The organism is Pseudidiomarina marina, from assembly GCF_044807045.1.
Classification (GTDB): Bacteria; Pseudomonadota; Gammaproteobacteria; order Enterobacterales; family Alteromonadaceae; genus Pseudidiomarina; species Pseudidiomarina marina.
The window spans coordinates 173,014-230,684 of record NZ_CP085233.1 but is presented as its reverse complement, the minus strand read 5'-3'; the positions used below and the strand labels follow the sequence as shown (position 1 = coordinate 230,684).

Here is a 57,671-nt window from a genome sequence, read left to right as displayed (position 1 = left end):
GAAGTCTTTGCTAAGTTGCTTTGCGAAGGTGTTTAACACATGTGGCTCAATACCTGGCCAATCGTTTTCAGCAGGCCCGCTCTGCGAAGGAAAGAAAGGCGACGACGCCACCGTGGTTAAACTGCAAAAGCGCTCTGGGTGGCGCAACGCCAATTCGGTAGCCACTAACCCCCCGAGTGACCAGCCAATTAAATGACAACGTTCTGGCAACGCGGCTAAAGTCAGCTCGCAGAGATTGTCAAAATTCAACGGCATGTCATCTGGCCAAGGCGATTCGCCATAACCCGGCAAATCGAAGCGGTGCAGCGTGCCTACTTGTGCCAATGACGCCACAATTGGTGTCCAAATATTGGCGTTCAAGCCCCAGCCATGGAGTACAACAATATCCGTCCCTGTGCCCCTGACGGCACGCCAAACCGAAGCTACCATTTTAAATTCTCTATCACTGCGAAAGGATGCGTCTATGTTAGGGTATTGCTGGTTGTGTGATCAATCATTACGTATTGCGGAGACCAGTGGCTTATGCCAAGTGTGTCTGCATGATCTTCCGCGTTTACCACCGGCCTGTTTGCGCTGGCGCTGCCAACGCCCTGAATTAGCTTTAGGTCGTTATTGGTTCGCTGCATTTCGTTGGCAGCCAGATATTCAACATTTAGTGCATCGTTTTAAGTTTCAGCGTTGTCCAGAACTTGCCGGTATTCTTGCGCCTTTTCTTGCCGCTCAAGTGCAGCATTGTTACCGAGAACAACCGGATGCCTGGCCAGATATGTTGGTAGCGATGCCAATGACCTACAAGCGTTGGTGTCAGCGCGGTTATAACCAAGCCGGTTTACTTACCCACCAAGTCGCGCCGTTGCTGCAGCTACCAGTAGCCACCGGTTTATTGCGCCGAATTCGAGACGATGATGGGGCACAACACCAAGCAGGTGCCGCTCAACGATGGCAGAATATGTATCGCAGTATGCATTGCAGTCGGGATGTGAGCGGCTTAAAACTGGCGATTATTGATGATGTGTTGACCACCGGCGCATCCATGTCGGCGGCAGCCGATGCGTTGATGCGACGCGGGGCCAAAGTGGTTGATGCGTGGGCGCTGGCGTACGCCGAGCCGCATCAACCAGATAGGGAGGATTAGTGCGCGTGAGCAGCTTCGGCTGCTTCTGCAGCCGCCGCTTCTGCATTTTCTTCATCGCTTAAGGTGGGTCGAACCTCAGGTGCTAAGAAAATCGCATTACTCAGTAATTTTGCACTGCCATAGAAGAAGGCACGGAAATTCATGTCATCAGCGAAAGCAATGACACGACCAGAACCTTTACGGTGCGCGACAATGGCAGCTTTGTCAGCTAAAACCTCACGGTTTGGTTTGGCGGTGAAGCCAGCTAACAATGGCTCTTTCTCACTGTATTTGGCGACAGTAACAAAGGGCTGCTCAGGCACAACCATGGCATTGGTGCTGTCTTTAAATACCGGCAGATTGGCACGCGGGTAACCAAATGCAAGTGGGTGCGTGGTATCTAGCTGCACTTCAAAAATGGCACCAGCAAGGCGACGTTCGCCATAAAAATCGTCCATATCCCCATAGCTCAAGTCTTCTTGTTTAAACGCTTCGCGGAAGGTTTTGGCTTCGACGAACTTCGCACCAAGAATGTCATGCTCACTTAACCATTTCGCGCCGCCTTGTTGGCCAATAATTACACCACCGTTATTGACCCAGTTACGGAGCATATCGGCGCTGCGTTTATTTAGGTTAGAGTAACGGCCGTCAACCATAATGATATGGGTGTAGCGGCTCAAATCTGAGCGGTTCAAACGGTCGGTATCAACCATTGATACTGGAATACCAACGTGACGGTCTAAGTAATACCAAGCTTCACCCGCTTCGTACATATTGGCATCGGTACCGACAACCATCATGACGTTAACAGGTTTTACAGGTGACAAGTTGCGGCTACCGAGATCCATACCACGGGGCGTTAAACCTGAAGTAATGGCATGAACTTTCACTTGGTTATCGGTTGCAATCTCGGCCAATTTCGCTTGTACATCGGCCCAATCATGTTCTTGATAAGCGCGTGTGACAACAACGGTGCCTGGTGTAAACGTGTAGTCGCCGTCGGTTGTTTTTGCGGTAAATTCTTGGTTGGCCTGACGCACATGTACACCGGCTTGCAGCAAGCGGTTTAAGGTACGCGGCGAGAAGTAATTGTGCCACTCAAACGCGTAAGCATAGGCGTCTTGCGCCAGCTCAACTTGCTGCGAGGCAGGCTTTTGCCATGGCGTCTCAGAGGTTTTAATACGCCAACCGTCAAACTTATCAAAGTTCACATTAAACGCATGTGGGAATGTCCACGCTGATACGTCATAGAAGGTGTTGTCTTTGAAGCTTTGCTGATCCATAAAAATGGCGCGAATTAATACGTACTGCTCTTGAGCAAGCGGCACATAGTAGCTTTCATTTGCAGGATAAGTTGTGCCATCAATTTTGATGGTATCGGTTAACGCATAGGCTTTAATACCGTGCTGTGACAGCACGTTAAGCATCTCGTTTACACGTGCTGGGTCGGTTGAATCACCAATCAAATAACCTTTGAAGCCAGCCTTATCTGCTGCCGCCATGGCATCGTCATAAAAACGTTGCTGATAATCGTTAAACCAACGCTTGTTGGCATGCGCGCCATACATGCTAGTTAACGAAGTCGTAAATTGGTTTTGAATAGTGAACGGGAACTCTAAAACGCCATTAATCGAATCTTGGGCGTGACCGCGGCTTGATGCTTGCTCAAACAAAATACCAATCGCGCCTTGAACGTCTGGGTAGGTTGAACCTTTACCCACGTAAAAGTCATCAAACGCCTCTTCGGTAAAATATAAACGGCCTTGCTCATCAAGCGCTGCTGCGTGGCCCTCGGCCAGGGTTTGCGTCAGCTTGACGTTTTCATCTGGCGTATTCGGGTTTTTACGCGAAGGAATGCCTGGCTGGAAGAAGAAGGTGCTATCGGTTCCCATTTCATGGAAATCAGTTAATACATTCGGTTTCCATTTTTGGAAGTTAGCAATGCGAGCGCGTGATTCTGGGTGTTGTAACAGCAGCCAATCACGGTTGAGGTCGAACCAATAATGGTTAACACGGCCGCGAGGCATCGGTTGTACGTGCTCACGATGCTGAGTATCACTCACAAGATTCTGACTCTTGTGTTGGTTCGCCCATTGCGCAAAGCGCGCTAAACCGTCTGGGTTGTAGCTCGGATCGAGTAAGATAATGGTGTCTTTTAATACTTGCTCAATTTTATCGCCTTGTGCGGCGGCTAGATAGTAGGCATATAGCAGCGCTGAGTTACTGCCGCTCGGCTCGTCACCGTGAATGCTGTAACCCATGTATAAAACAAGAGGTGCCTTGTCTGGGTCGCCTTTGCGGTTTGGATCAGACAATGCAATGTGCGCGTCGCGTAGCTCATCAATATTCTGATGGTTTTCTGGTGTGGTGACCGTAACCAACACCAACGGGCGACGTTCATGAGTATAGCCCGTAATTTCAAACGAGAAGCGGTCAGATTGTTCTGACAATACTTCCATGTAACGCACTAATTGCTCAGGTCGAACATGCCATTCACCTACTTCATACCCGAGTACCTCTTGTGGTGTCGAAATATCAGGGTTATAGGTGACATCTTTTGGTAAATAGTCGTCTAACGTGGTTGCTGCGGCTGTTGCCGTGGTCAGTAACCAAACAAGCGCAATCGAAATAATACGAGCCATACGGTTTTCCTATCTTGCATCGCGAAAATGAATCTCCCGAAGCTAACAAAATCTGTTGCTCTTCCCAAGTTGATTACTATGCAATGCGCGAAATTTGCGATAAGATATACCTTACTAAATTACTCAGGTATAGCAGTGAGGTGGTTAACCCATGATTCGTATTACAGAAAGTGCTCAAGCACATTTTCGCAAGCTACTTGCCGATCAGCCGGATAATACTAATATCCGCGTGTTCGTGGTGAACCCGGGTACCCCGTCAGCTGAGTGTGGCGTTTCATATTGTCCGCCAGATGCGGTTGAGCCGGATGATGAGTTGTTGCCGTTTAGCGGTTTTGACGCTGTGGTTGACTCAGGCAGTGCACCATTTTTAATTGATGCGGTCATTGATTTTGAAGAACAAGATCTTGGCTCACAGTTAACCTTAAAAGCACCCAATGCCAAGGCCAAAAAAGTCGCAGACGATGCACCGTTAATTGAGCGCGTTGAATATGTGATTCAATCAGAAATTAATCCGCAATTAGCCAACCATGGCGGTAAAGTAGCAGTCAACCATATTACTGATGACGGCATTGCCGTGTTGCAATTCGGTGGTGGCTGTAATGGTTGTAGTATGGTTGATGTAACCTTGAAAGAAGGTATTGAAAAAGAACTTGTACAGCGCTTTCCTGGTGAGCTAAATGGCGTTCGAGACGTTACAGAGCACCAGCCTGGCGAACATTCGTACTATTAATTTTGTGTAAAAATTAATCTTGTATAAGTTTTAAGAGTGATCCCATTCTAATTCTTTCTTCGTAGTGTGATTTGCCTATACACACAATGAGGATTAAATCATGAATGGGATCACAAAACTTGGTCTCGCGCTGTCAGCAGCAGTTTTAGTCGCTGCTTGCGGTAGCGATAACGACACCCCCGATAATACCGTAACACCACCGCCGCCGCCACCAGCGTCGACGTATGTGCGTGTTCATCACTCGGTTGCTGACGCACCTGATGTCAACGTTCTTGTTGATGGTACGGCAGCGCTTGAAGCTGTGCCGTTTGGTGCTTCATCAGGCGTACTTGAGCTTGAAGAGGGTACCTACAGCATTCAAGTGGATGGTATTCTTCCTGACGAAAGCGTTGCGACAGTTATTGGTCCGGCGGATCTCGAATTCGGTGGTGATAACCGTTACGAAATTTTCGCCGTTGGTAGTGTCACTGACGAAACCATCGCCCCGCTTGTTATTGAAAACCCAGTCTCAGATATTCCAGATGGTAATTTCCGCTTGCAGGTGGTGCACGCCGCGCCAAATGCTCCGGCGGTTGATGTTTACCTCACAGCAGTTGACGCTGATTTAAGCGCCGAACAACCAGCTGCAACCCTTGAATTCACCGATTACACGGCGCAATTAGATGTGCCAGAAGGTGAATACCAAGTGCGTATTACTGCAGCTGGTGATGCAAGTGCCGTGGTATTTGAAAGTGGCGCGTTAGACTTAGCTGCTGGTGCTGATTTGGTTGTGGCTGCTGTAACCAACACCGGTACTGGTGATTCACCTGTCATGTTGCAGGTAGCGGATGGTGAAAGTGCACAAATTCTTGCTTCAGCGGATGCTGGTGGCGAGTTGCGCATTATTCATGCTAGCGCCGATGCACCGGCAGTTGATATTACGGTAAACAATGCCGAGACACCTGCGGTAGCAGACCTCGCCTTCTTAGAGTTTACCGATTTCATTAACTTGCCAGGCGATACTTACTTAGTTGATGTTGCTGCCGCAGGTGGCACGCCAGTGGTAATTGATGACGCAGAGTTGGCGCTCGCTGAAAGCCAACGTGTTAGCGTATACGCGGTCGGTGAATTAGGTGATTCGTCACTAACTTTAGCGGTTGTTGAGGACGACGCGCGTCGCATTGCAACGGCAGCACAAGTGCAGTTAGTGCACGCCTCGCCAAGTGCAGGTAACGTTGATATTTATGTGACAGCAACCGATGATTTAACGGATGCAACGCCTGCGTTTACTGACGTGCCATTTAATGCAGCCGGTTTAGTATCAACTGGTTACGTTGCACTAACACCAGGTACTTACTTTGTAACAGTTACCGCAACGGGTACTCAAACAGCGGCAATCGGGCCAATTGAGCTTACTTTGGAAGGTAACGGGGTTTATACCGCGGTTGCGGTTGATGCCACAGGTGGCGGCTTACCACCACAGCTTATTTTGATGGATGATCTTGCACCAGCAATGTAAGCCCTTTATAGCGTAGGTAGAGCCACTGGCTTACACCTCGCGCTAATAGGAACAAACTCAATGCCAACCACAAGCCGTGGTTGGCATTGCTTTCTGAAAACCACCATTGACTCATCAACCACACGGGCACGAACACACCCAGTACACTAACCGCCATGGTATTACGCATCGCACGTGTTAAGCCCAAGCCGATATAAACGCCATCAAAGTAATAACTCCAATGTCCAAGCAGCGGCATGACAACTAGCCATGGCAAATACATTTCGGCAACCTGAATCACATCGCTTAAATCAGTAAGCAATCGCACAATCTGTGTACCCGCTATCCCGAAAATGATGCAATAAGCGATAGCGAATAACACCGACCAGATCAGCGACAAACGCATCCAATAACGTATTTTTGTGACATCTTTTCTACCCCGGGCGGCGCCCAATAATGCTTCAACCGCATAAGCAATGCCATCTAATCCTAATGAGATGAGCATTAAAAACTGCATCAGTACAGCATTGGCGGCTACCACGACCGCGCCAAAGCGCGCCGCATAGCCAGTCATAACCGCCATACACAGTTGCAGTAACAACGAACGAATGAAAACATCACGGTTCATGGCAGCGAATTGTTTGAAGTACGCTGGGGTGATACGCCAATAAGCGGGCTTTGGAAGCAAATCACGAATGAACCATAATCCAAGTGCAGCTGTCGAAATTTCGGCAAGCACGGAAGCCCATGCAGCGCCGTGAACGTTCAGTTCCAGCCCGATAATTAGGATAACGTCAGCAACGACGTTGACCGCATTGGTAAAAATTACCAATATCATGGCTAAGCGACTTTGTTGGCGGCCAAGCAAAGCGCCGAGAACTAGTAAGTTTATCAGTGCTGCAGGCGCCGCCCAGAGGCGAATACCGATATATTGGGCGGCATAGTGTTGGAGCTCTGGTTCTGGATTGATGACCAGCCAAGCTAAATCAATCAGCCAAGGACGAGCCAACAGAAGCAGCAGACCAAGACCCATCGCTATGGCGACACCATGCACCACTACCCGTTGCGCAAGGTGGTGATTCTCAGCACCAAATGCATGAGCGATCTCTGCCGTAGTTGTCATCCGTAAGAAGATAGCGAGCAGGTAAACAAAGCTAACAACCATTGCACCAAGAGCAACTGCGCTTAGGTAGATAGAGTCAGGCAGATGTCCAATAATAGCGGTATCGACTAAACCCAATAACGGCGCCGCAATATTTGATATGATCATCGGCAAAGCAATGGCAAAAATAGTGCGATGATCAGCACGTTTGCCCAACCAAGAGGGGAGTTTTTGAATGCGTTTCATGATTTTCTTATTCGCACTATTAAGTAGCGTCGCATGGGCTGCTCCAAGTAGCGTCGCGATTCTTCAATATCATCATATTGGTGATGATACACCGCGCGTCACTTCGGTAACAGCCGAAGAGCTTGAAGCTCATTTCGCTTGGCTGAAAGAAAACAATTTTACGGTGTTGTCATTAGCTGAAATTCAACAACGCTTCGAGAACGGTGAGTCAGTACCGGAATATACTGCGGCAATTACCATAGATGATGGCTGGCGCAATGTTTATCGCGAGGGACTCGAAGTCTTTAAAAAATACAATTATCCGTTCACGATTTTTGTGAATCCGAAGTTGATGCGGGAAGCTTCGTCACAATATATGGGGTGGGAGCAATTGCGCGAATTGCAAAAATATGGCGCGCATATTGCCAATCACTCAAACAGTCATTGGCACATGACTTGGCGCCATCAAGACGAAACAGGGCAAGCATGGCGCGAGCGCGTGTTAGCTGATGTGCTCGATGCGCAAGCGGAGATTGATGAACAATTGGGCGAGCAGCCACGGCAGTTTGCATATCCGTATGGTGAATATGATGTGGCATTAGAAGAAATGTTGGCAGAGCATGGCTTTATTGCCTTTGGTCAGCACTCAGGCCCGTGGACGCAGCATAGTCCAAGCACCGCAATACCGCGTTTTCCGGCTTCAGCGCAGTACGCAAATCTTGAAAGCTTGGCGACCAAGCTGAAAAGCTTAGGATTACCGCTTGTTTCGGCCGAACCTAAAGCGATGTTGGTGGCACCGGATGAAGTTACTCCGTCATTTCGTGTCGAAGTCACTTCGATTGATGATTTCAATCCAAATCAGATGAATTGCTTTGCTGGCGGCGATGTTTTGCAACCGCAATGGGAAGGTAATACCTTCACCGTGCAACTTATAAAAGAACTTCCAGTTGGTCGTTCGCGGGTTAATTGCACGGTGCCGAGTTTGTCACAGCAAGGGCGCTTTTATTGGTATTCGCACCCATTTATTCGCGCTGATCAAAAAGGCCGTTGGCCCGATTAGTTAAAGCTCGAGGCAATGATGGCGAAGTCGGTGGCCATGGTGTCCATGTTCACGGTTGGTACTTCGCCCATCACATGTTCAGCTTTAAAAATCGCTTGGCGTTCGCCATTAGGGTTGACCAAAACAATGGCCGCACTGTGGTTCACTAAGTAGTCAGTTTCGCCTTCTTCAGGAATCGAATACATCAAACCAAGGCCATTCACAAACGGATATAGCTGTGGATGCTCCGCACGAATACCCACAAACTCTTCTCCAAAAAATGAAGCGTAATCGGTAACGCGTTTCACTGTGTCACGTTGTGGGTCAACCGAAATCATCCATACGCGTACCGGTAACTCGGTATGCTTTGTGAGTTGCGGTAGGGCTTTGCGTAGATCGGCCATTGTTGTTGGGCAAATATCGGGGCAAAAGGTATAGCCCGTAAATAGCAAGGTCCATTGGCCCTTTAGGTTGTCGTTAGTGACATCACGACCTAAAGAACTTTCCAGTGTAAACGATTCAAGTGCACGCGGCGGGTCATAAACTAGCGCCTGAGGCTGCGGTTTGGGTAGCGTGTTGTATATAACCACACCAGCAACCAAGGCAATGAGGGCAACAACGCTAATGAGTAGTTTTTGCATACCGCTTACTCCGAAATCTAAATGTATTTAAAACGCTGGCGTGACTAAGTAGTGGTCCGCTAACAAAAGAATGAATAATCCGAATAACTGCCAAATTGAGAATTTGAACATATTAAAAGCGGTTAACTTACTTGGCGAAAACTTCAACTTCCACGCGTAAACTAAGAACCAAATACTTAGAATGGTTGAGCCAATCAAATAGATAACACCCGACATACCAATAATGTACGGTAACAAGCACACCACACCTAATAAAATGGTATAGAGCAGAATACATGTTTTCGTGAATTCAATGCCATGCGTGACCGGCAGCATTGGAATATCAGCTTTCGCGTAATCCTTCGCACGGTGAACTGCTAAAGCCCAGAAATGCGGCGGCGTCCAAGTGAACACAATCATCACCAGTAATATTGCGAACGGGTGAATTTCGTTGGTGACTGCGGTCCACCCTAACAGTGGTGGTGCGGCGCCAGCGAGACCGCCAATGACAATATTTTGCGGTGTCGCACGCTTCAGGTACATGGTGTAAACAATGGCGTAGCCCACTAGGCTAGCAAGTGTTAACCAAGCCGTTAGCATATTGACCCAAAGAGCTAAAACCGCAAAACCCAACGCGCCAAGCACTGCGGCGAAGGTTAATACGCGGCGAGGCGACAAGGCACCTGATGGAAGCGGACGTCGCAAGGTGCGAGCCATACGTGCATCGATATGTCGGTCAACTAAATGATTCACTGCAGCGGCAGAACCAGACATGAAGCCGATTCCAATCAGACCAGGAACCATAATTTGCCACGACACCCAAGTGGGAGAGGCTAAACACATGCCTACCAAGGCCGTGAGCAATAGCAGTAGCACCACATTCGGTTTGGTTAAGGTTAAATAGTCACGCCAGCTGGCATGTTTTTTATAGGTTGCGGCAAGCGCTTCATCGGCGCTTGCTAGTTGTACTTGTTCTGTCATCTGTCGTACCCCGCCGCTCATGCATTGCGAGCGATCTTATAATTTAATCCAATTAAGCTGAGCAGTAGTAAGGCGCCAACTGCGTTGTGTGCAACAGCGACTTTCAGTGGCAACATAAAAATGACGTTGCTAAAACCGAGCGCTAACTGCACTACCAGTGCCACCGCTACCCAATTTAAACTGCTGCGAATGACTTGGGTTTGAGTGCGACGATAGCCTAGCCACAATAGAAGTCCGACTACAACGGTGGTGAAGTACGCGCCAAACCGATGTGCAACGTGCATCGTCATTCGCTCAGCGTAATCGTGCGCACCATATTGATAAGTGTCAGCTGCTGGTACAGAAAACGCACCGGCGAAATCAAGACGTTCACCCCAATTACCTTCGCAGAACGGCAACTCGGTGCATGCCATTGCTGCATAGTTAGCGGCAACCCAACCGCCAAGCGCAATTTGTCCGAAAACGACAATAAGTGCGAATAGCGCAAAACCGCGTAGCGACCGCATTTTCGAATCACCTAGTGGCATATGCACGCGTTCAAGTCGCAATTGGAGTAAGTACAGCAGTGAAATGGTCGTAAAGCCACCCAACAGGTGTCCCATAACGATCAACGGCTGTAAATTCATAGTGACAGTCCACATACCGAGTGCGGCTTGGAATGTGACTAATGCAAGCAAAAATACGGGTAACCCAACCGGTTGGGAAGGGTCGTGACGACGGCGCACAAATGCGGCAATTGTAATAGCAAGAATTACCAAGCCTAAGGTTCCGGCCGCATAGCGATGAATCATTTCATTCCATGCTTTCTGTGATTCGAGCGGTGCGTGTGGGAACAGCTCGACGGCTTTCTCGGCATCTTTTGGCACCGTTAACTCACCATAACAACCGGGCCAGTCTGGACAACCCAAGCCGGCGTCGGTTAAGCGCGTATACGCACCAAGAACAATCACTACAAATGCCAATAAAACACTGATTTTGACAAACGTACGCATAGCTCTAACCTACCTTTGAGAGTTTCAACAATGTGCGAAGATCGGCGAGTAGATTCTTCGCTTCCGCCCGCATTGCTTCTTCGTCAGCATGCGTTGGGTAATGCAACACCACATTACCAAGCGGGTCGATAATGAAGAGGTTATGAGCAGGTAATTGGGTTACAGCAAGTTCTAAATCGCCATTTTCGATATGTTTTACAAGTGGTACGTTGGTTAAATCGAGCGTGGTACCGGTAGCGGTAATAAGAATCGGGTTAACGCGGTCGGTCTCTTTGCCAAGGGCGACATCTAATTGATTCATGGCATATAACCCTTGCATGCATGCGTCGCTGCAATTTCCATCATCAACTAGGGCTACGCGCCATCCTTCAGGTAGTACTGAGTTTAAATCGCCAAGCTCAATCGGTGGCACTAACATGGTGCCCTTGTTTGTCACTGCGCCTTGATACCAATTTTGATCAAGAACGAGTTTTGCGCCAATGACAGGAATTAAAAATGCGAGTACGACACCAATTAGCGTTGCTCGCGATCGTTTTACGTTCGTCATGGTCATTCCTCTGTTGTTATTTTTTTGGAACGGCTGGCAAACCAAAATACCAATAAACATGCGAGCGCTAGCGAAAACCATTGCATTGCGTAGGCTCGATGTTTTGAAGGTGTCATGACTTGCGGTTGCCATTGACGTGGCCACCCAAACTCAGCAGTTTCTGAGAGTAGCACCACATAGGGCTCAATGGGAAGTTGTGTTGCTTCGCTTATTGCGTTGGCGTCCAGTTGGGTAACACGAACCGGCCAGCGATTGGCTTCAACATAGGTTTCTCCCGCCCCCCATACTTCGGTTAGCTCTGGCTTATAGAATAGTCCGTCGACGGTTACTTTACCTTGAGGGAGTGCTACCTGCGGCAGTTGCTGTCGGTCTTGCCCCCAAGGCACCCAGCCCATGTTTACCATCACAATGCCGCTGCGACCGGCTGTGAATTCAACGTCAAGGAGGCCAATAACCTGGTAGCCCGCCTTACCTTCCAATATTTGATTATCAAGTAGTAAGTAGTTTTCTAAAAATGTACCTGCGACGGACACTTCAGCATAGCGGACGATATCATTGAACGGTTCATCTGAATGATTCAGGTCTATCGGAGTGGATTGCCGAGCTTCGTAGTCGGCGAAGAGTTGTTCTTTTTCATTGGCGCGGTCAAGTTGCCAGAATCCAAGCTTGACCAAAATTGTAATTGCCAGCACAGTGAGCACTGTCGCAATGAGTTTACTTTTACGCATGGTAAACCCTGCCCACAATTACTCGATAGGAAGCTGTGATGGTCATTACTGCAAAAATCATATTGGTACTACTCATGTTATTTATGGTCGTTAATTTGTTTCGTGCATTATTTGCAATGCTGCGTAACGACCCGACCAAACCATCAATGACAAAGTACTTGGGACAACGTGTGCTGTTTTCAGCTATTGCCATTGTGGTGATCGTGATACTGCTGGCTTCCGGTGTACTGGTGCCAAATCCGCGGCCGTACTGACGTTTTACGCCAGTACGGCGTTAGTTACTACAATTCGTTTTACGTTATAAAACGTACACAAAGATAAACAAGCAAACCCATACCACATCAACAAAGTGCCAGTACCAGCTCGTTGCTTGGAAAGCAAAGTGATTGTCTGGCGTGAAGTGGCCTTTGATAACACGTAGGAACATGATGATTAGCATCAAGGTACCGAGGGTAACGTGCATACCGTGGAATCCGGTGAGCATGTAGAAAGTGTTACCGTAAATGCCTGAATCGAGCGTCAAACCAAGTTCTTCATACGCGTGCACGTACTCTGCACCTTGTAAGTACAGGAAGATACAGCCGAGAATAATGGTGATACCGAGCCAAACGGTGAGTTGTTTTCGGTTATTCTTCTCGAGGCCTACGTGAGCAAAATGACAGGTAACACTCGAGACAATCAGAATAATGGTGTTGTAGAGTGGTAAGCCCATCCAACCCATTGCACCTGACTCGGTGCCGCCTGGCGTTTGTGTCAGTGGCCAATGTGCTTCAAAACCAGGCCACAGCACTTCGTTTGTCATGGCATTGTTACTCGCGCCGCCAAGCCATTCAACAGCAATAACGCGGGCATAGAACAAGGCGCCAAAAAACGCAGCGAAGAACATAATTTCCGAGAAGATAAACCAGCTCATACCTTGACGGTACGAATGGCCGAGTTGATTGCTGTATAAGCCAGACATTGACTCATTGATTTGATCGCGAAACCAACCAAATAACATCACAATCATTACGGCAATGCCGCCAAAAAGAACGTTTGAGCCCCAGCCGTCGGCGGCTTCATTTTTCATGTCAATAACGGTGTGGCCTGCACCGAAGGCAATCAAGCCGAGTCCAATTGCACCCACAATAGGCCACGGACTTGAGGCCGGTACATAATATTTTTCGTGTTGTTGTGCCATAAAACGAATCCTCAGTCTGCCGATGTTGCCGCTTCAAACGAAGCAATAACATCCGGTTGAGCATTGGCTGTCATATCGTACATGGTGTATGACAAAGTCAACGTGTGTATGTGTTTAGGAATGTCAGGGTCTAAGTAGAACTGCATTGGCATTTTTGTATCCGCACCGGCAGCAAGTGGCTGTTGGTTAAAGCAAAAGCATTCGGTTTTGTTTAAATACAAACCCGCCTCGCCTGGAGCAACCGATGGAATCGCTTGCGCGACCATATTTTGCCCGGTTGGATTGCGTGCCAAGAAATTCACCACTTTCGTTTCGCCCGGATGGACACGAACTGACTTTACTTCCGGTTCGAAACCCCACGGCATTCCTTTGTTAACCCGAGTTATAAATTGCACATTAATGGTGCGCGAGGTGTCGACACTACGTGTATTCGCGGCGGCTTGTTCATTCTTAGTGCGGCCGTTGAATCCAGTAATATCGCAGAACACCTCGTACAGCGGCACCAGTGCAAAGCCGAAACCAAACATGCCGACGACCACAAAGAGCAAGCGTCTTACGACGCGCGCATTGTCTGCGCGCGGTGTTGGGTTTGGTGTTGGGCTATTGGTAGTCATGACTACTTCACCTCAGGTGGTGTTTCAAAGGTGTGGTATGGCGCCGGTGACGGCACTGTCCACTCGAGACCTTCTGCACCTTCCCATGGTTTCGCTGGTGCTTTCTCACCGCCGCGTACACATTTGATAACCACCCAGAGGAATATCAATTGGGATAAACCAAATGCGAAGCCGCCAATACTAACGATCTGGTTAATATCCGCGAATTGCAGTGAGTAGTCAGGGATACGACGTGGCATACCTGCAAGACCAGCAAAGTGCATTGGGAAGAACAGTACGTTGACGGAAATTAGCGAGCACCAGAAGTGCCATTTCGCTAAGGTTTCGTCGTACATGTACCCCGTCCATTTTGGTAACCAGTAGTAAGCTGCCGCCATAATCGAGAAGATTGCACCGCTCACCAATACATAGTGGAAATGTGCCACCACGAAATAGGTGTCGTGATACTGGAAGTCCACTGGAGTAATCGCGAGCATCAAGCCTGAGAAGCCGCCAATGGTGAATAGAATCACGAACGCGAGGGCAAACAACATCGGTGTTTCAAAACTAATTGAACCCCGCCACATGGTGGCAACCCAGTTAAACACCTTCACCCCAGTTGGTACTGAAATCAGCATGGTTGCGTACATGAAGAATATCTCCGCCGCAACTGGCATACCGGTGGTGAACATGTGGTGCGCCCAAACAATGAAACTCAAGCCGGCAATGGCTGCTGTTGCATATACCATCGATGAGTAACCGAACAGTTTCTTACGAGAAAATGCCGGAATAATCGCCGAGATAATACCAAATGACGGTAGAATCATGATGTAAACTTCGGGGTGTCCAAAGAACCAGAAGATATGCTGGAACAACACTGGGTCACCGCCACCGGCCGCATCAAAGAAGCTGGTACCGAAGTATTTGTCAGTGAGCACCATGGTTACCGCGCCGGCAAGTACCGGCATTACTGCAATCAGCAAGAACGCGGTGATAAACCATGTCCACACAAACAGTGGCATCTTCATGTAGGTCATGCCCGGAGCACGCATGTTCATAATGGTAACAATCACGTTAATCGCGCCCATAATGGACGAAATACCCATGATGTGAACCGAGAACACGAACAATGCAGTTGAGTCGCTACTGTAGGTGGTTGATAGTGGTGCGTAGAAAGTCCAACCGAAAGCCGGACCACCGCCTTCCATAAACAACGATGCAAGCAGGATTGCAAACGCAAATGGCAGAATCCAGAAGCTCCAGTTGTTCATCCGCGGCAATGCCATATCTGGGGCACCAATCATCATTGGAACCATCCAGTTAGCAAGGCCAGTGAAAGCCGGCATAACCGCACCAAACACCATAATCAGACCGTGAACGGTTGTCATTTGGTTAAAGAAGTGCGGGTCTACAAGTTGTAGGCCTGGTTGGAATAACTCGGCGCGAATAACCATCGCCATGGAGCCGCCAACCAAAAACATGATGAAACTGAACCATAAGTACATTGAACCAATGTCTTTATGGTTCGTCGTGAATAACCAACGGGTAATACCCGATGGCGCGTGGTGGTGATGATCGTGGTGATCCATCTCGCCAGCAACTGTGCTCATATCGGGTCTCCCTTAATTATTCAAAAAGTCATTAACGTCAGCGGCCTGAATCAGGTCACCGGTATCATTGCCCCAAGCGTTGCGCTCGTAGGTAATAACTGCCGCTAATTCACGCAGGCTCAACTGATTGCCGAATGCCTGCATAGCCGTACCAGCTTTACCGTTTACAACGATGTCGATGTGACCAGCTTTATCATTCATCACCATTTCGGTGCCTTTGAGGCTTGGGAATACACCTGGGATACCTTCACCATTTGCCTGGTGACAGGCAGCGCAGCTACCAAGATAAATGCGTTCGCCGAGTTCCATGAGTTCTTCTTTACTCATCGACATAGATAGTAGACGTTGTTCTTCTTCTTTCTCGGCTTTAGCAATGGCTTCTTGTTCGCTTATCCACGCTTCATACTCAGCTGGTTCTTTTGCAATAACCACAACTGGCATAAAGCCGTGATCTTTACCGCAAAGTTCAGCGCACTGACCCCGATAGATGCCCGGCTCGTCAACTTTAGTCCAAGCTTCGTTGATAAAGCCTGGGTTAGCGTCTTTTTTCACAGCAAAATCCGGTACCCACCACGAGTGGATAACGTCATCTGAGGTAACTAAGAAGCGAACTTTTGTATCGGTTGGGATAACCAGTGGGCGGTCGACTTCAAGCAAATAGTTTTCGCCTTTGTCGAGACGATTGTTGATTTGATCTTGGCGAGTAGCAAGCAAACTGAAAAATTCGACATCTCGGTCGAAATATTTGTAATGCCACTTCCACTGTGAACCTGTCACCAATACAGTCACTTCAGCCTCAGACGCGTCTTCCATAGCAAAAAGTGTCTTAGTAGCTGGAATGGCCATACCGACCAGAATCAAAAATGGGATAACGGTCCACAGAATCTCAACTTTTACGTTTTCATGGAACGTAGCTGGTTTGTGGCCTTTCGATTTGCGATGCAAGATCATTGACACGAACATGGCACCGAAAACGATGACACCTATCACACAGCAAATGTAAAAAATTGTCATGTGCAGGTCGTAAACGCGTTGACTGATCTCGGTAACACCTTGAGTCAGGTTCAACTGCGATTGCGCACTAGCAGCAAGTGGAATACTTGCCAATAGCGCAGTGATGAGTCTAGTACTCACGCGACATCTCCTCTCATTCTTCCGACGTGGATTTCCCACGAATACACCGAAGTGCGAGCCTGAAGAACAACGAGGTGAGTAGAAAAAGGAACAGCATTTCAAAAGAAAAATCGCTTTCCCCACTAACCCTTTGTTGTTATGTATCAATATTTATAGTTGTTTATTGTGTTAGCAGTTAATGCACATTCAAAATACCATTTTCTGGTGAAAAAGAAACCGCCATTTCGAATAATTTTTACATTCAACTATAAAAAAAGGGCTGCACTGCAGCCCTCAACTGACAACCTTCACAAGCAGGATTAGTGGAGTGGGGGAAGTGAAGGTAAATCATTAAACACAAAACTGTGGGTTTGGCTGACTTTGCTCGCCATTTTTAGGCGTTGCTGCATGCGTGGTGACATGTCGCCCAACCAGCTAAGAACAATACTACTTGTACTTGCAAGCAAGGCTTGTTCAGTTGCCCATTCACGCTCATCTTGATTACGACCATGCACCCAACGAATACGCGTGCGGCTTATACCCGCGGCAACAAGCTGCTCAATAATCTCGCGACGCCCACCAATGACAGTAATCCACTGGTGTGTGCGCAGCGATAACGCATGTAAACGAGGTAACAGGCTCTCTAAATCGGTTTGAATAGCCGAGAATTCAGGTGCTGCAGACCAAATATCAAAACCTGAGTCATTAAACTGATTGCCAAATTGATTTCTCATAACCATGCTCCATTGCGGATCACACCAACAGCTAAGCCTTCAATAGTGAAGTACTGATGTGTGAGATCGACTTGAATAGGTGAAAACTCTTCATTTTCGGGATGCAGTAAAATAATGTTGCCGCGACGCTCAAACCGTTTCACGGTGACGTCGTCTTCCACGCGGGCAACAATAATTTGCCCATTACGTGCTTCATGTGTTTTGTGCACAGCGAGCAAATCACCGTCTAAAATACCGATATCTTTCATACTCATACCGTTAACGCGTAATAAGAAATCCGCGTGCGGCTTAAATAGGTTTTGATCGACCTGATAATGGCTTTCAATGTGTTCTTGCGCCAAAATAGGCTCACCGGCAGCAACCTGACCGATTAACGGTAAACCTTCAGGAACTTCTTCCTCTTCGATACCGACTAAGCGAATACCACGAGACATGCCCGGCATCATCTCAATCACGCCTTTTTTGGCTAAAGCTTTTAAATGCTCTTCGGCTGCATTCGCTGACTTAAAGCCAAGACGATGAGCTATCTCAGCGCGAGTTGGTGGCATACCCGTCGCATCAATATTGTCTTTGATGAGATCAAGAATTTGCTGTTGTCGAGGCGTTAATGGTCGCATATGAATACCTGTTTATCTATACAGTAATACTGTGAGTATATACAGGTGTTTTGGTTTCGCAACTTTTTTGTGCAAATTTTTTTCGTTCAGACAAATTAAAGCAACAGTGGTATGCTTTATACGTCTGTATTTTGTGGGGATATTGCATGAGTCTGAAAGGCTTTTGGCGCGCTTTAATGTTCTGGCCAGTACGCTGGTTAACGCGCTTTGAAACAATTCTAGATGACGCGACGGCGCAGATTGTTGGCGATAACAATGTGGTTTACGTAATGCGTTCAACGTCAAACACCGACATGCTTGTGGCGCAGCGTGCGTTAAGAAGTGCGGGGTTACCTGACCCAACGGAAGATCTCATGATCAATGGGCAGCAACTCGCTCGTGTCATGTATCTTGATCAAACCGATCATGGTTCTGCCGAGAAGGCCATCGAGGATTTTGAAAAGCTCATTTCTGCACATCAAAAAGACCAACAATTGAATGTCAAAGTTGTTCCTATCGGCCTGTTTTGGGGGCGTAAGCCTGGCCAAGAAGCTCGTCAAGGGCACACCATGGTTGCTGACATTGACAACCCAGGTCACTGGCGTAAGTTTTGGCTGACGATGTTTTCCGGTCGTCATATTCTGATTCGGGCGAGTTCACCAGTACACCTTCGCGAAATGGCCGAGCAACGCGGCTCAACCCAGCGTTTGGCGCATAAATTAGCGCGCGTGGCCCGGGTTCATTTTGTGCGCTTACGCCATGCTGTGGCGGGGCCGAAGATGACCGAGCGCGCCGTGGTCATTCAGGATTTACTCGATACCCCAGCACTGAAGCAAGCGATTGCCGATGAAGCTCGCAGCAAAAAAGTATCGGAGCAGCAAGCACGGAAGACGGCTGAAAAGTACCTGCATGAAATTGCCGCAAACTACAGCGATACGTTAGTTCGCTTGCTCGATCGCTTCATGACTTGGTGTTGGAGTCGAATTTACAACGGTATCCATATTGAAGGGGGTGAACGCATTCGCGAGCTTGCTGAAGCAGGCCACGAAATTGTGTATGTGCCGTGTCACCGCTCGCACATGGATTATCTGTTATTAAGTTATGTTATCTATAAAGAAGGTTTGGTACCGCCGCATATTGCAGCCGGTGTGAACTTAGATTTCTTCCCTGCCGGGCCAATTTTCCGCCGTGGTGGCGCATTCTTTATCCGTCGTAGTTTCCGTGGTAACAAACTGTATTCCACGGTATTTCGTGAATATTTAAACCGATTATTCCAAAAAGGTTATCCTGTTGAATACTTTACCGAAGGTGGGCGCAGTCGCACTGGGCGCTTGTTGCCACCGAAAACCGGTATGGTGGCGATGACTGTGCAAGGCATGTTACGCGGCCAGCAACGTCCTATGTCGTTGGTTCCAGTCTATTTGGGATACGAACATGTAATGGAAGTTGGTACTTACCTCAAAGAGCTTAAAGGTAAGTCGAAAGAGAAAGAGTCGGTATGGCAGGTAATCAGTAGCCTTCGTCATCTGCGTAACTTTGGTCAGGGTTATGTGAGCTTTGGTGAGCCGATTAATCTTGGCGAAGCGCTTGAGAAGTTGCAACCAAACTGGCGTGATTCAATTACAACTGGCGCTGAAGAACCAGAACGTCCGAAGTGGCTCACGCCAACTGTGAACTTACTTGCGGATCAGATTATGTATCGCATTAATAATTCCGCTGCATTTAACAGCGTCAACTTGTGTGCTCTGGCGATTCTTAGTTCCGAGCATCATGCGTTAACTCGCGAAGAGCTTGTAAGCCAGTTAAATTTGTACACGCGCATTATGCGCGAAGTTCCATATAGCAAAGATGCCTACGTGCCGGAAGATGATGGTGAACAGCTGTGGCAGCTTGCGAAAAAGCACGACAAGTTTGTTGTAGAAGCGGACGGTATCGGCGAGTTGATTCGTCTGGATGGTTCGACCGCTATAGCGATGACCTACTATCGCAACAACATCATGCACATGATTATTGTGCCGGCGCTATTAGCGGCATTTGCGCTTGGTCATAAGCGTTTCAATGCTGATGCTGCAATCAAATTATTAACCCAGTTGCATCCATTGTTGCAAAACGAATTGTTTATTAGCCATCGCGCTGAAGACATGACGTTATGGGTTAATGCATTACTCGAACAATATGTGCAATGCGGTTTGCTTATTGACGCGGGTGAGGGCACATTCGCCGTTGCCAAGCGTGATTCGCGTGCTTATTCACAATTGGTGCTACTTGCGCGTAGCTCAAGTGAGACAGCGCAGCGTTATGCCATTGTGTTGGAACTGCTGCAACAGGCACAGCCCATTGCGCGAAGCGACCTCGAGCAACACTCGGTACAACTTGCTGAGCGTCTCAGTGCCATTCATGGGGTCAACGCGCCAGAGTTTTTTGATAAGAAGGTGCTTAGTACGTTAATCGGCACGCTTAAATCAGAAGGCTACTTCAGTGTGATTGATTCTGGTGAGATGATGGCTGACCATCGAGTTGGGGAATTAAGTGATGCTGTGGACTTGTTACTCGAGCCAGCAGTACTTCAAACGATTCGTCAATCGGTGAAACAACTGGTTAACGCTGAGCGTTAACCAGTGTATGTAGAGCTCGATCCTAAAACCAGAAACTAAAACCAATAATGCGCAGCAACAGCGAGGGTTAATACCCAACCCACGTTGTTGTTGTGCAAGAACGCCTGAAAACACCGGCCTGGCTCGCGATACCAAATTAAGTAGTGTTGCCAGACAAACAGCAGCCCAATGATGACAAGCCCTACCCAATAAACCCAATCAAGTAGCAACAAATAGCCCAACCAACCCAATAATGCGAGCGTTATAATTTGTAATAAGGCAATCGCGAATTTATCGTGGCCAGCAAATAAAATCGCTGTGGATTTTACCCCAATTTTTAAGTCGTCTGCCCGGTCTGCCATAGCGTATTCAGTGTCATAAGCTACCGTCCAAGCAATGTTGGCAAAGAACAGAATCCATGCCACTAATGGCAGACCTTGGTCGAGCGCTGTAAACGGCATCAGTACACCAAAGCTAAATGCCACGCCTAATACCACCTGAGGTAATTGCGTAAAGCGTTTGCAAAACGGGTAAAGAGTGGCAACAGCGGCGGCGGCAACGCTCATTAAAACAGTCGCTCGGTTGAATTGCAGAACAATTAGCAATGCGATGATTAACAGCACCCCAAACAGTGCCAGCGCATGCCAAGGCTTCAGCTCGCCGGTAGCTAACGGGCGCAGTTTGGTGCGGCTAACATGACCATCAATGTGGCGGTCAGCGTAATCATTGATCACACAACCTGCAGAGCGCATCACAAATACGCCGAGCATAAATAAAACCACGGTGCGCAGTGGCGGGTTACCTTCACCGGCAATGAGTAACGCGACTAATGTTGGCCAGCCAAGCAGCAAACTACCAATAGGGCGGTCGGCGCGCATTAAACGCCAGCATGCACTAATGAATTGACCAACTTTGACCATGTTAAGCTTCCTCGTCTTGCAGCAATTGCATGAGTTTGGCGGGTACTGAATCGCCGATAAATACTTCGGCAACTAATACTTTCTGACCTGCGGCTTTGAAGCAACTACGACGTCCCCACAAATGTTGCGCTGGATACCCGAGCTGCTGATTGAGTTGACCAATAGGTGACTGTGGCGAAAAATGAGCGACTTCAATTGCGCCACGTTCGAGGTCTGATTGAGCAAATAAGTGTGCGCCGAGCGGCTTATTGCCAAGTTGCCCGAGCTGCAATGCCTGTTCATCTAGCGCACTTTGCGGGAACACACTGCGCGCAAACACCCAAGGCTGCCCATCGCAGCATAACAACACCTCGCGGATGGTGGCGTGTTCGTCATCGCCCAGCCATTTGGCTTCATCAGGGCGAATGCTGCCCGATTGTTGGCCAAGTACCTTCACTTCAAAGCTGTCGCAGTGGCGTTTTAATTTCGCCGTGAGTGAATCAGGATCAAGAAGCCAAGCTTGAATAAGTGAACTGTCAGGTAGAACCGTTTCATTTGCCAACGCCCAGTCAGCTTGCTGATGCGCACGGATAATCGGAAACTCAAGTTGTGCTAACACTGCGCTTTTCATAAGTTGCTATTGGGAGTCTTCTTTGCGGCCAGAATTCTGACCATAAAGCGTAAGCGCACGAATGCCTGCACCTACTAGGAGTCCAGATATGAGTCCGGCGGTGTGCGCGGTGTTGGCAATGTTGACCCAAAGTAGCCCGGTATATCCAATAACCAACCAAACCAACATAAAGATAATGAGGCCATTCGGTAAGAACAATGGGTGTCGCGGATTTTGCCAGCCTACCACTGTGGCAATACCAAATAACCCGTAGACCACTCCAGATAAGCCGCCAAAATAAGGGCCACTCTCAATGAACTGTGAGGTGTTAGAGGCTAGAGCGCAAAACAGAAAAGCGAGAATTAGCCATTTACTGCCGTAGTAGCGCTCGAAACGACCGCCGAGATACCACCACCAGAACACATTAAACACAATGTGCAACACGCTAAAGTGCAACAGTGCTGGGGTGAAGAAACGCCAAGGTTGCGCCCATGGCATCGCTTCAAAGCTGTCAGGGTTAAACAAAAATGCGCCGAGAATTGACTCGGCAAGCGGTGTTAACAAACCGATAAAGGTAAGAATAACAACAACGGCGTAACCTGCGGTAAACCAACCGGCCTGTTGCAAAAGCTGCTGCAAGAAACTTTGTGGCCGCTGTGCTTGAGGTTCGCTTTGAATGTCTTCGAGAACTTCAGCTGTGGCAAGCTCTGGATTCTCTTTAAATGCTTGAATGAGCGATTTGGCATGAGCTTGATAGCTCGATACTGTTAACCAAAGCTCTAATTCATCACCATGCTCACTGACCGTCACCGGTACATTATGGCGTTGCAAGTATGCGTACAACAATGCCATTTCGTCGGCGTTTCGTGTGGTCAGTAATTTTTTCATTTAGCTACGCTCCACCGCCTCAGGGAATGCTTGCGCCCAAGCCGTCATGCCGCCGTCGAGACTACTGACGACTTCGACGCCTTGATGGGCAAGATATTGCGCGGCCCCTTGGCTGCTGTTGCCGTGGTAACAGACGACAACAACCTCCTCATTGTCGTCTAATTCGCTAAGAAATTGCTGAACATTGGCGTCGGTTAATCGCATGGAACCAGGAATATGCGCAGCCGCGTAGGAGCGCTCATCGCGTATATCCACAAAGCGCGCTTGCTTGGATTCCCATAACTCGTGCGCTTTGAGGGTATTAATACGTTTAAAATCAGCCATGTTCTATTCCTTGATTGAGGGCCTTAACTCCAGTCTAAAACAACTTTACCAGATTGGCCTGAGGTCATGATATCAAAGCCTTTTTGGAAGTCGTCCACTGGCATACTGTGCGTCAAAATTGGCGATAGGTCGAGTCCCGATTGTAATAAGCTCGCCATTTTGTACCAAGTTTCAAACATTTCGCGGCCATAAATACCTTTGATCACAAGCCCTTTGAAAATGACTTGGTTCCAATCAATGGCAACGCTGGTTGGCGGAATACCTAGCATGGCGATTTTGCCACCATGATTCATGGTTTCGAGCATTTGCGCAAACGCAGAAGGAACGCCGGACATCTCAAGGCCGACATCGAAGCCTTCCTTCATGCCGAGCTCTTTCATTACATCTTTTAAGTTCTCTTTGCTCACATCAACCGTACGGGTGGCGCCCATTTTCTTCGCTAAATCTAAGCGGTAATCGTTCACATCGGTAATGACGACATGACGGGCGCCAACGTGACGGGCGACCGCTGCCGCCATGATTCCAATTGGACCAGCGCCAGTAATTAAGACATCTTCACCAACCAAATCAAATGCTAAAGCGGTGTGTACAGCATTACCGAATGGGTCAAAAATGGCTGCTAAATCATCGCTAATATCGTCGGGTAATTTGAATGCGTTTTCCGCAGGAATTACTAAGTATTCAGCAAATGCGCCAGGACGATTGACGCCAACGCCAACTGTGTTGCGGCAGAGATGACGACGGCCAGCACGGCAATTGCGGCAATGACCGCAGGTGATATGACCTTCGCCAGATACGCGATCGCCTTTGGTAAAACCACGAACGCCTTCACCCATTGCTTCTACCACGCCGACATATTCATGACCCACGACCATCGGTACAGGAATTGTCTTCTGTGACCACTCATCCCATTTATAGATGTGCACATCGGTGCCACATATTGCGGTTTTCTTGATGCGGATGAGCAAATCATTGTAGCCGTATTCAGGCGTCTCAACGTCGGTCATCCAGATACCTGGTTCAGCGTGCAATTTTGCCAATGCTTTCATAAATCGTTCCCTTCAGTCTTCTAAAAGACGATTAAATAATGCCGAGATCTTTACCAATGCGCGTGAAAGCGTCAATGGCGCGATCGAGTTGCTCACGGGTGTGTGCGGCAGACATTTGCGTGCGAATTCGTGCTTTGCCGCGCGGCACCACTGGGAATGAGAATCCCACAACATAAATACCTTCTTGCAACATGCGATCAGCCATCTCAGAAGCGAGGCGCGCATCACCAATCATCACTGGAATAATCGCGTGATCAGCGCCACTCAAGGTGAAACCAGCTTTGGTCATTTCGCTGCGGAAGTAATTCGCGTTATCCCAAAGTTTTTGACGAAGGTCGTGACCATTTTCAAGCATTTCGAGTACGCGAATAGAGGCTTGAACAATGGCTGGTGCCACTGAGTTTGAGAATAAATACGGGCGTGAACGCTGACGTAACCAGTCAATCACAGGCTTTTTACCCGATGTATAACCACCAGATGCACCACCCAGCGCTTTACCGAGGGTTCCAGTAATGATATCGACACGCCCCATGACATTGCAGTATTCGTGCGTACCTTTACCGTTTTCGCCCAAGAAACCAGTCGCGTGACAATCGTCCATCATCACCAATGCGCCGTATTCGTCCGCTAAATCGCAGATGCCGTTTAGGTTTGCAATTACGCCATCCATGGAGAATACACCATCAGTGGCGATAAGGATGTTGCGAGCGCCATCAGCTTTGGCTTGCTTTAATTGCGCTTCCAAATCAGCCATATCGTTGTTTTTATAACGATAGCGCTTGGCTTTGCTCAAACGAATGCCGTCGATAATTGATGCGTGGTTCAGTTCGTCACTGATGATGGCGTCTTCTGGGCCCATCAGTGTCTCGAATAAACCGCCATTCGCATCGAAACATGACGAGTATAAAATTGTGTCTTCGGTACCTAAAAACGCGCTGAGTTTCGCTTCGAGTGTTTTATGAATATCTTGCGTACCGCAAATAAAACGAACCGAGGCGGTGCCAAAGCCGTGCTCATCAAGACCTTGTTTCGCCGCTTTGATGAGCTCAGAATTATTGGCCAAACCTAAATAATTGTTGGCACAAAAGTTCAATACCGATTCGCCGTTGCCTACTTCAATCTCAGCATCTTGATCACCAAGAATAATGCGTTCGCTTTTGTATAAACCTTCGTTCTTTAGCTCTTCTAACTGCGTTTCAAGCTGTTGATAAAAATCTTGCTTCATGTAATTCTCCGTGCTTCGGACCTGACGGGTGAACTTAAGTGAGGACATGAGTGTTCTGACTTAAGCTGTTACGATTAAGTATAGTTTACCCGATCAGCGGGGGGCTGCGCATCCTCATTTCATCAGCTGGAGAAATTTCATGCACAAACGCGCCATTTATCCTGGAACCTTTGATCCTATTACCAATGGTCATGCCGATTTAATTGAGCGAGCATCGAATTTGTTCAGTGAAATTATTGTGGGTGTGGCAAATAGCCCAAGCAAGAAGCCAATGTTTACCCTCGACGAGCGGGTTGAACTGGTGCGTGAAGTGACTGCTGAATTACCCAATGTCACGGTTGTTGGATTTAGCGGTTTGTTGGTTGATTTTGCAAAAGAGCAGGACGCAACGGTATTGATCCGCGGCTTACGTGCTGTATCCGATTTTGAGTATGAATTTCAGTTGGCAAACATGAATCGCCGTTTGTTTCCGGGCTTAGAAAGCGTGTTTTTAACGCCGGCTGAAGAAAATTCGTTTATTTCCTCAACACTGGTGAAAGAAGTTGCTATTCACCACGGTGACGTGCGTCAATTTACCGACGCACGGGTTGCAGAAGCTTTGGAAAATAAAATCAAATCGCGCAAGTAAGTTTCTACTTACAGCGCAACATCCACAAACACCCACGCTAACAGAAGCGGACAGAACAAACGTAAATGCCAGAATAATAAGCGGTAGCGCCATGACGTTGCCGCCAACTCGCGTACCCGGTTACTGCGCTGCCAAAACCAACCCAGCACAATAAAGTAAAACAAGCCAGAAAGTGGCAGCTGAAACTGTGTGACATAGGTAACCACCCAGTTAAATAACGGCTCAAACCAAATCACCAACGTACAACCAATCACCGCAATAATTGTTGCAATAATACGTGCAGCCTGGCGGCGATTGAGTGGATGCGTCTCAATGGCATAAGCGATTGGTACTTCGGCGGTCGCAATGGTTGAAGTGAGCGCGGCAATGCTCAGCAACGCGAAAAAGCCAAAACCTAACCACGCACCGGCATAACCTAATTGGGTGAATAAATCAGGTAGCACTTGGAAAATCAAACGGCCTTCGCCAATCAGTTGTTCACCTTCGGTAACACTCAATCCTTGTGCCATGGCAACATACAATGCTGGTATAATCAGCAGACCTGCCAAGAAAGCCACTATTGTATCCAGTGCGGCGACGCTCCAAGTTAAACGACCGATTCGGGTGTCTTTCTTTAAGTAGCTGCCGTAAATCATCATGCCGCCCAAACCAATCGACAGAGAGAAAAATGCTTGTCCCATGGCGGAAATTAATAGGTCGGCGTTCCACATTGCCGAAAAATCTGGTACCAGATAGGCTCGAAAACCATCGGCAGAGCCGGGTAACGTGCTCATGTAGGCAATTAACCCAACCAGTAACACAATCAATAACGGCATTAAGCGTCGCGACCAGCGTTCGATACCTTGTTGCACACCGTTGATGACAATGCCAAAGGTAAGGGCAACGAACACCAGCAACAAAATAATGTCACGCATCGTCGAGGCATCTGCAAACCAAGGGGTCATTGCCGGCAAATGCAGGGCAGTTAATAAAAACGTGAAGCCTTCAGCAAGCATCCAGGCCGCTACCAAATGATAAAAGCTCAGCATTAAAATGGCGCCGATAACGTTTAAGTATCCCATCGTTTTGCCGCTGATTGCCGTCAACGGTTGCGCAGTTGTGCTTAACGAGCTTAGCGCTTTTACAGGATTGGCTTGAGCCGCATGGCCAAGGCTTAACTCGGTATATAACGCCGGTACGGCGAGAACCACCACAACGAGCAAATAGACGATTAAAAATGCGGCGCCACCGTGATTCGCAACTTGACTAGGAAAGCCCCAAATATTACCGAGACCAATAGCTGAGCCTGCTGCGGCAAGAACGAAACCAATACGTGTGTGAAAACTATCGCGCATATTTTAACCATAACTTTTGCGGTAAAAGGCGCCATTCTAGCCTTAAAATGATGACAAAGACTATCAATTTCGCGCGTTTGAAGGTAGAATCGCGCCCCACGTTTACTTTTCAAATTTTGCTCAAACCAGACCCGCAGGAGTCCGTCACATGACTGATCTGGATTTAGGCCGTTATGGCATCACAGACGTCACTGAAATTGTCCACAACCCTTCTTATGAACAGTTGTTCGAAGAAGAAACACGCGCCGATCTTCAAGGTTTTGAAAAAGGTGTTGTCACCGACCTTGGCGCCGTTGCCGTTGATACTGGTATTTTTACGGGTCGTTCGCCAAAGGACAAATACATCGTACGCGACGACACCACGAAAGATACGTTGTGGTGGGCCGATCAAGGCAAAAATGATAATAAAGCGATCACCCCAGAAATTTGGGCCGATCTAAAAGAAACGGTAACAGGCCAGCTTTCTGGCAAGCGTCTGTTTGTTGTTGATACCTATTGCGGAGCGAATGAAGATACGCGCTTAGCAGTTCGCTTTATCACCGAAGTGGCATGGCAAGCCCACTTTGTGAAAAACATGTTTATTCGCCCATCAGCAGAAGAGTTAGAAAACTTCACTCCTGATTTCGTGGTTATGAACGGTGCAAAATGCATTAACCACAAATGGCAAGAACATGGCCTTAACTCTGAAAATTTCGTTGCATTTAACTTAACTGAGCGCATTCAGTTAATCGGCGGTACTTGGTACGGCGGCGAAATGAAGAAAGGTATGTTCTCAATCATGAACTACTACTTGCCGTTGCAAGGTATTGCGTCAATGCACTGCTCAGCCAACGTTGGCGAAGATGGCGACGTTGCTATTTTCTTCGGTTTATCGGGCACCGGTAAAACAACGTTATCCACCGATCCGAAACGTCAATTGATTGGTGACGATGAGCACGGTTGGGACGATGACGGCGTGTTCAATTTTGAGGGTGGTTGTTATGCGAAAACCATCAACTTGTCGGCCGAAGCAGAACCAGATATCTACAACGCGATCCGTCGCGATGCATTGTTAGAGAATGTGACTGTTCGTGAAGACGGTAGTGTTGATTTCGATGACAACTCAAAAACTGAAAATACCCGCGTGTCATACCCGATTTATCACATCGATAACATCGTGAAGCCAGTTTCTAAAGCGGGTCATGCGCAAAAAGTTATCTTCTTAACGGCTGATGCGTTTGGCGTATTGCCACCTGTTTCGAAACTGACTAAAGAGCAAACTGAGTACTACTTCTTGTCTGGCTTTACTGCGAAACTGGCTGGTACTGAGCGTGGTATTACTGAACCGACGCCAACTTTCTCAAGCTGTTTTGGTGCGGCATTTTTAACGCTGCACCCAACACAATACGCTGAAGTATTGGTGAAGCGCATGGAAGCATCAGGTGCAGAAGCCTACTTGGTGAATACCGGTTGGAATGGCACTGGCAAACGTATTTCAATTCAAGCCACGCGCGCCATTATTGATTCAATTCTCGATGGCAGCATTGAAGATGCTGAATTTGTTCAATTGCCATACTTCAACTTGGCCATGCCAACGGCGCTTAATGGCGTTCAAGAGCAACACATTTTAGACCCTCGCAACACCTATGCAGATGCCGGTGACTGGGATGTGAAAGCAAAAGATTTGGCACAACGTTTTGTGGCAAACTTCGAAAAGTTCACTGACAACGAAGAAGGTAAAGCACTCGTTGCCGCTGGTCCGCAACTCTAACCATGCGGGTGTGAAATTTGAAAAAGGCAGTTACTTAGCTGCCTTTTTTATTTTCTTGGAATGCGCGTCGTTTTGCCTAGTCGAGTGCAATTACGACCATCATGCTTAGCTTGGTACAAACCATTATCGGCGCGTTGAATAATAGTAATAAGGGTGTCTTCACTACTATATGCAGCACAACCGATACTTACCGTAAGATGCAGCTTTTCATCAGTAAAGCGATGTTCTGCCACAGCAATACGAATTTTTTCAGCTAGCTCGACGGCACCATCCTCATCGGTATCTGGTGCGATAACTAAAAACTCTTCACCGCCCCAACGCCCGAGAATGTCGCTAGAGCGCACATGGCTCAATAGTACTTGGCTCAACTCTTTAAGAACTTGGTCTCCGACAATATGACCGTAGCTATCATTCAGGGTTTTAAAGTGGTCCGTATCGAGAATTAACACGGCAAGCTCATGCTGATGGCGTTGCGCTCGGTTGAGCTCTTGCTCTAACACGTCGTCTAAATGCGAGCGGTTATTCAGTTGAGTAAGCGGGTCTGTGGTGGCAAGCACTTCAAGCTCGCTATTACGTCGTGCCAGAAAGTTAAATGCTTCTTCTCGCGATTTTTCGTAATGGCGAGAAATAGTAAGTACCGCAAATAGTGCTAGGGCAATATTAAAAATAGCCGGAATATTTATCGCATAACTTGGCCACTGTGGTGCAAACCAAATAACAAATACGACTAACGCAGCCAAGAAGCTACCACTGACATACAACCCGAGGCGCAAACCAAGTAAAAAGAATGCGAGCAATGGCAACAGACTAAACCAAATAAATGAATAGTTACGGCCTTGTGCTATGACAAAATAAACGGCCATAAACGCAACCAGTATGCCAATGAGCATTCGTGCGCTTCGTTCAATATTTAGGTTTTTGCGCAAATCAATTTGCAATACCACAATTGCGCTAAACATGATGGCATTGGTGAGTGCCATCCATAAATAATCAAATAGAAAGATGTTTAATACGACAAATAAACCGGTGTATAGCTGCAGAATAAATTGAATATTCTGCATGAGCTTTACCCGCCAGTAGCGCAGATCTTCTGGCTGGAAAGGGTGGGGAATAACCCACCACCCTTTCTTAAATAAATCCTTAAGACCTGACACAAGTCACCTCTATTTTAACTTTTCGGCATGAGGTAGTTCGTGTGCTGGCGCTTCTTTATTACCCTCTACCAAGAAATGCTGCATCCAACGCATTAAGCGCATAGAGTAATCTAGCTGCGCGGCAACACGACGGTTACCATGGCCTTCGCCTGGGTACAGCACGAGGCGAACAGGAACATTGCCATGGGTTTTCAGATAGCGATAAAGCTCCATAGATTGACTTGGGTGCACACGGGTATCTTCTTTGCCATGCATGATTAAGATTGGTGTACGCGCTTTCTCGGCATGATAAATAGGGCTACGCTCTAAGTACCACTGCCATTTTTCCCACGGATAGCTGCGGGCATGAACCGCGTGCATTTCTTTTGCAATATCAGTTGTACCGAACTTCGAAATGTTATCGCTGATACCGACAAACATCACACTTGCGGCAAAATGCTCAGTCAGTGCTGTGGCACCCCAAGCAGAAGCAAAACCGCCGTATGAGCCACCAGTGATACCTACTTTCTTCTCATCAACGAGACCCATTTCAACCAAGTGGTCTTTACCGTCAACTAGGTCATCAAACTCTTTACCGGCATAGTCGTTCTGACCAAGCTTCGAGAACTCAACACCACGACCGGTGCTACCACGGTAGTTCGGGAAGAACAGTGCATAGCCCTGTTGTGCAGCATATTTGACTGGGCTACCGTAGCGGTCTAGCCAACCGTTACTGTAATGCGCTTCGGGCCCGCCATGAACGACCATGATTAATGGATAGCGTTGGCCTTCTTTATAGTCGGTTGGATAAACCACAATGCCTTCAAGATCCAAGCCGTCACGTGCTTCGTAGCGCACGGTTTCTTGCCGCGGCATGGTGATGTCCGCCAGCCATGGATTTGAGTCGGTAAGGCGCTCAATGCGCTGACCACTAATGCGGAACAACTCGGTAGGGTGGGCGGCACTGTGGGCACGAACTAATATATCCTCTTGCCCCGGCGTTACTTCAATATCAACCGCAATTAACTCACTAGGCTCCATGATAATGCGTGTTTCCAGCCACTGCATGGTAAGTGCCTGTACCTCACTTTGCGTGCCACGGTGACCTAACCAGATCAATTCGTCGTTACGACGCCAAGCGATATCTTGAACGTGTCCTTGATAATCCGGCAACACTTCTTTTCGCTCGTTGTCTTTGCGGGTGTCATAAACGTACAATCGACCGCTGGCTGGGTCATTGTAATCGGCGGCGCCGATGACTGCTAAGTAGCGACCGTCTGGTGAAAATTCCGCTTGACCTAACTTACCAACCGATTCAAACGCACTAACTTGCTTACCTTCAAAGTCGAGCAATTGATATTGGCTGCTCATGTAATTGTCATCAACAAGCGCGGTCGGAGCAACACGAACCAGTAATTGCTCGTGTTCAGGACGGAACGCCACCGACAGTACTTGTTGTGAGTCAGTTAGCTGAACTGGTTTAGCGTCTTCGGTTTGGGTATCGTAAAGCCACAGATGAGTGAACTGATGTTCTTCCTCATAAACTTCAGCTTTAAACCCTTTTTTTGCTAACTTTGACTTGGTGTCGTCAGCTTTGCTGCGCGCACGAAAAGCAATGTAGCGGCCGTCGGCACTAATAGCGTAACTGCTAATGGCGGCATCGTGACTCAGTGCGAGTTGTGCTTCACCACCGGTGGTGGCCATTTTATAAAGGCTGGTGTGTTTCGCACCATCGCGTTTTGCTAAAAAATAGATGGTTTGGCCATGAAAGCTCACAGCGCCTAAACTTTCTTTGCCGGTAATAAATGGCACACTAGCAGCCGTTCCACGCACAGTATAAAGCTCAATGTATGAACCGCCATCATCATCAGCGTATGGCGTACGTGGCACCACACGCGTGAAAGCAGCCAGCTGTCCGTCAGCGGCAAGAGCGGCACTATTAATGGATTGGACGGTAATGGTTTCTTCCAACGTGATATCACGTGCATGGGCAGAAACGGACATTACCGCAGCGACTAATACAAGACCAATGCTGCGCAGCATGATGTACTCCTCGTTGCTTTTTATTGTTTCGTTGTTCATGAAATATTCATAATTATTTCCCAATCTTACCAGCAAAATTATTGACTTCCCACGAAATAACGCCAATCTGTTAACAACATTTTAAGGTTTGGACGATACATGGTTGACCAATTATTAATCGGCGCAATTCTACTTGGGGCTCTGGCCCTGTTTGTTTGGGACCGCTGGCGCTATGATTTAGTGGCAATGTTCGCTTTATTAGTAGCGGCTGCGTTAGGGTTAGTACCGACCAACGAGGTATTTTCCGGCTTCGGGAATGCCGCGGTAATAACCGTTGCGGCGGTATTAGTAATTAGCCATGCTATGTGGCGCTCGGGTGTGGTTGATGCGCTGGCGTCACTGATGAAACGCGTTGGCGATAAAGCGTGGATACAAATGTTAGCACTGACAAGCATTACCACCTTTTGCTCGGCTTTTATCAGTAACACCGGCACCATGGCAATAATGATTCCCGTTGCGCTGCAGTTGTCGCGTAGCGGCTTAGGGCATGCCTCAAAAGTACTGATGCCGATGGCTTTTGGCTCGTTACTTGGCGGTACCATCACGATGATTGGTACACCACCCAATATTATCATTGCTGATATTCGAGAAGATGCTTTAGGTGAAAGCTTTGGTATTTTCGATTTCACCCCAGTAGGACTATCGCTTGCGGTTATCGGACTCGTTTTTATGTGGTTGACGAGTCGGTGGCTGGTGCCGAAAACGAACAGTCGAGATAGCGCTAACTCACCCTATGATATGAGTTCATACATGACCGAATTGTGGGTACCGGAAGGCGCGAACCACGTCGGTGAAACCTTGTATGAATTGGAAAGTAACATCAAAGAAAACTTTGCTGTTGTTGCGATAAAGCAAGGGAAGACCGTAACGACAGCGCCACCGCGCTATTACCGCATCAAGGCGGATGATGTGTTGATTATTGAAGCGGATACAGAGACGCTACAACAAATAATTGATGCAACTGGCTTCGAGTTGAATGCGGATGAAGAACTAGCCGACCGTTTTTTAATTTCCGATGAAGTTCAAGTAGTCGAGGGCGTGGTTGGGCCTGACTCTCGTTTGATTGGTCGATCTGCAGCAGACTTGCGCCTTCGTCACCGGTTTGGCGTGAATGTATTAGCGGTAGCGCGCCAAGGTCAACCGGTAAAGCCGAATTTGTCGAATATTCGCTTTAAACCAGGAGACGTCTTGTTACTACAGGGCGATGCGGAAATTTTGACCGACGTATTTCGTCGCTTTGGCTGTTTTCCGCTGGCGCAACGCAGCATGCGCATTGGTGCCGGTAAAAAATTATTTACGCCGCTGGCAATCTTTGCCGTGGCAATCATGCTAAGTGCGCTTGGAATTCTCTCGGTACCAGTCGCTTTCACCGCCGCGGCTGGTGCGATGGTTTTAAGCAATATTATTCCATTGCGCGAATTATACGAGAACGTCGACTGGCCAATAGTTGTGCTGTTGGGCGCAACGATTCCGCTTGGTGCGGCGTTAGAGCGCAGTGGTGCAGCTCAGACGCTTGCGGATTGGGCATTGTTAGTCAGTAGCGATGCCCCGGCAGCGGTAGCCTTAAGCATTCTATTGCTTGTAACTGTTATTCTATCGAATATTGTCAACAATGCTGCTGCCGCAGTATTGATGGCGCCAATTGCATTGAATATGGCCAGTGGCCTTAATGTCGCTACTGACCCATTTTTAATGGTGGTTGCGATTGGTGCGGCTATTCCATTTATCACCCCAATTGGGCATCAATCTAATATCTTAGTTATGGGGCCAGGGGGTTACGGATTTGGTGATTATTGGAAGCTCGGTTTACCACTGACGTTGGTATTGTGTGTTGCTACGGTTCCACTAATTCTTTGGTTTTGGCCGCTTGGCGCGTAGCTTCTGCGCCACGTGCAACAACCCGAAGTTGCGCGATGGTTTGCTCAGTTAAACGCTGGCGCTCCTTTGCGTCAGCGTCTAGAGCATCGGCTCCTGCGCTGAATACAATGCGCACAATGGCATCGGCTTGCAGCTCAGCCAATTCACGCTCAAACTGCTGTTCGTCCACTAAGTAATCGACTAATTCAGCGGTAAAGTGTTCAACTTCTCGCGTTACCGCCAAACGGAATTCACGTGAATTTCCGGACTTTTCCTGTAGCAATAAACGAAAAATAGCGGTGTTATTGGTCACAAACTCCATAAATGTGGTCACCGACGCACGAATAATTGATCCGCCTTTGGCAATTTGTTGACGCGACTGCCGCAACAATTGGCGCAATGTAAGTCCACCTTCATCGACCAAGGTTAAGCCTAATTCTTCCATATTTTGAAAGTGTCGATAGAACGATGTTGGTGCAATACCTGCCTCACGAGCCACTTCACGCAAACTTAAACTGGCATAACCATGTTCCGCACTCAACTGATTCATTGCCGCTTGGATAAGGGCGCGTCGGGTTTTTTCTTTTTGGGCTGCACGAACACCGGCCATAGGATGGAACTCTTGTTTGATTTAGTCGTCGAACAGATTATGTCAGTGAACGTGTGTTCACGCAATTCACCGTTTTTTGCACGATTTTACTTGCGTGCAATAGAAAGGGTAGGTAAATTGAGCGAACACGTGTTCACTGAATGCGAGCGATTTTCTTTTTAGTTTTTAAGTTGGTTAATTTATGTCGTCACATCCTGTTTCAGCAGCCGCTGAAAAACCCCCAATTCTTTGGCTTAACCTTAGCGTGTTTGCCATTACCTTTTTAGTGAGTGTTATTGGCGTACCATGGTACGGCATGACGCACGGTTTTTCGGCTGGCCTTATTGCTGGATTAATCGGTACCATCGTATTCGCTGGTATTTCAATTACAGCGGGTTATCATCGTCTATGGGCGCACCGCGCCTACGATGCACATTGGTCGCTAAGAATTTTATTTGCTCTTGGCGGGGCCTTAGCTGTTCAGAACAGCGCCTTGCACTGGTCATCCGATCACCGTGAGCATCACAAACACGTGGACGATAACGACAAAGATCCATACTCGGCGAAGCGTGGCTTTTGGTACTCGCACATTGGTTGGATGCTGCGTGAATATCAGGCATCGCGCTATAGTAATTACGACAATGCAAAAGATTTGCAGAAAGACCCAATTGTCATGTGGCAACACCGCAATTATCTGTTGTTAACGTTGGTCACCTCAATAGGTTGGCCAGTTGCTTTAGGTTTGATGCTTGGTGATGTTTGGGGAGCGATTATCTTAGTTGGCTTTGCCCGTTTGGTAATTAATCACCACACTACGTTCTTCATCAACTCGTTAGCGCATATTTGGGGTAAGCAAACTTACACCGACCGCAATACCGCGCGTGACAACGGCGTATTAGCGCTGCTGACATTTGGTGAGGGCTACCACAACTATCATCATATTTTCTCGGCGGACTATCGAAACGGTATTCGTTGGTGGCATTTTGATCCGACGAAATGGTTGATCCGAGCTTGTTCTTGGGTGGGGTTGACCAGCAACTTGAAGCGCACGAATGGCTATCAAGTTGAGAAAGCTCGCTTAGAAATGCAATTTAAAAAAGCGACGGCAAAGGCACAAGTTTCTTGCGAAACAACGATGGCCAAATTACATAATGAATTTGATGTGATGATGGCAAAACTGCGCGAGTACTATCAAGTTCGCAAACAGTTACTTGATACGAAAGCAAAAGCGATGGCAGATAGCATGCATATGCCGACGTTAGCCGAATTGCAGGCGAAAGCAGAAATTATGCGAATTGCTTTTCAAACACATAAACAAGAGTTTCACGAGTTATTGCAGCGTACGTTGCGTGCACCACAACTTGCGTAAACTGAAACACCAAAGAAAAAGCCGACCATGAGGTCGGCTTTTTTGTGCTTACTCATCACTATTTTTTCGCTTTGGCGAATGCTTCAGCGAAGGCTGAGCCCATGGCCGAATTCGCTGCTGGCTGAGCCGCAGATTTCGGTCGTGATTGGCCGCCAGTACCACGCGGTTTATTGCCTTGAGGTTTGGCTTGGTTTGCTTGGCTTGGCGCTACGGCAGTTGGCTCATCGGTTAGGCGCATGGTTAAACTTATACGTTTACGTGGCACATCCACTTCCAACACCTTGACCTTCACAATATCGCCGGCTTTGACGATTTCGCGAGGGTCACTAACGAACTTATCTGACAACGCCGATACATGCACTAAGCCATCTTGGTGTACACCGATATCAACGAATGCACCAAAGGCGGCAACGTTACTCACCACGCCCTCAAGTGTCATACCCGGCTTTAGATCTTTAATATCGTCGACGCCTTCTTTAAAGCTGGCTGTTTTGAACTCAGGGCGAGGGTCTCGGCCTGGCTTATCTAATTCGCGTAAAATATCTTGCACTGTTGGCAAACCAAACGTGTCATCGGTAAAGTCTTTCGCGTTGAGTTGCTTCAAGAATGCCGTGTCACCGATGATTTCGCTCACTTGTTTCTGGTTTTGTGCGGCAATACGCTCAACCACCGGATACGCTTCAGGGTGAACCGCTGAACTATCGAGCGGTTGCTCACCGTTCATGATGCGTAAGAAGCCCGCCGCTTGTTCAAACGACTTCGGCCCCATCCGTGCCACTTTTAATAATTGTTGGCGGGTCGCAAAACGACCATGACTATCGCGGTGCGCGACAATGTTTTGTGCCAAGGTTTTGGTTAAACCAGCAACGCGCGCTAGAAGTGCCACTGATGCGGTATTCAAATCCACTCCAACGGCGTTTACACAGTCTTCGACCACGGCATCAAGGCTCTGAGCTAATTGAGCTTGGCTAACGTCATGCTGATACTGGCCAACACCAATCGATTTGGGTTCAATTTTCACAAGTTCAGCGAGCGGGTCTTGTAAACGACGTGCAATTGAAACAGCACCACGCAATGATACGTCTAAATCTGGAAACTCGAGTGCGGCTAGCTCCGAGGCAGAGTACACTGAAGCACCAGCTTCGTTGACAATCACTTTACTGGCTTTAATTTCTGGGTTTGCTTTAAGCATTTCGCCAACAAGCTTGTCAGTTTCGCGCGAATACGTTCCGTTACCAATCGAGATAAGCTCAACTTTATGTTGTTTACACATACCCGCTAGCGTGCGCATGGCTTTATCAACCTGATTTTGCGGCTGGAACGGAAACACCGTGTTGGTTCCCAATACTTTACCGGTGCTATCGACCACAGCGACTTTAATCCCGGTACGTACACCTGGGTCGAGCCCCATGGTCACTTTGTCTCCGGCTGGTGCCGCCATTAACAAGTCTTTTAGGTTATTGGCAAAAATTTGAATGGCGTCTGTTTCTGCGCGTTCGCGGACAGAACCGAATAGCTCGGTTTCCATATGCAACAATATTTTGATTCGCCAAGTCCACTGCACAGTTTGCTGCAACCAGGTATCGGCGGCGCGGCCTTTGTCCTGCCAATTAATATGAGCGGCAATTAACTGCTCACCATAACTCCGCGCCTTCGGGTCTTCCTGTTGCGGATCGGGATTCAACTTGAGTTGCAGAATACCTTCGTTGCGCCCACGGAATAATGCCAATGCACGATGCGAAGGAATTTTCTTCAGCGCTTCGTTAAATTCAAAGTAGTCGCGGTACTTCGCTCCTTCGGTTTCTTTGCCTGCAGCAACAGCACTGGTAATTTCGGCGTTGTTCCACAAGTAATCGCGCACCTTTTTCAACAATGATGCATCTTCTGCAAAACGTTCCATCAAAATAAAACGCGCACCGTCTAGTACCGCTTTTTCGTCGGCAAAACCGGCATCTACATTAATGTACTTCTGCGCTTCAGTCTCTGGTGATAGTTCTGGGTTATCAAAGAGCGCGTCGGCAAGCGGTTCAAGACCAGCTTCAATGGCAATTTGGCCTTTGGTGCGGCGTTTTGGTTTATAAGGGAGGTATAGATCTTCGAGTTCGGTTTTTGATGCGGTTTCTAGAATCGCTTGCTCAAGTTCAGGCGTAAGCTTGCCCTGATCTTTGATGCTACCCAAAATTACTGCGCGACGATCTTCTAACTCGCGTAAATAGGTAAGTCGCTGCGATAAATTTCGCAGTTGTGTGTCATCTAGGCCACCAGTAACTTCTTTTCGGTACCGGGCAATAAAAGGTACTGTCGCACCGTCATCTAATAGCGCGATAGCAGCTTGTACTTGCTGCGAACCTACCGCTAATTCGTTCGCGATTTGCTGAGTAATCGAGCTCATAAATTCTCTCATAACGTCGTGTTCAAAATTAGGAATCGGGCCAGTATATCAGGCTGTTTCTCGCTTGTGTGCGTTTCGGTGTAGAGAATGCGTAAATGCGCCAATGTAGGCTATGAACGTGTTAAAATGTAATCGATTTTGGTTACAATCCACAGTTTTGGGCCGGTTGGCGTGACTACAGTGAACTCATCATCGAGCTGTTTGCCAAGCGCTGCGCGCGCCATTGGCGCATCAATCGAAATGACGTCATCGCGTTGATATATTTCATCGGGCCCAGCAATGGTAAAGGTTCGTTGCTCGCCATGCTCATCTTCCACTGTAACCGTTGCACCAAAAAACACTTTGCCGTCTTGCTGCGGTGAGTAATCGACAATTTTTAGTTGCTCAAGACGTTTTCGTAAAAACCGAATACGTTTGTCTATTTGCCGTAGTTTCTGTTTATTATATTTGTAGTCTGCGTTTTCACTGCGATCACCTAAACTGGCAGCCCAAGCGACTTTCTCGGTCGTTTCGCGACGCTCAACGCGCCATAAATGGTCGAGCTCCTGCTGTAAATGCAGGTAGCCTGAACGGCTGATTAAGTTTGTTTTCATACTGCTTTGTGCCACTTTTCGAACTGCTGAGAAATTTCATCGAAAGGTAACGGTTTACTTAAGAAATAGCCTTGAATTTCATCACAATCCACGCTTTTCAAAAACTCAATATGGGCTTCTGATTCAACCCCTTCTGCAATGACCTGAATACCAAGGTTATGACCCATTGAAATCATCGAGCGAACAAGCGCAGCGCTGTCGGCGTCTTCATGGACATCACTGACGAACGAGCGGTCAATTTTGAGCTGTGAGAACGGGAATCGCTTCAAATAGGCGAGTGATGAATAGCCAGTACCGAAGTCGTCAATTGAAAACGTTACGCCCTTTTTCTTCAACAACTGCATTCGCTTCAGCGCATCATCAGAATTCCCAATTAAAATTGATTCAGTCACTTCGAGCTTTATCGTATTTGGTTTAACGCCATTCGCTTTTAATGTTTCATCAAAACGCTGAATAAAGTCATCGTGCATAAAAGTGAGCGATGAAACGTTAATTGCCATGGTCGCATCCGCTGAAACTTTGCGTAGAGCTTTCACCCGTGTACAGGCTTCATTGAGCACATACAGATCGAGATCAACGATAAGACCGTTTTGTTCAGCCATTGAAATAAACTCATCTGGCGGAATAATCTTGTCGTCATGTTGCCAGCGCACTAGCGCCTCAAGGCCCGATAAACACTCTTTGCGCAAACACTGCTGTGGTTGGTAGTACACAATAAATTCATTTTTGCGTAAGCCTGCGCGCATGGCTTGCTCAAGCTGCAAACGTCGCTGCACCACTTGGTTCATTTCTGGCTTGAATAGGCAGAGTTGATTACGCCCAAGTCGTTTCGCTTGGTACATAGCTGTGTCAGCGTTGCGTTGTAAAACCGACACCGAAGTACCGTCGTCTGGGAACATACAGATACCAACACTGAAAGTAACTTCAATTTTATCGTTATCGAGCTGAATCGGTTCTGCCAATTCACGGCGTAGCAATTCTATCTCACGTATATACTCAGCAAAGCTGCCGTTAGTGAGAATTAGCATAAAGTCATCACCAGCAACGCGCGCCGCAGTATCCGTCGCATCAATACGCGACGTTAAGCGCTCGGCGATGGATTTTAACAAGGCATCGCCAACTTCATGGCCCAAACTATCATTGATCACTTTGAAGTTATCAATGTCGAAGTAGGCGACAGCAAATTGCTCATTGTCCTCAGTTGCATGCGCAATACTTTGTTGCAGACGGTCGGCAAACAAGTTGCGATTTGGTAATCCGGTTAAGCTATCAAAATTAGCCTGACGTTCGAGCTCTTCTTGGTAGCGTTTGTACTCGGTCATATCGCGAACTTCGCCGACAAAATGTGTGATTTTGCCATATTCGTCTTCAACTGGCGCAATAGTGAGTTCATTCCAAAATGGCGAACCGTCTTTGCGATAATTCAGCAGTAATGACGTACCTTGCTCGCCATTTTGTACGGCGCGGCGAATGCGTTCAACATCACCAGGATTGGTGTCTTTGCCTTGCAACAGTCGGCAGTTCTTACCAATGATTTCGTCTGCGCTATAGCCTGTAATTCGCTCAAAGGCAGCATTCACATAAATAGTAGGTTGTTCGGGCGTATTCTCGGTAATCAGAATGGCGTTTGAACTCGCTTCAATAGCGCGCGTTCGCATACGCATATTCGCTTCGCTCTGCATGAGTGCTGAGGTTCGTTTGTCGACAAGATCTTCAAGACCTTCAAATAAACGTGCGCGACCAAGGCACAGAGCTAATTGACGGCCAATGGCGGTAAACGCATCGAGCATTTCCGTTTGCCAAAGCTGTTGATTACGCTGACCAATATACAGGTTGCCCAGCGGCTCACCATCCAATATCAATGGAATTTCAGCCGCGTATTTAGTGGGGTAGTTGGCGCTACCCAACCGCGCAACCTCTTTGAATTGTTTAGGATTCTCAGGCTGCTGCAAGGTTAGCCATACACTCTCGATGCCATTAAATTTGATCAGCGCACCGAGTGCTTGCTCTACCACTTCTTCAGTGGTTTGCGTGGTGGTCATTTGGCTAGCAAATGCATAAAGGTTGTTTAATAACGTATTGGAACGCGCTAATTCATCATGTTTCTCGCGCAGTTCAGTATTGAGGCGAATACCTTGTTCGTAGGTTGAAATCAACAAATCGAGAATTTGCTGGCGCGACGATGTAATAAAGTGACGCTCGCCATCAAGCAATACTTCAAAGCCAAGTTGCATACGTTCGTGCGAACGCAGTTCATTGTTAATCAAAAAGTATTGAATTCGTGAGAGTAAGTATTTTTCACTAAAAGGCTTAACAATGAAGTTATCGGCGCCAGAGGTGAGCCCGCGAATCACATCGCGCGGATCAGCTAACGCCGTCACCAGAATAACTGGAATATCGACCCATTGTTTTTTCTGTTTGATGTGACGACATAGTGTGTAGCCATCCATTTCTGGCATGACGATATCGCTTAATACCAGTGTTGGACGAAACTGGTCGAGCGCGCGCAGTGCTTCTTGTCCATTGCGGGCAAGCGTGACTTCGCAGCCATTTGATTCAAGTAAAAACTGCAGCTCCGCTGCTTGAGTGGGACTGTCTTCAACGACGAGTATGTGTGCGTCCAATTTCATCAAAACTGCCTCATTCCTCTATTTGTAACTCTTGCTGAACTTGTTCAGCAATTTTATTAAGCATAGCGCCAATTTCCGCTGGCGTTAGAATGTGAGAAACGGCACCTGTTCTTATCGCAGCTTCAGGCATTGAGGCGATAGTGGCAGACTGTGGTTTCTGTGCAAGCGTGATTGCACCAACTTGGTGCAACATTTGAATGCCGATTGCACCGTCTTTTCCCATTCCGGAAAGCTGAATTCCAATGGCGGTGTGCTGGAATGTTCTTGCGGCACTTTGCATCGTAATATCGGCTGATGGGCAGATCGGATGGTTGGCTGTGCGCTCGGTCAAATACACATTCTGCGTAGCAGAAAATGCCAGCTGATAATTGTCTGGCGGAATAATCACTTGATTTGGTTTTAGTGACTGATGATTAGCCGCCAAGCGAATTTCCATTCCGGTATAGCGTTGTAGCCAATTGATAAAGCTATCGGAAAACCCAGGAGCAATGTGTTGAATGAGCACAATCGGTAATGGGAACGGCGCTTTGATGGTACTGAGAATTTCTTTAAGCACACCGGGACCGCCAGCAGATGCCGCAATAATCACCACTTTCGGCTGCAGCTCAGCAATATCCGTTTGCAGTTTTTCATTGAGTTCATTTTTGCTGGCTGCCGCAGTTGTTTTCCGACGCCGGCGAATCACTCGCACTTCACGCATAATACGCACCGTGCGCGTCAACTCGTCAATTTGGCTATCAAAGTTTTCAGCAAGCGGATTCTCCGGCTTCTCTAGAATAGCCAATGCTCCGGCCTCTAATGCACGAATGGCTGCTTGATTACTCGAAACGCTAGTGCTGGCACTCAAGATAATAATCGGAATACCGCGTAACTCAAGAATACGTTCGGTGGTTTCGAAGCCATTGATGCCCGGCATATGCACATCCATAGTAATAATATCGATATGCTCTTTTTGCACCATTTCAAGTGCTTGCTCGCCGCTCTCAGCTTCAAATACGCGATAACCGTGTTGCTGAAAAACTTCTCGCAGTAACAGGCGTACAACGCGTGAATCATCCACCACCAAAATGTTCATGTCTATGTCCTATATGAGTCGCGCGATAGCATCGAGCAGACTGTCTTGTTCAAAGCTACTTTTTACTAAGTAGGCATTGGCACCGGCTTCCAAGCCGCGGGTTTGGTCTTCTGGCGACTGCAACGCAGTCACTAGAATCACAGGTAACGAATTGAGTGCATGGTCAGCTCGCACCTTACTGGTGAGTACAAAACCGTCCATTTTCGGCATTTCGATATCTGATACGAGTAAATCAAATTCATTTTGCTTTAGTATATTCCAAGCTTCATGGCCATCGTTAGCCGTTGTGACGAGATATCCGGCTGCTTCGATAATTGATTTTAATAAACCGCGCGACGTAAACGAATCGTCAACCACTAATATACGACCTTGCTTATGTACCCGTTGCGAACGCTCGCTAGCAATATGCTGACTCGGCGACTGCAGACGAATAATCCGTAATATGTCATTAGGATTAATGATTGGGGTGAGATAGCCGCGACTATCTTCCGCTGCGCCCATAATTAACTGCACTGTGTGTAGCGGTGCGCCAAGAGGCTTCACGGTCAGTTCTTGATCACCAATCAACTCATCCACACAAAGCGCAATACTTTCTTGATGCACATGAATAATCACAATGTTGTACGAATCTTGTGATTGAGTTGAGCGCGAATAACCAAGCACGTCACGAAGAAAAATAATGGCGAGTTGTTGGTTGCGGTATTCAATAGTCGGGTGACCTTTCACGGAAGTGATGTCCTGCTCGCTAACCCGAATACATTCATCCACACTTAAGGCAGGCAGTGCATAGGTGTCATCTTCGCAGCGCACCACAACGGCTTGGAACGTTGACATGGATGTCGGCAGGTCGATAACAAACTGAGTGCCTTGCCCCGGTTTACTCTGAATTTTTAACTTGCCGCCAATTCGCTCGAGTATTTCCTGCGTAATGGTCATGCCAATGCCGCGTCCGGAAACCTCAGTGATCATATCGCTGGTCGAAACACCACTGGCGAACATCAACAGTTGCTTATCACGTTCGGATAGATTCTTTTTCTCCGGCGAAATAGCGCCTTGCTTAAGCGCCACTTGATAGAGCTTTTCAATATCAATACCGCGCCCGTTATCGCTGATGGTCAACTCAAATCGACCCGCCATAGATGCGTGCAAACGCACGTTGATCACGCCGCGGTTCACAATGCCATGGTCAACAGCATTACGTAGCATGTGAGTGACGACAGGGCGCAGTTCGTCAATCATGCGCTTATCGATTTGGATGTCATCGACAAAGCTCACAAACTCAATGGTTTTATGGGCATTATCGGCTAAATCGCGCACCATTGCGGCGGCACCATCAAGTAGCCGCGCCGCCGGCTGTAATAGAATTTCTTCAAGTTGTTCATGCATGGTGTCAACGTCACGACGGAGCTGCTGAGCTAACTCGCTCAATTCGCGATTTTGCTCAATCAATTTATCGTGATGATGGCGAAATTGAACCTGCGCCCAATCGGCATAGCTGAGTAACTCGCGCACTAAGCTTTGCTGTTGCGCACTGAATTTTGGTAATAGGCCATGTAATTGCTGAACAACAGAGTCCGAGCGCTGGTGGCGTTGCATGTCGACATCGCGCGAACGAATTTGTGAGTGCAACTTACGCTGCAGCGTACTGAGTTGCTGCTGCACTTGTTTTATGGTGTTGGTGCTGTGCAAGAGCTCGTCAAGTTGCTGCTGATTGACGCGAACCGTGCCTTTCGCAGATGATTTAGGCTCGTGAGGCGCAACTTGTACTTGCGTTGAGGGGGTATCAACAATCGAATGACATAGCTTTTGTAGTTCAGCATGCTGCTGCATTGACCAACGTACTTTATCATCAGAGAGTAAGTCGGGATTGTGACGCGCTTGTGCCAGCAAATGCTCCCAGTCATGACAAAGAGCTTCCTGCTCATGCAGCCCCGCTGCGCGAGCAGCGCCCTTTAGGCTGTGCACTTCACGAAACAATGATTCAATCGACTGGCTGCTGATACTGTGCTGCATCCACTCACTATGAATTTCATCGATGGCTTGCAAGCGCTCTTTCGCCTCTACGAAAAAGCTTTCTTGCAACTTACGACGCAGTGCTTCGCGATCAATTGGCATAATGATGTATCTTATAACTTAAAGCGCGCAGCAAGGCTTTGCAGCTTTTGGCCCAACTGATTCAGGCTTTTCGCGGCTTCATCCACTTGATGAGCACCAGATACGTTATCTTGCGATGCCTGTCGGATATTCTCCATGGCCTGTGCAATTTGATCCATACCGATGTTTTGCTGTTGGCTTGAAGTGACAATTTGTGTCGCAATTTCGCTATTTTCTTCAATGCGCGAACCCAGAGTTTGAATCACTTCACCACTGGTTTGTGCCTGCTCGTAGCCACCTTCAACGGCTTTTGAGCTCTGCTCAGCAAGCATCACCGCTTTATTCATGGCACGCTGAATTTCGCCTAGTATTGAGCGTACTTGCACGGTTGAATCTTTGGACTGATCGGCAAGCGCCTTAACCTCTTGCGCAACGATGGCGAAGCCTTTACCAGCTTCACCGGCTTTGGCTGCCTCAATGCTGGCATTAACTCCCAAGAGGTTCGATTTTTCGGCGAGCTCACCAACTGAGGCGACAATTTCACCAATCGCTTGGCTTTGCTCACCCAAGCGCATAATACTTGAGGCCACGGCCTGCATTTGTTCACGAATTTCAGCCATGCTGGCGAGTGTTTCTTCTACCGATTGACGGCCATGCTGAGCCTCAGCTCGCGTTTTCTTAGTGCTTTCCAAAACCGCTTTGGATTTCTCGCCAGAGACATTGGCGGTTTGTTTCACTTCCTCAATCGTGGTCGCTATTTCACTAATCGCAGTGGCTGTTTCTTGGGTGCTTGCTGCAACTTTAGTGGTAACGGTGAGAATTTCTTCGCTGGAAGTGGCCAAAACATTGATACCGTCATTAAGTTCTTCGACCAATTCTCGTAAATAGGCGCTCATATCCGCAAAGGCGAAACTGAGTCGACCCACCTCATCGTTACGCCCACTCACTTCAATTTGTTCTGGTAAGCGCCCCTTACTAATATTCTCTGCAACGAGGGTTAACTGCGACAGTGGCCGTGCAATATGGCGGGTTAGGCCATAGGTTAGTAATATCCCAGCACCGATCAAAAAGACAACCGCAGCCCATAAAAACTGAGTTAGTTCTTGGTACTCGTTATCAAGTATCACTTGCGCGTTGTAGAGATTTTTCTCAATTAACGCTTCTACCTCATCTGCTTGTTGACCTAAACGCTCATTAAATGAAGCCGATTGCGAGGTAATATTAGCCAACATGGCATCAGATGGCTCATTCTGTAACTGACGCACAAACTGCTCATTGATGGCTTGTTTATAGGTTTTAAAGGTTGTGATGAAATCGCTTGTAGCTACACGAACTTCGTCGCTAACTGCATTAAGCTGTTGCAATTCCGAAGTGACATTGTCAGTTGTATTATTGTACTGGGCAATAAGTGCTAAAACATCGGCGCTGGCGTCGGGCGATGTCTTCAGGGTTGTCATGGCGACTTCATAACGACGACTGTAAAGCTCGATATCCTGAATCAACAAAATACGCTGGAAGCGATTAGTGAAGTCGGCGCTATTCGATTGATACGATGAAAGCCCTTGGCTTGCGATATACAAAGCACCAATACCCACACTTATAATGAGTAGAAACGACAGCAGCAGTTTGGTGCCGATATTTATTCGTGTTCCTTGATGCGTCATGATAGTTCTCTCCCAGTTAAATCACGTAGCAAAGCACTACCATCAAGCATCACTTGGCGTTTCTTCGCGTCGCCACTGGATGGTAAAAAGCCTTGAATAAATTGAATTGGTACGCCATTGGCAATGGATTCTGCCGCGCGAATATCGTTTTTATTCACGCTTTGAAAACCGTGAATACGATCAACTAATATGCCAATTTCATGGTTTTGATAATGAAGAATAAGTAAAAAGTTTTTGTCGGATAAGTTGTGCTGATCAAGCCCGAATAATCGACGTAAATCGATGACGGGAATCACCCGCCCGCGCACAGCAGTAATGCCGCGTATCCAATCTGGCGCAGTTGGTATTCGCGACCAGCGCCTCAGTGGCACGACTTCACGCACGAAGTTTTGCTCAAGGGCATAAAATTCTTGGTCAATTAAAAAATGAAGCAGCTGCAGTTGCTCGCTTGCAATGCGCTGTTCGGGTCGTTTCGCAAACTCGGTACTGCGTGCCTGGAGAGCTTCAATGAGCGAACTATCAATCTGCATAAGTCACTCCCGAATGGATTAATTGCTCTGCCAATTTCTGTATGTGTCCCGCACTCAGCTCACCGGTATCCTCGATGACTTTCGCAGTATCTAAGTCTTGCACGAGTTTTAAGCATTGTTGTAACGCTTTTATTGCCGTAGCTGCTCTGCCGCACTGTTGACATGCTTGCCCATAATAAAAGTGTGCAGCGATATTGCGGTCATCTAGGTAAATCGCTTTGTGCAGTGTATCTGCGGCGAGCGTTGCTTGCTGAGTGAATAAATAGTGTTGACCAAGCAACAATTGACCACGAACGTTAAGTGGTTGTATCGAAACCGCTTCGGTTAACCACGATAAAGCTTCATCGAGGCGGTTCTCTCGTTGAGATTTTTGCGCGAGCTCGATACAAATTGAGGCTTTTTCAGCGCGACTTAACGCTGGGTTCTCTAGCTGTTGCTGTAAGTTCGCTGTTGGTACTGGCGCTTGGGTAGGTTTAGCCACCGAAGGACGTTTTGGTGATGCTAAAGCGGCTTCGGTTGTTTTACTCAGTGGTCGTATTTTGGGTGTGGGTTCAGCCGAACTCAACACTTGATTAGAAATTTCGGATAACGGCTCAGTTAATGAGAGTCTCGGATTTGAAGCGTCGGTTTTGCCCCACACTGCGTAATTATCACCGGCCCAGAAACCATGATAACCAGCTGTTGCAGCCAGGCTGGCATCAACCGCGCCAAGTAAAAGAACGCCATCGTCACGAAGGTTCCGCATATACATATGAATAATCTTGCAGGCATCGTCCTGGCTGAAATACATCAATACGTTTCGGCATAGAATTAAATCGAAAGGCGCATGACCCAACGGTGGTTTGTATTCAATTAAATTTAAGGGCTCAAATTGAATACGATTGCGCCATTTTTCGAGTACAACCCAATCGTTGTCTTCAGCTGCAAAGTAACGTTCTTGAAAATCTGGCGCAGGGCTACGAAATGAACCTTGGCGATAACGTCCGGCTCTGGCCTGCCGCAAAAATTCCCGATTTAAGTCGGTGGCGACAATATTGACCGAGAAGTCGGCGGGTTGTAGCTCGTTGATTAAAAACAACAAGCCATAGGCTTCTTCACCGGTGCAACAACCAGCACTCCAACAGTCGATGCGCTTTGATTGCTGGCGCTTCGCGATAAGTTGTCGGAAGAATGTCTTTGCTAACCACTCACTTGCATTCGGGTCTCGGCGGAAATAGGTTTCGCCAACCGTAAAGGCTGGAATCACTTGCTCGCGTAAATTTTCAGTCCATGGTTGTTGCGCCAACATATGCAACCACTCATCCACTTCTTCAATATGTTGTTGCTTGGCAATCCAAACTAATTTTCGATAGAGCTCAGCGGGGCGAGATGAAACGGCACTTAAACCAAATTGCTCTTTTGCTTTGGATTGAATTTGGCGCAAGGTGTCACGAGGAACAGTGTTCGTTTTCATAACGGCTCCTCTTCTTGTGACTGAAAATTATCGAGGTAATCAGTTAGTGCTTGGTGCAGTTGGGCGTCATCCTCGGCACTCAGCAAGGCGTCTATATCCATGATAATGAGTAATTGGTCAGCTTTCGAAAGCACTCCGTTGAGCATGGAACTGTTGATGCTTGCATGGCTTCCTTCAATAAACTGTTCAGGCTCTACCTGCAGAATATCGCCGACCGATGCCACTGGAATCAATAATTCACGTTTGGAAGTGTGTAACCAGATCATCGGCGTCCACAGATCCACCTTGAGTTCCGGCTGACGACATGTCTGTGCTAAATCAACGACGGGTAGCACTTGGCCATGCACAGAAACAACCCCAGCGATATTGTCTGGAGCGCCAGGTAGTTGTGTCGGCAGCAGCATAGGGATGACTCGAATGATGTGATCCAGCGGGACAGCAAACTGTTGCGCGGCAAGTTGAAAAGGCAGCACAGAAACCAAGGAGATTCCTCAATGAGAAGTTCGAACTTGTTGTAACTTCTATGTTTTTTAACAGACTTTAAGATTAGACCAAAACCATAAAAAGACAAGAAAAACTGGTATATCGAGCATAAACTGACTAACTTAAACAATGAGTTAAACAAATAGCAATTTACAGCAAGTCTTCTTACATGTGGGCTTTAGGAGAGTGCAGTGAAAGGCGACACCATCAAACATCGAAATTACGTGACGAAACACCGTGAGCAAGGCATTCCTGTGCTTTTTGGTCATGGCTTCGGTTGTGATCAAGTTATTTGGCTGCCAGTGATTAGCCAATTACCCGAAGAAGTTCTTCCGATTACATTTGACTATGTTGGTTGCGGTCGCTCCGACTTCAGTGCTTATTCTAAAGAGAAATATTGTGATTTTTCCGGTTACGTCGCTGATTTGATAGACGTTATTGAGTCATTGAATGTTGGTGCTATTACGTATGTTGGCCACTCAGTTAGTGGCATGATTGGTATGCTGGCATCAATTGAGCGGCCGGATTTGTTTCAACAAATAATTGCGATTGGACCGTCGCCACGTTATTTAAATGATCCTGATTATGACGGTGGTTTTGAACGAGAAGACATTATCGAGTTGCTGTCGATGATGGAGCGTAACCATTTTGAATGGGCAGGTTATTTGGCGCCGATTGTAATGAAGAATAGCCACCGCCCCGAATTAGCAGAGCAGCTTCGGGATAGTTTTGCCAATTCGAACCCTGAAATTTCTCGGCAATTCGCTGAGGTTGTATTTTTGTCTGATAATCGCGACCTGTTACCGCAAGTGAAAACACCAGTGAAATTGATGTATTGCGATGTTGATGTCATTGTTCCTGAGGCCGTTATTCAATATATGGCAACGAAGATTCCGCAAACACAGCTGATAAAATTAAATGCGACGGGACACTACCCGCATGTCAGTTCTCCTGAAGTGGTCAGTCAGGCAATTATGGCGAATATATGATTAATGATGATGCGTGGGTCGAGCAGGCACCCGTTGGAATTTTGACCATTCAAGGTAACAGTATCATCACGCAAGTGAACACGATGCTACTGAAACTATTAGGTTATGAACGCGATGAAGTCATAGGGCAGCCGATTAATCTGCTATTTGCCCGATCGGGGAAACTATTCTTTTTGACGCACGTGTTTCCTCTTCTACAACATCAGGGCATTGTTGAGGAAATGTACCTGCGGCTGCGAGATCGCGAAGGGCATGATGTTCCTGTTCTCATCAATGCCAACAAATTAGAACATGCCAATGGCGTGCCCGTATTCATTTTTGCGTTGATGCCAATTCAGCGGCGTTTCATATTTGAAGATCAGTTGGTTGCGGCACGTAAAGAGGCCGAACAGGCATTAATGGCGCAGCGTGAAGCGATGGATGCACTGCAATTGGCGCGTGAAGAGTTAGAAGACAAACAAGCCCAGCTTATTCGGCTCAACGATCAGTTGCAGCGCCTTGCACATACCGACGAGTTAACGCAACTGGCAAACCGTCGTAGTTTCGAGGAAGCGCTGGAATATCAATTGGCAATGCATAAGCGTCAATCGATAACAATTGGATTAATGTTACTCGATATCGATCACTTCAAGAAAATCAATGATATTCACGGGCACGGAAAAGGGGATGAGGTGCTGAGCAAAATGGGCACTATTTTGCAAACACTCATGCGTGAGGTAGATACGGTGGCGCGTGTTGGTGGTGAGGAGTTTGCCATTGTTCTTCCCGGTGTCGATGAGCAGGGTGTCTATGTAGCCGCGGAACGGGTTCGAACTAAGCTCGCATCAACCAAATGGCATCATGGCTCGGTGACAGTGAGCATTGGGGTTACCATGCTACGTCCAAACGATTCCCGAGAATCTGTGTTACAGCGCGCTGACCGAGCACTTTACCAAGCAAAACGTGCGGGCCGTAACTGCGTTGAGTCTGCTTGAAATCTTTCGTTACAAGCCTTTGTTGGCAAAAGAATTTGCTTCGCATATAGTTCATCATAGCTGCCGACATAGTTGCCTAAAAGAGCAAAAAATATGAGCCAAGAAACCTTTAAAATCATCGTAGTCGATGACGATGCGCGTCTTCGAAGTTTACTCGAGCGCTATTTAGCTGAACAGGGCTTTCACGTGCGCACAGCCGGTGGAAGTGACCAAATGGATCGTTTGCTCGAGCGTGAGAACTTTCATTTGATGGTTCTCGATTTAATGCTGCCCGGTGAAGATGGATTATCGATTTGCCGTCGCTTACGCCAACAAAATAACGAGATCCCGATTGTGATGTTGACCGCGAAAGGTGACGAAGTCGATCGGATTATCGGGCTTGAGTTAGGCGCCGATGATTATCTTGCCAAACCATTTAACCCGCGTGAATTATTAGCGCGGGTTCGCGCTGTATTGCGACGTCGAGGCAAGGATATACCTGGTGCGCCAAGCGCTGAAGACGAAGAAATTCGCTTTGGTGAATTCCGTCTCAACCTAGGCACGCGCGAAATGTTTCGTGGTGACGAACCCATGCCCCTAACAAGCGGTGAATTTGCCGTTCTGAAAGCGCTTGTGACGCATCCGCGGCAACCGATGTCTCGTGACAAACTGATGAACCAAGCTCGCGGCCGAGATTATAGTGCATTGGAGCGCAGTATCGATGTGCAAGTTTCACGCCTGCGTCGCATGCTTGAAGCTGACCCAGCAAGCCCACGTTACATTCAAACCGTTTGGGGTTTAGGTTACGTGTTTGTTCCAGACGGCAAAGATTCCGGTAAATAAGCCAACTATGAGACTTTTCCCTCGATCAGCGTTTGCGCGCACTGTGGCGCTGATTGCAGTTCTGCTGCTAATCAACCAAGTTGTTTCCTACATCATGATTGGCTTGTATGTGGTGAAGCCGAGCATGCAGCAAATTAGCAGTGTGGTCGCTCGGCAGGTGCAAGGGATTATGGCGCTCGATCAATGGTTGAATGAGTCGGAAATTTCTCCTGAGCAACAGCAACGCTTGGTTATGCGATATACCGACGCAACTGGCATTGAGGGCATTAGCGAAGACAAAGCGCTTGATTATGGTCTTGCGCAAACGACGACCTATAATTTCTTATCTGCACAACTCTCAGACTTATTGCAGGCCAATACCGAAGTGCGTATTTCTCAGGGCGATGCTTATCGCGTCTGGATACGCACCGAGAGTCTACCGGGCTATTGGTTAGTCATTCAACTTGATAGCTTCGACGAAGCGCGCTTCTCACCATTACTATTTTATTTGGTACTTATTGGTGCATTGAGTGTCTTTGGCGGCATGGTGTTTACCAATTGGCAAAACCGTCCGCTGAAGGCTTTAGAGGCGGCGGCAAAGAAAATTGGGCAGGGCGATTATCCTGACGATTTACCCGAGCGAGGCTCTAGCGAAATTATTGCGGTGACTCGAGCCTTTAACCAAATGACGCAAGGCGTGAAACAACTTGAGCAAGACCGAGCATTGCTTATGGCCGGCGTGTCTCACGACTTACGGACACCGTTGACGCGCATTCGCTTAGCGACAGAAATGATGCCGCCAAGCGAAGATTACTTGGCGGAGGGAATCATCAGCGATATCGATGATATGAACGCCATTATTGACCAGTTTATTGATTATGTTCGCAGCGATACATCAGCTGATAACGACCAACAGAATCTAAACTACATTGTTGAAGATGTTGTCGCTCACGTACCAGATTCATGGCACAGCAAAATCGAAGTGATTTATAACGAGATGCCAGAAGTACTGGTTCGTGAGGTATCGATTAAACGCGTGTTACTTAACCTACTCGAAAATGCCGAGCGTTATGGCCATGAGAAGGTCTTGATTGAAACCGGCTATGACGAGCAACGTCATATGGCGTGGATTAAAGTTTGTGATGATGGCCCAGGCATTCCTGCCAGCCAAATTGAGTACTTACTGCAACCATTCACACAAGCTGATAAAGCGCGCTCAACCAAGGGTTCAGGTCTCGGATTAGCGATTGTGAAGCGCCTTGTTGAGCGCCACCATGGCCGCGTTCTATTTGGTAGCAGTCAGCGGCTTGGTGGGTTATGTGTTCGGGTGGAAATACCTTCGCAATCCAATACCGGCCAAAGTTAACCGCGAACGCGGTTTAAGCCATTCAGTGCGGCAACCCGATAAGCTTCGGCCATAGTTGGATAATTAAAGGTAGTATTAACGAAATACTCAATAGTATTGCCAGCCCCTTTTTGCTCCATTATGGCCTGACCGATATGAATAATTTCCGCCGCACGCTCGCCAAAGCAATGAATTCCCAGCACTTCATTGGTTTCGCGATGGAATAGAATCTTCAAGCTACCAACGGCCATATTTGAAATTTGCGCACGAGCCAAGTGTTTAAACTGCGCGCGACCCACTTCATAAGGAACTTTTTGTGCGGTGAGTTCTTCTTCGGTTTTACCTACCGAACTAATCTCCGGAATAGTGTAAATGCCAGTTGGAATATCGCTAATAAGGCGTTGATCGCACTCACCATCAAGCATCGCTGTGGCACAAATCCGGCCTTGATCATAGGCCGCGCTGGCTAATGACGGATAGCCGATAATATCGCCAACAGCGTAGATATTATCTGTTTTGGTTTGATAGTGATTATTTACTTCAAGTTGGCCGCGGTGATTCGGTTTTAGGCCAACCGCGTTAACGTTGAGTGTTTCGATATTACCCGAGCGACCGTTAGCGAATAATAAGCAGTCGGCATCAATGCGTTTGCCTGATTTCGTATATAAAGTGACACCATCGGCATGGCCTTCAATGCGCTCATATTCTTCATTGTGACGTATGACCACACCACTATTGCGTAAGTGATAGCTCAGCGCATCGGAAATTTCTGCATCGAGAAAGCTCAGCAGCCGCTCCCGGGTGTTAATTAAATCGACTTTTACCCCTAAGCCACGAAAAATACTCGCGTACTCACAACCGATAACACCGGCACCGTAAATAATAATGCTGCGCGGCTCGTGTTCAAGATTAAGTACGGTATCGGAGTCATATAGGCGAGCATGCGAGAAATCGACATCAGGTGGATGGTATGGCCGTGAACCGGTGGCGATAACCACCTGCTTTGTGGTTATATACTCAAGCGTCCCATCGGCTTGCGTAATTTTAAGACGATTGGCATTTTCAAACGAAGCAGTACCGTGAATAACGGTAACGCCATTGCGCTCGTAAAAACTACTGCGCAACCGAACTTGCTTGCGAATCACTCCTTGCGCATGCTTCAAAATTTCGGCAAAGGTGAGGCCGCGTTGAATGCGCTCGGCGGCAAACAGCGGGTTGGCATTATATTCAATGAGTCGACTAACCGAATGGCGCAACGCTTTCGATGGAATGGTTCCCCAGTGCGTGCAGCCACCACCGATGGAGCTGTGCTTTTCGACCATGGCAACTTTGCGGCCATTTTTTGCTAGTTGCATAGCGGCACCTTCGCCGCCTGGGCCACTGCCTATCACTACAGCATCAAATTGCAGATCTGCCTGACTCATCAAATGCTCCTTCTGGTTGTACCGCTTGCTTCTTTGCCGTTATAGTAACGAAAAGCCGATGTATTTAGCCAGTAATATGGAATTCTTATGGCGCACAAACCAGTTCCAGAGATTTTAACTCGCCAAATTGTAGCAACGAGTCGCCTTCTGCGTATTGAAGCAGTTGATTTACGATTCAGTAATGGTGTTGAGCGCCAATTCGAACGCATGGCAAGTAGCGGTCGTGGTGCGGTCATGATTGTTCCGTTTATTGATGACGAAACCCTCATGTTGGTGCGCGAATATGCCGCTGGTTTGCATAACTACCAACTCGGCTTTCCTAAAGGATTGATTGATCCGGGTGAAACTCCGGAGCAGGCCGCGAACCGCGAACTAAAAGAAGAAATTGGTTTCGGCGCAAAACAACTCATTCCACTTAAGAGCGTGACCATGGCGCCACAGTTTTTTTCGGCAACCATGCATATTTTTATCGCCCGCGATTTGTATCCTGAAAGCTTACCAGGTGACGAACCGGAGCCATTGGAAAAGGTGCCGTGGCTATTGAGTAAAACCGACGCATTGTTGGAACAAGAAGACTTCACGGAAGCACGCAGCATTGCCGCTTTGTTGATGACGTTACGGGAGCTTGGCAAGTGACGACAAATAGCTCGGTAGAACAATTACAGGAATGGTTACACGGCGCGGCGGATATTGCGTTGAAAGCTGGCGATCTCATTCTTGAGCTGTATGAAGAACAGGCTTACGAAACGTACGAGAAAGACGATGATTCACCGGTCACGAGTGCCGATTTTGCCGCCAACCGCTTGATTGTTGATGGGCTTACGGCATTGACTCCAGACATTCCAGTTCTCTCCGAAGAAGGCTCACATTTAACCTTTGAAGAACGCCGTCAGTGGCCACGCTATTGGATGATTGATCCGATTGACGGTACACAAGAGTTTATTGCGCGCAGCGGTGATTTTGGTGTGATTATTGCGTTAGTTGAACATAATCAGCCGGTGCTCGGTGTTATTTACTGGCCAGCTGGCGATGTGTTGTATACCGCTCAACGAGGGCAGGGCGCTTTTCGCCGCGATGTGCATGGCTCGCAGCGAATTCATGTGCGCCGCCTTGCGGACCCGATTACTGATGTTTTGCATTTAGCGATTAGTCGGCGTCAGCCTCGCGAACGTGTGCTACAGCGGATGACGAGCGAGCGAGAATTACAACTCGTGCCGGCGGGTAGCTGCTCGTTGAAAGCCTGTATGATTGCCGAGGGGCGTGCCGATTGTTTTCTGCGCGTCGGGCCAACCGGCGAGTGGGATACAGCCGCCGCGGAAGTGATTGTTGGTGAAGCTGGAGGTCGTATTGTCAGTGAAAGCTTTACCCCACTTACCTACAACCAAGAAGCTAATTTAGGCAACCCAAACTTTATTATCCTTGGTGACCCCGATGTGCCCTGGCAGGAAGTATTTATTCATCATCGAAGCGATGATTAGCCGGTAAAATATTCACGGTTTCGTGAAGTTCTGACCACACTAAAATCGCTTCGCCAGCGGCCAGCTGGCGCCGTACATCCTCGACTTTTTCTGCCAAGGACTTCTCTTCGTCGCCGTAATCAGTGCCCTCACGCAACACAAACATCTCAATTAAATTTGTGAGTGTTTCAGAATCGACTTGTTGCCATGGAATTTCCATTAATCTTGCGCCTCTTGTAATGCTTCTTCGGCCGCCATCCATTCTTCTTCTGCTGCGGCAAGCTTGGCCTGTGCCTGCGCTTGTTGTTGAAGAATATCCGCTAGGTCAGCTTTGCGGTCAGCCTCGTACAGTGATGTATCTGCTAACAGGTCGTTAAGAGTTGCAAGTCGTTGTTCCGCTTGCTGCAGCGTTTTTTCTGCCTTGGTAACACGGTCTTTTAATGGCTTCAACGCTTGTCGACGCTCGGCGGCTTGACGCTTCTCGGCCTTTTTATCAGCTTTTCCACTATTGGCACTCGAGGTATTCTGCGAGCTTTGAGCCTGTTGTTTAAGCCAATCGTGATAGGCGTCTAGGTCACCTGCAAATGGCTCTACTTGTTGGTGGGCAACTAAGTAAAACTCATCAACCGTCGTGCGCAATAAATGGCGATCGTGCGACACAATCACCATGGCGCCAGTAAAGTCTTGTAGCGCATAAACGAGCGCCTCTCGCATACTACTATCAAGGTGGTTGGTTGGCTCATCAAGAAGCAGTAGGTTTGGCTTCTGATAAACAATGAGGGCTAAAACTAAGCGTGCTTTTTCGCCGCCCGACATCGGCCCAACTAGGCTGGTGGCAGCATCGCCGGAAAAGCCAAAGCCTCCAACAAAGTCACGCAACTGCTGTTCTGTTGCAAATTTATCAAGTCGCTGCAAGTGCTGCAGGGGCGTCGCTTGCGTATCCAATGTTTCCAGTTGATGCTGGGCGAAGTAACCCAGTTTAACACCCGGATTCAAAGCCACCACGCCTGCTTGTGCGGTTAATTCTCCGGCCAGCAACTTGACCAATGTTGACTTGCCAGCGCCGTTGCGGCCAAGAAGACCAATGCGACTGCCGGGCACCAGGTTAAACTGAATATTTTTTAGAATAACCGCATCGCCATACCCCGCCTGCACTTTTTCAAGCGTTAATAGAGGGTTTGGTAATTGTTCGGGTTCTTTAAACGCAAATTGAAAACCGCTTGCAGCGCGCAACGGTGCACTTGCTTGCAATCGCTCCAAGGCTTTGATGCGGCTTTGTGCTTGCTTGGCTTTGCTCGCTTTGTAACGGAATCGGTCAATATAGCTTTGCAGATGTTTACGCTGGGCTTGTTCTTTTTCGAACTGTGCTTGTTGTTGCGCTAACTGCTCGGCTTGCTGGCGCTCAAAACTACT

The 57,671-nt window shown here is 47.8% G+C and carries 52 protein-coding genes (2 of these 52 only partly in view); 16 read left to right on the top strand and 36 right to left on the bottom strand.

What is annotated here, in order from left to right; genetic code table 11:
• Positions 1 to 429 carry the 5' portion of a pimeloyl-ACP methyl ester esterase BioH gene (gene bioH / locus LG272_RS01060; RefSeq protein WP_404409049.1) on the bottom strand. Its footprint begins 369 nt before the window's first position, so only the first 429 of its 798 coding nucleotides appear in the window; it begins with the start codon at positions 427 to 429; the stop codon falls past the left edge of the window.
• Between the two features lie 34 nt (positions 430 to 463).
• Here bioH and LG272_RS01055 point away from each other — a divergent pair, with 34 nt between their 5' ends.
• A complete protein-coding gene (locus LG272_RS01055; RefSeq protein ID WP_404409047.1) occupies positions 464 to 1,135 on the top strand; it encodes a ComF family protein in 672 nt (223 codons plus the stop codon).
• Here the strand turns inward: LG272_RS01055 and LG272_RS01050 are convergent.
• On the bottom strand, positions 1,132 to 3,756 hold the full coding sequence (locus LG272_RS01050; RefSeq protein ID WP_404409045.1) for a M14 family zinc carboxypeptidase: 2,625 nt from the start codon (positions 3,754 to 3,756) through the stop codon (positions 1,132 to 1,134). The genes LG272_RS01055 and LG272_RS01050 overlap by 4 nt on opposite strands.
• A 151-nt stretch (positions 3,757 to 3,907) precedes the next feature.
• On the opposite strand from LG272_RS01050, the gene nfuA reads away from it, so the two are divergent.
• Together nfuA and LG272_RS01040 are read left to right on the top strand one after the other, a co-directional pair.
• Positions 3,908 to 4,486, top strand: coding sequence for a Fe-S biogenesis protein NfuA (gene nfuA, locus LG272_RS01045; protein ID WP_126759666.1), 579 nt, complete (start codon positions 3,908 to 3,910; stop codon positions 4,484 to 4,486).
• A gap of 100 nt (positions 4,487 to 4,586) precedes the next feature.
• Complete coding sequence (locus tag LG272_RS01040) at positions 4,587 to 5,984, top strand: DUF4397 domain-containing protein (RefSeq protein ID WP_404409043.1); 1,398 nt, start codon at positions 4,587 to 4,589, stop codon at positions 5,982 to 5,984.
• Here LG272_RS01040 and LG272_RS01035 read toward each other — a convergent pair.
• Complete coding sequence (locus tag LG272_RS01035; protein ID WP_126759664.1) at positions 5,950 to 7,311, bottom strand: MATE family efflux transporter; 1,362 nt, start codon at positions 7,309 to 7,311, stop codon at positions 5,950 to 5,952. The genes LG272_RS01040 and LG272_RS01035 overlap by 35 nt on opposite strands.
• On the opposite strand from LG272_RS01035, the gene LG272_RS01030 reads away from it, so the two are divergent.
• The gene (locus LG272_RS01030; protein WP_404409041.1) at positions 7,301 to 8,350 is read left to right on the top strand and encodes a polysaccharide deacetylase family protein; all 1,050 of its coding nucleotides are present in this window, start codon (positions 7,301 to 7,303) and stop codon (positions 8,348 to 8,350) included. The two genes, LG272_RS01035 and LG272_RS01030, sit on opposite strands and share 11 nt — an antisense overlap.
• Here the strand turns inward: LG272_RS01030 and LG272_RS01025 are convergent.
• From LG272_RS01025 to LG272_RS01005, 5 genes are read right to left on the bottom strand one after another with little or no spacing between them, the layout of a single operon-like run.
• Positions 8,347 to 8,970, bottom strand: coding sequence for an SCO family protein (locus tag LG272_RS01025; RefSeq protein WP_126759662.1), 624 nt, complete (start codon positions 8,968 to 8,970; stop codon positions 8,347 to 8,349). The two genes, LG272_RS01030 and LG272_RS01025, sit on opposite strands and share 4 nt — an antisense overlap.
• Positions 8,971 to 8,997: 27 nt before the next feature.
• Complete coding sequence (gene cyoE / locus LG272_RS01020; protein ID WP_404409039.1) at positions 8,998 to 9,930, bottom strand: heme o synthase; 933 nt, start codon at positions 9,928 to 9,930, stop codon at positions 8,998 to 9,000.
• A gap of 17 nt (positions 9,931 to 9,947) precedes the next feature.
• A complete protein-coding gene (locus tag LG272_RS01015) occupies positions 9,948 to 10,922 on the bottom strand; it encodes a heme A synthase (RefSeq protein ID WP_126759660.1) in 975 nt (324 codons plus the stop codon).
• Between the two features lie 4 nt (positions 10,923 to 10,926).
• On the bottom strand, positions 10,927 to 11,469 hold the full coding sequence (locus LG272_RS01010; protein WP_126759659.1) for a hypothetical protein: 543 nt from the start codon (positions 11,467 to 11,469) through the stop codon (positions 10,927 to 10,929).
• Between the two features lie 2 nt (positions 11,470 to 11,471).
• Positions 11,472 to 12,197, bottom strand: a complete 726-nt coding sequence (locus LG272_RS01005; RefSeq protein WP_404409037.1) for an SURF1 family protein — start codon at positions 12,195 to 12,197, stop codon at positions 11,472 to 11,474.
• 38 nt (positions 12,198 to 12,235) lie between these two features.
• On the opposite strand from LG272_RS01005, the gene LG272_RS01000 reads away from it, so the two are divergent.
• Positions 12,236 to 12,451 carry a DUF2909 domain-containing protein gene (locus tag LG272_RS01000; protein ID WP_126759657.1) on the top strand — a complete coding sequence of 72 codons (216 nt, stop codon included), beginning with the start codon at positions 12,236 to 12,238 and terminating at the stop codon, positions 12,449 to 12,451.
• 44 nt (positions 12,452 to 12,495) lie between these two features.
• Here LG272_RS01000 and LG272_RS00995 read toward each other — a convergent pair whose 3' ends face one another.
• The 6 genes from LG272_RS00995 to lexA all read right to left on the bottom strand — a co-directional run bounded on the left by LG272_RS00995 (position 12,496) and on the right by lexA (position 18,044).
• Positions 12,496 to 13,377, bottom strand: a complete 882-nt coding sequence (locus LG272_RS00995) for a cytochrome c oxidase subunit 3 (protein WP_126759656.1) — start codon at positions 13,375 to 13,377, stop codon at positions 12,496 to 12,498.
• Positions 13,378 to 13,388: 11 nt separating this feature from the next.
• On the bottom strand, positions 13,389 to 13,991 hold the full coding sequence (locus LG272_RS00990; protein WP_126759655.1) for a cytochrome c oxidase assembly protein: 603 nt from the start codon (positions 13,989 to 13,991) through the stop codon (positions 13,389 to 13,391).
• A gap of 2 nt (positions 13,992 to 13,993) precedes the next feature.
• A complete protein-coding gene (ctaD, locus tag LG272_RS00985) occupies positions 13,994 to 15,580 on the bottom strand; it encodes a cytochrome c oxidase subunit I (RefSeq protein ID WP_126759654.1) in 1,587 nt (528 codons plus the stop codon).
• A gap of 12 nt (positions 15,581 to 15,592) precedes the next feature.
• Positions 15,593 to 16,714, bottom strand: a complete 1,122-nt coding sequence (coxB, locus tag LG272_RS00980) for a cytochrome c oxidase subunit II (protein ID WP_404409034.1) — start codon at positions 16,712 to 16,714, stop codon at positions 15,593 to 15,595.
• 299 nt (positions 16,715 to 17,013) lie between these two features.
• Positions 17,014 to 17,427, bottom strand: coding sequence for a hypothetical protein (locus LG272_RS00975; RefSeq protein WP_126759652.1), 414 nt, complete (start codon positions 17,425 to 17,427; stop codon positions 17,014 to 17,016).
• Positions 17,424 to 18,044 carry a transcriptional repressor LexA gene (lexA, locus tag LG272_RS00970; RefSeq protein WP_126759651.1) on the bottom strand — a complete coding sequence of 207 codons (621 nt, stop codon included), beginning with the start codon at positions 18,042 to 18,044 and terminating at the stop codon, positions 17,424 to 17,426. Before lexA ends, LG272_RS00975 begins: the two co-directional genes overlap by 4 nt.
• Before the next feature lie 146 nt (positions 18,045 to 18,190).
• Here lexA and plsB point away from each other — a divergent pair, with 146 nt between their 5' ends.
• The gene (gene plsB, locus LG272_RS00965; protein ID WP_404409031.1) at positions 18,191 to 20,638 is read left to right on the top strand and encodes a glycerol-3-phosphate 1-O-acyltransferase PlsB; all 2,448 of its coding nucleotides are present in this window, start codon (positions 18,191 to 18,193) and stop codon (positions 20,636 to 20,638) included.
• Positions 20,639 to 20,673: 35 nt separating this feature from the next.
• Here the strand turns inward: plsB and ubiA are convergent, their stop codons facing one another.
• The 6 genes from ubiA to LG272_RS00935 are packed head-to-tail and all read right to left on the bottom strand — an operon-like array spanning position 20,674 to position 25,612.
• Positions 20,674 to 21,537 (bottom strand): 4-hydroxybenzoate octaprenyltransferase, encoded by an 864-nt coding sequence (gene ubiA, locus LG272_RS00960; protein ID WP_126759649.1) that lies wholly within the window; start codon positions 21,535 to 21,537, stop codon positions 20,674 to 20,676.
• Between the two features lies 1 nt (position 21,538).
• Entirely contained in the window at positions 21,539 to 22,147 is a 609-nt protein-coding gene (locus tag LG272_RS00955) for a chorismate lyase (protein ID WP_126759648.1), read from the bottom strand.
• Positions 22,148 to 22,153: 6 nt separating this feature from the next.
• Positions 22,154 to 23,014, bottom strand: a complete 861-nt coding sequence (locus LG272_RS00950; protein WP_126759647.1) for a rhomboid family intramembrane serine protease — start codon at positions 23,012 to 23,014, stop codon at positions 22,154 to 22,156.
• Complete coding sequence (gene glpE, locus LG272_RS00945; RefSeq protein ID WP_404409028.1) at positions 23,015 to 23,338, bottom strand: thiosulfate sulfurtransferase GlpE; 324 nt, start codon at positions 23,336 to 23,338, stop codon at positions 23,015 to 23,017.
• 23 nt (positions 23,339 to 23,361) lie between these two features.
• Entirely contained in the window at positions 23,362 to 24,387 is a 1,026-nt protein-coding gene (tdh, locus tag LG272_RS00940; protein ID WP_404409026.1) for an L-threonine 3-dehydrogenase, read from the bottom strand.
• A gap of 31 nt (positions 24,388 to 24,418) precedes the next feature.
• A complete protein-coding gene (locus LG272_RS00935; RefSeq protein ID WP_126759644.1) occupies positions 24,419 to 25,612 on the bottom strand; it encodes a glycine C-acetyltransferase in 1,194 nt (397 codons plus the stop codon).
• A 139-nt stretch (positions 25,613 to 25,751) separates the two neighbouring features.
• Between LG272_RS00935 and coaD the strand changes: the two genes are divergently transcribed.
• A complete protein-coding gene (coaD, locus tag LG272_RS00930) occupies positions 25,752 to 26,240 on the top strand; it encodes a pantetheine-phosphate adenylyltransferase (RefSeq protein ID WP_404409024.1) in 489 nt (162 codons plus the stop codon).
• A gap of 8 nt (positions 26,241 to 26,248) precedes the next feature.
• Here coaD and LG272_RS00925 read toward each other — a convergent pair whose 3' ends face one another.
• Entirely contained in the window at positions 26,249 to 27,574 is a 1,326-nt protein-coding gene (locus LG272_RS00925; RefSeq protein WP_404409022.1) for a sodium-dependent transporter, read from the bottom strand.
• A 148-nt stretch (positions 27,575 to 27,722) separates the two neighbouring features.
• On the opposite strand from LG272_RS00925, the gene pckA reads away from it, so the two are divergent.
• Positions 27,723 to 29,324, top strand: coding sequence for a phosphoenolpyruvate carboxykinase (ATP) (gene pckA, locus LG272_RS00920; RefSeq protein WP_404409020.1), 1,602 nt, complete (start codon positions 27,723 to 27,725; stop codon positions 29,322 to 29,324).
• Positions 29,325 to 29,371: 47 nt separating this feature from the next.
• On the opposite strand, the gene LG272_RS00915 is transcribed toward pckA, so the two are convergent.
• Positions 29,372 to 30,478, bottom strand: coding sequence for a GGDEF domain-containing protein (locus tag LG272_RS00915; RefSeq protein WP_126759640.1), 1,107 nt, complete (start codon positions 30,476 to 30,478; stop codon positions 29,372 to 29,374).
• 9 nt (positions 30,479 to 30,487) lie between these two features.
• Positions 30,488 to 32,500 (bottom strand): S9 family peptidase, encoded by a 2,013-nt coding sequence (locus LG272_RS00910; protein ID WP_404409018.1) that lies wholly within the window; start codon positions 32,498 to 32,500, stop codon positions 30,488 to 30,490.
• A gap of 138 nt (positions 32,501 to 32,638) precedes the next feature.
• Here LG272_RS00910 and LG272_RS00905 point away from each other — a divergent pair, with 138 nt between their 5' ends.
• The gene (locus tag LG272_RS00905) at positions 32,639 to 34,417 is read left to right on the top strand and encodes an SLC13 family permease (RefSeq protein WP_404409016.1); all 1,779 of its coding nucleotides are present in this window, start codon (positions 32,639 to 32,641) and stop codon (positions 34,415 to 34,417) included.
• Here the strand turns inward: LG272_RS00905 and fabR are convergent.
• A complete protein-coding gene (gene fabR / locus LG272_RS00900) occupies positions 34,374 to 35,006 on the bottom strand; it encodes an HTH-type transcriptional repressor FabR (RefSeq protein WP_126759637.1) in 633 nt (210 codons plus the stop codon). The two genes, LG272_RS00905 and fabR, sit on opposite strands and share 44 nt — an antisense overlap.
• Before the next feature lie 181 nt (positions 35,007 to 35,187).
• Between fabR and LG272_RS00895 the strand changes: the two genes are divergently transcribed.
• On the top strand, positions 35,188 to 36,354 hold the full coding sequence (locus LG272_RS00895) for an acyl-CoA desaturase (protein ID WP_404409014.1): 1,167 nt from the start codon (positions 35,188 to 35,190) through the stop codon (positions 36,352 to 36,354).
• Positions 36,355 to 36,412: 58 nt separating this feature from the next.
• Here LG272_RS00895 and LG272_RS00890 read toward each other — a convergent pair whose 3' ends face one another.
• The 9 genes from LG272_RS00890 to LG272_RS00850 form a co-directional block, all read right to left on the bottom strand.
• Entirely contained in the window at positions 36,413 to 38,746 is a 2,334-nt protein-coding gene (locus tag LG272_RS00890) for a Tex family protein (RefSeq protein WP_404409012.1), read from the bottom strand.
• Between the two features lie 110 nt (positions 38,747 to 38,856).
• The gene (greB, locus tag LG272_RS00885; protein WP_404409010.1) at positions 38,857 to 39,339 is read right to left on the bottom strand and encodes a transcription elongation factor GreB; all 483 of its coding nucleotides are present in this window, start codon (positions 39,337 to 39,339) and stop codon (positions 38,857 to 38,859) included.
• Complete coding sequence (locus LG272_RS00880; RefSeq protein WP_404409008.1) at positions 39,336 to 41,969, bottom strand: EAL domain-containing protein; 2,634 nt, start codon at positions 41,967 to 41,969, stop codon at positions 39,336 to 39,338. The genes greB and LG272_RS00880 overlap by 4 nt, the downstream gene beginning before the upstream one ends.
• A gap of 10 nt (positions 41,970 to 41,979) precedes the next feature.
• On the bottom strand, positions 41,980 to 43,044 hold the full coding sequence (locus LG272_RS00875) for a chemotaxis protein CheB (protein WP_404409006.1): 1,065 nt from the start codon (positions 43,042 to 43,044) through the stop codon (positions 41,980 to 41,982).
• Positions 43,045 to 43,053: 9 nt separating this feature from the next.
• Entirely contained in the window at positions 43,054 to 45,159 is a 2,106-nt protein-coding gene (locus LG272_RS00870) for a response regulator (RefSeq protein ID WP_404409004.1), read from the bottom strand.
• Between the two features lie 11 nt (positions 45,160 to 45,170).
• A complete protein-coding gene (locus LG272_RS00865) occupies positions 45,171 to 46,802 on the bottom strand; it encodes a methyl-accepting chemotaxis protein (protein WP_404409002.1) in 1,632 nt (543 codons plus the stop codon).
• The gene (locus LG272_RS00860; RefSeq protein WP_404409000.1) at positions 46,799 to 47,332 is read right to left on the bottom strand and encodes a chemotaxis protein CheW; all 534 of its coding nucleotides are present in this window, start codon (positions 47,330 to 47,332) and stop codon (positions 46,799 to 46,801) included. The genes LG272_RS00865 and LG272_RS00860 overlap by 4 nt, the downstream gene beginning before the upstream one ends.
• On the bottom strand, positions 47,322 to 48,785 hold the full coding sequence (locus tag LG272_RS00855; RefSeq protein WP_404408998.1) for a CheR family methyltransferase: 1,464 nt from the start codon (positions 48,783 to 48,785) through the stop codon (positions 47,322 to 47,324). Before LG272_RS00855 ends, LG272_RS00860 begins: the two co-directional genes overlap by 11 nt.
• Positions 48,782 to 49,258, bottom strand: coding sequence for a chemotaxis protein CheW (locus LG272_RS00850; RefSeq protein WP_404408996.1), 477 nt, complete (start codon positions 49,256 to 49,258; stop codon positions 48,782 to 48,784). Before LG272_RS00850 ends, LG272_RS00855 begins: the two co-directional genes overlap by 4 nt.
• Before the next feature lie 201 nt (positions 49,259 to 49,459).
• Between LG272_RS00850 and LG272_RS00845 the strand changes: the two genes are divergently transcribed.
• The 4 genes from LG272_RS00845 to envZ all read left to right on the top strand — a co-directional run bounded on the left by LG272_RS00845 (position 49,460) and on the right by envZ (position 53,398).
• Positions 49,460 to 50,257 carry an alpha/beta fold hydrolase gene (locus LG272_RS00845; protein ID WP_404408994.1) on the top strand — a complete coding sequence of 266 codons (798 nt, stop codon included), beginning with the start codon at positions 49,460 to 49,462 and terminating at the stop codon, positions 50,255 to 50,257.
• Positions 50,254 to 51,231: a GGDEF domain-containing protein gene (locus tag LG272_RS00840; RefSeq protein ID WP_404408992.1), complete on the top strand. Its 978-nt coding sequence runs from the start codon at positions 50,254 to 50,256 to the stop codon at positions 51,229 to 51,231. The genes LG272_RS00845 and LG272_RS00840 overlap by 4 nt, the downstream gene beginning before the upstream one ends.
• A 93-nt stretch (positions 51,232 to 51,324) precedes the next feature.
• Positions 51,325 to 52,053: a two-component system response regulator OmpR gene (ompR, locus tag LG272_RS00835; RefSeq protein WP_404408990.1), complete on the top strand. Its 729-nt coding sequence runs from the start codon at positions 51,325 to 51,327 to the stop codon at positions 52,051 to 52,053.
• A gap of 7 nt (positions 52,054 to 52,060) precedes the next feature.
• Positions 52,061 to 53,398: a two-component system sensor histidine kinase EnvZ gene (gene envZ / locus LG272_RS00830; RefSeq protein ID WP_126759632.1), complete on the top strand. Its 1,338-nt coding sequence runs from the start codon at positions 52,061 to 52,063 to the stop codon at positions 53,396 to 53,398.
• On the opposite strand, the gene sthA is transcribed toward envZ, so the two are convergent.
• Entirely contained in the window at positions 53,395 to 54,801 is a 1,407-nt protein-coding gene (sthA, locus tag LG272_RS00825) for a Si-specific NAD(P)(+) transhydrogenase (RefSeq protein ID WP_126759631.1), read from the bottom strand. The genes envZ and sthA overlap by 4 nt on opposite strands.
• An 87-nt stretch (positions 54,802 to 54,888) precedes the next feature.
• On the opposite strand from sthA, the gene nudE reads away from it, so the two are divergent.
• Both nudE and cysQ read left to right on the top strand, forming a co-directional pair.
• Entirely contained in the window at positions 54,889 to 55,437 is a 549-nt protein-coding gene (gene nudE, locus LG272_RS00820) for an ADP compounds hydrolase NudE (protein WP_404408987.1), read from the top strand.
• The gene (gene cysQ, locus LG272_RS00815; protein WP_404408985.1) at positions 55,434 to 56,279 is read left to right on the top strand and encodes a 3'(2'),5'-bisphosphate nucleotidase CysQ; all 846 of its coding nucleotides are present in this window, start codon (positions 55,434 to 55,436) and stop codon (positions 56,277 to 56,279) included. The genes nudE and cysQ overlap by 4 nt, the downstream gene beginning before the upstream one ends.
• Here the strand turns inward: cysQ and LG272_RS00810 are convergent.
• Both LG272_RS00810 and LG272_RS00805 read right to left on the bottom strand, forming a co-directional pair.
• Complete coding sequence (locus tag LG272_RS00810; protein ID WP_404408983.1) at positions 56,254 to 56,478, bottom strand: YheU family protein; 225 nt, start codon at positions 56,476 to 56,478, stop codon at positions 56,254 to 56,256. The genes cysQ and LG272_RS00810 overlap by 26 nt on opposite strands.
• On the bottom strand, positions 56,478 to 57,671 hold the 3' portion of the coding sequence (locus LG272_RS00805) for an ATP-binding cassette domain-containing protein (RefSeq protein WP_404408981.1). The gene runs 693 nt beyond the window's last position; only the last 1,194 of its 1,887 coding nucleotides appear in the window; the start codon falls outside the window, past its right edge — the gene reads right to left on this strand; it ends in the stop codon at positions 56,478 to 56,480. Before LG272_RS00805 ends, LG272_RS00810 begins: the two co-directional genes overlap by 1 nt.

What these genes read in the sequence shown, in the direction of transcription:
- LG272_RS01055 (WP_404409047.1), top strand. Translation starts at nt 464, where the DNA reads ATGTTAGGGTATTGCTGGTTGTGTGATCAATCATTACGTATTGCGGAG.
- LG272_RS01050 (WP_404409045.1), bottom strand. Translation starts at nt 3,756, where the DNA reads ATGGCTCGTATTATTTCGATTGCGCTTGTTTGGTTACTGACCACGGCA.
- nfuA (WP_126759666.1), top strand. Translation starts at nt 3,908, where the DNA reads ATGATTCGTATTACAGAAAGTGCTCAAGCACATTTTCGCAAGCTACTT.
- LG272_RS01040 (WP_404409043.1), top strand. Translation starts at nt 4,587, where the DNA reads ATGAATGGGATCACAAAACTTGGTCTCGCGCTGTCAGCAGCAGTTTTA.
- LG272_RS01030 (WP_404409041.1), top strand. Translation starts at nt 7,301, where the DNA reads ATGCGTTTCATGATTTTCTTATTCGCACTATTAAGTAGCGTCGCATGG.
- LG272_RS01035 (WP_126759664.1), bottom strand. Translation starts at nt 7,311, where the DNA reads ATGAAACGCATTCAAAAACTCCCCTCTTGGTTGGGCAAACGTGCTGAT.
- LG272_RS01025 (WP_126759662.1), bottom strand. Translation starts at nt 8,970, where the DNA reads ATGCAAAAACTACTCATTAGCGTTGTTGCCCTCATTGCCTTGGTTGCT.
- cyoE (WP_404409039.1), bottom strand. Translation starts at nt 9,930, where the DNA reads ATGACAGAACAAGTACAACTAGCAAGCGCCGATGAAGCGCTTGCCGCA.
- LG272_RS01015 (WP_126759660.1), bottom strand. Translation starts at nt 10,922, where the DNA reads ATGCGTACGTTTGTCAAAATCAGTGTTTTATTGGCATTTGTAGTGATT.
- LG272_RS01010 (WP_126759659.1), bottom strand. Translation starts at nt 11,469, where the DNA reads ATGACGAACGTAAAACGATCGCGAGCAACGCTAATTGGTGTCGTACTC.
- LG272_RS01005 (WP_404409037.1), bottom strand. Translation starts at nt 12,197, where the DNA reads ATGCGTAAAAGTAAACTCATTGCGACAGTGCTCACTGTGCTGGCAATT.
- LG272_RS01000 (WP_126759657.1), top strand. Translation starts at nt 12,236, where the DNA reads ATGGTCATTACTGCAAAAATCATATTGGTACTACTCATGTTATTTATG.
- LG272_RS00995 (WP_126759656.1), bottom strand. Translation starts at nt 13,377, where the DNA reads ATGGCACAACAACACGAAAAATATTATGTACCGGCCTCAAGTCCGTGG.
- LG272_RS00990 (WP_126759655.1), bottom strand. Translation starts at nt 13,991, where the DNA reads ATGACTACCAATAGCCCAACACCAAACCCAACACCGCGCGCAGACAAT.
- ctaD (WP_126759654.1), bottom strand. Translation starts at nt 15,580, where the DNA reads ATGAGCACAGTTGCTGGCGAGATGGATCACCACGATCATCACCACCAC.
- LG272_RS00975 (WP_126759652.1), bottom strand. Translation starts at nt 17,427, where the DNA reads ATGAGAAATCAATTTGGCAATCAGTTTAATGACTCAGGTTTTGATATT.
- lexA (WP_126759651.1), bottom strand. Translation starts at nt 18,044, where the DNA reads ATGCGACCATTAACGCCTCGACAACAGCAAATTCTTGATCTCATCAAA.
- plsB (WP_404409031.1), top strand. Translation starts at nt 18,191, where the DNA reads ATGAGTCTGAAAGGCTTTTGGCGCGCTTTAATGTTCTGGCCAGTACGC.
- ubiA (WP_126759649.1), bottom strand. Translation starts at nt 21,537, where the DNA reads ATGGTCAAAGTTGGTCAATTCATTAGTGCATGCTGGCGTTTAATGCGC.
- LG272_RS00955 (WP_126759648.1), bottom strand. Translation starts at nt 22,147, where the DNA reads ATGAAAAGCGCAGTGTTAGCACAACTTGAGTTTCCGATTATCCGTGCG.
- LG272_RS00950 (WP_126759647.1), bottom strand. Translation starts at nt 23,014, where the DNA reads ATGAAAAAATTACTGACCACACGAAACGCCGACGAAATGGCATTGTTG.
- glpE (WP_404409028.1), bottom strand. Translation starts at nt 23,338, where the DNA reads ATGGCTGATTTTAAACGTATTAATACCCTCAAAGCGCACGAGTTATGG.
- tdh (WP_404409026.1), bottom strand. Translation starts at nt 24,387, where the DNA reads ATGAAAGCATTGGCAAAATTGCACGCTGAACCAGGTATCTGGATGACC.
- LG272_RS00935 (WP_126759644.1), bottom strand. Translation starts at nt 25,612, where the DNA reads ATGAAGCAAGATTTTTATCAACAGCTTGAAACGCAGTTAGAAGAGCTA.
- coaD (WP_404409024.1), top strand. Translation starts at nt 25,752, where the DNA reads ATGCACAAACGCGCCATTTATCCTGGAACCTTTGATCCTATTACCAAT.
- LG272_RS00925 (WP_404409022.1), bottom strand. Translation starts at nt 27,574, where the DNA reads ATGCGCGATAGTTTTCACACACGTATTGGTTTCGTTCTTGCCGCAGCA.
- pckA (WP_404409020.1), top strand. Translation starts at nt 27,723, where the DNA reads ATGACTGATCTGGATTTAGGCCGTTATGGCATCACAGACGTCACTGAA.
- LG272_RS00910 (WP_404409018.1), bottom strand. Translation starts at nt 32,500, where the DNA reads ATGCTGCGCAGCATTGGTCTTGTATTAGTCGCTGCGGTAATGTCCGTT.
- LG272_RS00905 (WP_404409016.1), top strand. Translation starts at nt 32,639, where the DNA reads ATGGTTGACCAATTATTAATCGGCGCAATTCTACTTGGGGCTCTGGCC.
- fabR (WP_126759637.1), bottom strand. Translation starts at nt 35,006, where the DNA reads ATGGCCGGTGTTCGTGCAGCCCAAAAAGAAAAAACCCGACGCGCCCTT.
- LG272_RS00895 (WP_404409014.1), top strand. Translation starts at nt 35,188, where the DNA reads ATGTCGTCACATCCTGTTTCAGCAGCCGCTGAAAAACCCCCAATTCTT.
- LG272_RS00890 (WP_404409012.1), bottom strand. Translation starts at nt 38,746, where the DNA reads ATGAGCTCGATTACTCAGCAAATCGCGAACGAATTAGCGGTAGGTTCG.
- greB (WP_404409010.1), bottom strand. Translation starts at nt 39,339, where the DNA reads ATGAAAACAAACTTAATCAGCCGTTCAGGCTACCTGCATTTACAGCAG.
- LG272_RS00880 (WP_404409008.1), bottom strand. Translation starts at nt 41,969, where the DNA reads ATGAAATTGGACGCACACATACTCGTCGTTGAAGACAGTCCCACTCAA.
- LG272_RS00875 (WP_404409006.1), bottom strand. Translation starts at nt 43,044, where the DNA reads ATGAACATTTTGGTGGTGGATGATTCACGCGTTGTACGCCTGTTACTG.
- LG272_RS00870 (WP_404409004.1), bottom strand. Translation starts at nt 45,159, where the DNA reads ATGCCAATTGATCGCGAAGCACTGCGTCGTAAGTTGCAAGAAAGCTTT.
- LG272_RS00865 (WP_404409002.1), bottom strand. Translation starts at nt 46,802, where the DNA reads ATGACGCATCAAGGAACACGAATAAATATCGGCACCAAACTGCTGCTG.
- LG272_RS00860 (WP_404409000.1), bottom strand. Translation starts at nt 47,332, where the DNA reads ATGCAGATTGATAGTTCGCTCATTGAAGCTCTCCAGGCACGCAGTACC.
- LG272_RS00855 (WP_404408998.1), bottom strand. Translation starts at nt 48,785, where the DNA reads ATGAAAACGAACACTGTTCCTCGTGACACCTTGCGCCAAATTCAATCC.
- LG272_RS00840 (WP_404408992.1), top strand. Translation starts at nt 50,254, where the DNA reads ATGATTAATGATGATGCGTGGGTCGAGCAGGCACCCGTTGGAATTTTG.
- ompR (WP_404408990.1), top strand. Translation starts at nt 51,325, where the DNA reads ATGAGCCAAGAAACCTTTAAAATCATCGTAGTCGATGACGATGCGCGT.
- envZ (WP_126759632.1), top strand. Translation starts at nt 52,061, where the DNA reads ATGAGACTTTTCCCTCGATCAGCGTTTGCGCGCACTGTGGCGCTGATT.
- sthA (WP_126759631.1), bottom strand. Translation starts at nt 54,801, where the DNA reads ATGAGTCAGGCAGATCTGCAATTTGATGCTGTAGTGATAGGCAGTGGC.
- nudE (WP_404408987.1), top strand. Translation starts at nt 54,889, where the DNA reads ATGGCGCACAAACCAGTTCCAGAGATTTTAACTCGCCAAATTGTAGCA.
- LG272_RS00810 (WP_404408983.1), bottom strand. Translation starts at nt 56,478, where the DNA reads ATGGAAATTCCATGGCAACAAGTCGATTCTGAAACACTCACAAATTTA.